A 57,671-nucleotide genomic window follows, 5' to 3' on the forward strand; every position below is an offset into this window, starting at 1 on the left:
AAGAAATCGTAATTTCCCCCTATATCATCGTGATTAAATCCCAATAATCTTAAGAGAACTTTGTTTATATATATCACTTCACCGTCAAAATTTTTTAAAATAGTAAATCCTTTTAGTCCATCGACTAAGTCAAATATCCAATTGTAGTTAGGCTCCTTCGATGACCTTATCATTTTGTCCATGATAATTCCTCTTTTCTTTAGTATAAGTTTTAAGGCGACACTTATATATTTTGACATAATTGTCAAAAATCCTTCTTATTCTGACAAACTTTTTCGATATTTTATAAAAAATTTATTATTTTTATATATAAAAAAATAAGCCTTATGCCTTTATCACAGGACATAAGACCTCACTCAATATTACCAAACCTTTATGTAATTATCACCTTTTTTCAAAAGCACAATTGGACCTATTGGACCATCTCCCCGCTTTTTCGCATCTAAATAGTCAGTATCCAAAACCAGCTCTTTGCCATCTGGAGTTTCATACTCCGCATCCACAATCCTCACTCTTTCCAATGTCTTTGTCGAATGAATATCGCCTACAATATTTTCGAATTCATCTGGCAATTGCAGTGAAAGGTAGACTTCATCTCCTTCATCAATGATGGTAAGTTTGGGGTCGAAGTCCTTTTTAACAAGATTGTCTTTTTCTTTCTCAAATGGCTCTGCACCATTGAAGTATGCATTTTTATTGATGTAGACCGGTTGTTCCACTCGCTCAAATCTTTCTAAATCGCCAGGTACTTCATTTACCTTTTCAATGTACTCCTCTAAAGATGTTGTATAATTGTTGTAATGAGAAGTTCCCACATTTTCTAATCCATCTTTTCCTATGAAGATATTGTTGTAGAATCGATCATCTCCCCCGTATACAAATGCAAATCCCGCAATTTCAGTGCTGTGTGGAAGATGGTATTGAGTCGAGCGGTTTAGCACTTTTCTCTGATTCATCTTGCCTGCGATTAAATTGTTTATATACGCTCCACCTTGTGACATGTTGTCTATAGCATACTCAGAAGCTAATATATTGTGATCAACAACATACGGCCCATGGCTTACTTCAACAAACATATCTCTGTTATTATTGTAAAACAAATTTTTGCTGACTCTTGTGCCTTGTGCTTCCCAATCCAGCCATAACCCTAATGAGCAATCGTGAATACGGTTATGGTGAATCTGCACATCTATGGCCGCATGTAGCTTTATCCCTGCTATCTCATGGCCGTAGAATTCCCTTTTCAATGCGATATTGTAAATATGGTTATTGTAAATTTCACTAAAGACTCCTCCTAAGTGCCCAACAATGGCATTTTGTCCACAATCGTAGATCGTATTGTTTCTAATGATATGTGAACCTATCTTTTCTTTCGACCAACCATTCCTCTCAGCATTGAAAACAGCTTCTAATTGATACTGATACCCAGGCTTGTCTTTCCGTATAGAGCGATAATTGTTGCCTGTTGTGGCTTCTTTGCCGATGCTTATTGCGCTGCATTTAGCATCATGTATGATATTGTCCTCTATTATCCACCCTTTGCTCCAGTTAGGACCTATAAGCCCTGGCTGATCTGCTGTCGGGGGCGCCCACGGTGTTGCAGCATGTGCCATCTCGAAGCCTTTAACTGTAATATAATCTATGCCTGTTTCGACAGGATAAAAGCACGATCTTCTGACGTTTATCTCCACAAATTCTTCGTTGGGATCAGCACCTTGAAAATTAGCGTAAATCGTAGTCTTTTCCGAGTCTACTTCAGCATACCAAACGTACTTCGTTTGTTCTACATTGTGAACAGGTACAATCTTTTGGGTCCAGTGATCAAGGACTTCTGTCCTAACTTGTGGATTAAAAAGATCTTCATATCTCGTGACTTCATAAAACGACATGCCATTTAAGTATACATCTCCTAAGTGTTTTTTCTCATCAACCGTAAGCAGCCAATCTCCAAAAATTTCTTCTTTGTATGGATTGAATTCCCCAAAGAAAGAATTGGGCAACTGACATTTCCACACGTTTCCATCTACATGCTGCCAACTTTGAATCCTCTCTGAACCTTTTATTATTACTCTTTCACCTTCTGCCGCCTTGTAGGTAATCCTTCTTTTGTCGCTTAACCCTTTATACTTTGGTTTAACCCATTCCCGGTATACTCCTTCATGGACTATAATTGTGTCGCCAGCCATTGCAACAGACGCAGCCTTATTTATAGTCAAAAACGGATCTTTAAGCGTTCCTTTCCCTTCATCTGAACCAGTCTTAGCCACATGGTATTCCATTTCTAAAACCCCTCCTCTTTAAACGATTAATTCTATTTTAAGCAAATGCCTATTGATATATCTATGCAAAAAGTAGTATACTTTAAGACAATATTAGTGTTTTTTTAGGAGGGACTCTTATGGTCTTTTTTCAAAAGCATGGTGTAAATGAAAAAGATCTCTTCCGCTTTTTTTCACTTAAGAATTATCAATTTCCATATCATTTTCATAGAGCGTACGAACTTATATACTTAAATGACGGCCAATTATCTATCTCTATAGACAAAAAAGAATACATACTGAAGAAAAATGATTTAGCCTTTGTGTTTTCAAACCAGATGCATGAATTTAAGACAATCGATCGCTCTGATATAACAATCATCCTGTTTTCCCCAGAACTTATCGGAGATTTTTACATGAATTATAAAGGCATGATCCCTGAAGATAACATACTGCACTTGGATAACATCATAGATTTCAATAAGCTTGGTTCCATCTACGGTAAAAAAAGTTTTTTATATTCACTGTGCGATAAGTTAGTAAACCATACCTCATTCATTCCTTCAAGACAATCGACTAAGACAAAAGTTCTATACAAGATGCTGCTTTTTATTGAGCAGAACTATTCAAATGACTGTACATTAAAAAAGGCAGCAAAATACCTAAATTACGATTATCCATATTTATCAAAACTATTTATCCAGCAAATGGGCATGACTTTTACAGAGTATCTAAACAACTACCGCATTTCACAATCATGCTACATGTTAAAAAACAGCAATCTTTCTGTAAGCGAAATCGCAATCAATTGTGGATACAACAATTTGCGGACATTTCACAGAAACTTCAGGAAGATGACAAATATGTCCCCGAAAGAATACAGAGAATTAGATTAATCGCAAAAGCAATATTAACTGATGTCTTAAAAAGTTTGAAAGCAATTCATGAAACTAAAAAAGACATACAAAGTAAATTGTATGTCTTTTAAGTTATGCTTCTTCGCTTTGATTCGTCTCATCTACATTTTCGCCATTAAAATACTTTTCAAATTCCTCTGCGTTAAGTTTCTCTTTCGTCATCAAAGCCTGTGCAATTCTATGAAGCTTATCTATATTCTCTTTCAACAGTGTCTCAGCCTTGTTGTAGCATTCATCGATGATCCTCTTCATCTCTTTGTCGATATCGTACTGAACTTCTTCACTGTAATTGCGGGTCCTGCCCAAATCTCTGCCAATAAATATTTCATCATTGTCTGTGCCAAAAGTCATAGGACCTAATTTCTCGCTCATGCCGTACTCTGTAACCATCTTTCTCGCTATGTTTGTGGCTCTTTCTATGTCATTTTGTGCACCTGTAGATATATCATTCAAAACAAGACTTTCAGCTACACGTCCTCCCAAAAGGTGGACAATCTCATCCATCATCTCAGACTTGGACATGTAGTACTTGTCTTCTTCAGGAAGCAGCATTGTGTAGCCGCCTGCTCTTCCTCTTGGAATGATCGTTACTTCGTGTACAGGAGGTGTATTAGGAAGGAGTTTTGCAACAACAGCATGACCTGCTTCATGATACGATACAAGCTTTTTGTCTCTTTCTGATATTACCCTGCTTCTCTTTTCTGGTCCTGCTATTACTCTCGTAATAGCTTCTTCCAGCTCCACCATAGTTATCTGCTTCATGCCTTTTCTGGCAGTCAAAAGCGCAGCTTCATTCATGAGATTTTCAATATCGGCTCCTGTAAAGCCCGGCGTCCTTCTTGCCAAAACTTTAAGCGACACATCAGGTGCGAGAGGCTTGTTTCTGGAATGTACTTTTAAGATCTCCTCTCTTCCTTTGATGTCTGGAACACCTACAGTAACATGCCTGTCAAATCTGCCAGGCCTTAAAAGAGCAGGGTCAAGGATGTCTGGTCTATTCGTAGCAGCTATGACTATGATGCCTTCATTTACACTGAAACCATCCATCTCAACCAGCAACTGATTTAATGTTTGCTCTCTTTCGTCATGTCCACCGCCTAATCCTGCGCCTCTATGGCGACCAACAGCATCAATTTCGTCTATGAAAATTATACAAGGAGAATTTTTCTTGGCTTGTTCAAAAAGATCCCTAACTCTCGATGCACCGACACCTACAAACATCTCCACAAAGTCAGAACCACTTATGCTGAAAAACGGAACACCAGCTTCACCTGCTACAGCCTTCGCAAGCAAAGTTTTACCAGTTCCAGGAGGTCCTACTAAGAGAACGCCTTTAGGTATACGAGCGCCTAAATCTAAGAATTTCTTCGGAAATTTCAAAAACTCTACTATTTCCTGCAGCTCTTCCTTTTCCTCATCGGCACCAGCCACGTCATTAAAAGTGACTCTCCGCTTATCATCTGTTACCATCTTAGCACGGCTTTTGCCGAAAGACATGACTCTATTGCCACCACCGCCTTGTGCTTGTTGCATAAACACATACCACAAAACTACAAGTACAGCCACCATAAATAGCGTTGGCAAAAGAGAATACCACCAAGGAGCACCTTGAGGCGGTTCGCTCTTGACAACAAGTTTATTGTCCTTAATATATGGTGTCAAGAAATTCATAAACGACGTCACATCAGGCACGTTGCTGCTAAACTGTGTGCCGTCTTTCAAAGTACCTGTAATGCTTGTGCCAGAAATAGTCATCTCTGATACATTGTTTTTGATAATCTGGCTGTACAGTTCAGTAACGTCAATAGCCGCAGGTTGTTTAATATTATCAGTATACAATTGTACCATTGCATATAATGCGATAATTATAAGTATCCATATAACGATACCTCTGATCGTTTTATTCAAATATGGCCCTCCCTTCAAAGCCGTATCACTTAATTTATAATAACATATACCATATAAAAAAACAAATTTTAGCTGTACATTTCAGGTTTCAAAACGCCTATAAAAGGAAGGTTCCTGTACTTTTCATCAAAGTCCAATCCATAACCTACTACAAACTTATCAGGTATCTTAAACCCCACATAATCGACTTTTACAGATGCTTCTCTTCTCTCCGGTTTGTCTAATATCGTGCATATTTTCAAGCTTTTTGGCTTTCTTCCAAGCAGAGTTTCTCTCAAGTAAGACAGAGTTAAACCGCTGTCAATTATGTCCTCCACAATTAGGACATCTTTGCCTTCTATGCTTATATCAAGGTCTTTAATTATCTTTACTATTCCCGATGAATGTGTTGAGCTTCCATAGCTGGAAACAGCCATAAAATCAAGTGATAAAGGTAAGTCAATACACCTTGATAAATCAGCCATAAACATTAAAGCACCTTTTAAGACTCCTACCAGCATCAAATTTTTCCCTTCGTAGTCCTTCGTAATCTGTCTCCCAAGCTCTTTTATCTTTTCTTTAAGCTCTTCTTCTGTGATCAAAATTTCATCGATGTCCTTTGATAAATTTTCCATCAAATTTCCTCCTTAATCTTGTTTAATATACTCTATAGACAATATTTTTTTTGTGCCATCGCGTACTTTGTACTTTTCAGACATTCTATGTCCCACAATCCACAAAATAGTGCTGCCAATAGCTAATAATGGTATCTTATCTCTCTCCTCTCTTGGGATTTTCTCATCGATAAAATACTCTTTAAGTGTCTTTGTCCCTCTCATGTTTAGAGGCGAGATGAAATCTCCAATTCTCCTATGCCTTACGACTACATCGCCATCGATCAAATCAGCATCGAAAAGCTTACGGTATCTACCTAAATTAAGGCTTTCTATTGATTCTCTATCTATTATCTCCGCCTTATATACACCTAAACATCCACCATCTGTTACGCCGGGAATATTAAGCTTAACTTCGCTAAAATCTCGCTTTTCATAAAATGTTCTTTTTCTGAATATAAGATTATTATAACTTTTTATAACTTCAATTTCAAAGGGTAAATCAATTTTTGACGATGTCTGCTTGTCCATGATATCTAACACATCTTCCACGTGTTTAAATGTAAGTTGATTAAGATCTCCCTTTAATTTCTTATAAGCCAATCTAATGATTCTTCTTCTTATGGAACTGTGCAATTTTTTTATCCCATCAATGTCAAGTTTAACATTTCCATTATCAAAGTCAGCAATCTCATTAAATATTTTTTCAGATTCTTGGCTTAAATAATCTTCATCATCAAGCACGATCTGTGATGTTCTGTACAAATTTTCAACTATGTCTACATCAAAATTTTCTTCAATAAATGGTATCAATTTTAGCCTTATTCGGTTTCTTCTATACACATCTTCTTTATTTGTAGCATCTATCACATATCTAAGATCTTTTGATGTTAAGTAGTCAAGTATTTCATCTCTTGTGGTCCTTATAAGTGGTCTTATGATGCATCCATTAACAGGCTTTATGCCTACAAGTCCAGTTGTGCCAGCACCTCTTAAGATGTTTAAGAGAACCGTTTCGGCTACGTCATTTTTGTTGTGGGCAATGGCGATTTTGTTTCCACCAACTTCTTTAAACACTTTATTAAAAGCACTGTACCTTATTTCCCTTCCGGCAGCCTCCTCAGACAATCCCTTTTCTTCAGCGTATCTTCTCACGTCTTCCTTAAATAAAAAAAATGGGATATTTATTCCCTTGCAAAGCTTCTCAACGAACAACGCATCACTATCTGCATCGGCTCCCCTCAGCATATGATTCACATGAACCACAAAAAGCTTAAGCTTATACTTTTCTTTTATCTCTAAAAGCAAGTTAAGAAGGCAAATTGAATCAGGGCCTCCAGATACTCCTATTACGATTTTATCGCCTTTTTCTATCATTCTGTATTCTTTTATCGTCTTTTCAAAGCTATCTATCATATATATCCCCTACACCGCCAAAATCATAAGTACAACGAATATCATACCCACTATAAAAAGCATGTAATTTAAATACATTGACGCCTTTTCACTAAAGCAGCCATTTTTAAAATTGACATACAGTTTATTTATATCGTACGTGCCATTAAGCGCCTTCATTATGACAATATAAAACTTTCCAAGTCTTATTTTTGATTGCTTTAGGACTTCTCCTATCGTGTGGTAATCGTGTCTAAACGTCTTGCCCATTACAAGGCATACAAAAAGCATCCCTGCTTCAAACGACAGATACCCGGAATCCGCTTTTCTTAATCCCACTTTCCAACTGGCTCTGTCAAACTCAGGAGTAAATTCTTTTACAGTATCATCTTTAGCAGATGTCGAACCGTAGTCAATAAGCACTATGCGCTTTTTTATCTCATCCATCATAACATTGGATGGTTTTAAATCTGTGTAAAAAATGCCTAATCGCTTTAATCTAATCAAAGCATCTAAAATCACAGTAAGTATGTATGAAGCATTCTCCAAATCAATGCCTGATTTAATCAATCTATCAAGGCTATACCCGTCTATGTATTCCAAAACGATATAGTGATACATTTTATTATACAATATTGCGTCATCTAAATCAAATACACGTGGAGCAAAATCGCAATTTTTCAATGATGTCAACACTTTGTACTCTCTCGTAATGCTTATTAAGTCTTCACTTATCTTAAGCGCATATTTTAAATTTTCATCGTCGTGAACAAGGTATACATCGGCCACACCGCCATGCCCAATTTTTTTATCGACTACGTATTTCCGTCCATTATGTATGCCTTTCAAAACATAGCCATTCTCAAGCATTAGCCGATACCTCTTATAGATTCGACTTCTGTATCAAAAAGCGATGTAGCCAGCTTTATCGCATGGTAAGTAGGGGTATTTCCACCTGCCTTTAAGTTCTTAAGGCCAATTTCTATATCATTTATCTTCGATGTAAATGGGCATATAATCTTCGCATAAGCATCATTTCCATCTGGAAATCCTATTAGACAAAATTGGCTTTTGCCTTTTCTCACTTTCATAGTGCTTAGAAGATCGATTATTCCATTCACCGCTTTTTTTAATTTTCTTGCCATACTTCCACTTAAGTCCAGCAAAATTGCGCATCTTATATCTGAAATATCCAGAAGTCTATCGATGTATTCTACGATTTGAGATCGCAATACAGGATGGAGTTCTTCTATATTTTTCCCTATGAGTCTCATCAATTCGCTATCTAACGTATCGTACAAAGTTTTTTCGGCTGATTTTTGCGTCACCGCCGATAAAGACCGTATAAAATCATCTGAATAAATTATGTCATACACGCCACCACCAGAACTTGCAATATCTTTTATCTCTTTTATAGACAGATTTCCGTCGTCCACGATGCCTATAGAGCTTACTCGAATTCCCTTCCTAAACGCTAAAAAAGCTGCATCTGCTGGATTCCCACCAACATTTGATTTGCCATCTGTAACGACGATTATCTGATTTATCAAAATTTCCAAAATCAAATCCCTCCATAAGATTTTTTATTATTTTTGCCATCTTATGGAAGGATTATTCAGCTTACAATCGCTTTTTCCAAACTTTCACCACAAGCACTGTCATGTCGTCCTTAGGCTTGTTTTCACAAAGCTCAAGGCATTTCTTCATTATAGCTTCAGCCATATCCTGAGGATCTTTCATATCAAGGTTTCTTAAAAATCTTGCCATGCTTTCTTCTTTGTTACCATCAAAGCAATCTAATACTCCGTCCGTCGTCAAAATCACAAAATCTCCGTCTTTTAACTTCCTATCGTGGATGTCTGCATCGACGTCTTCCAAAATACCAATAGGCAGTGAACTGGATTCAATCACATCCACATCTTTTCCGCTTTTTATAAATGTAGCCGAGGCGCCGATCTTTATAAACTCTGCATCTCCCGTAAACAAATCTATAAACGATATGTCGACTGTTGAGAACATCTCCTCTGCTGACCTTAATGCCAGAATAGAATTTATAGTTTGTACAACCAATCCTTTGTCAAATCCCGCTTCAATGAATCTTTCCAGCAAAGATATTGTCGTGCTGCTTTCAGAAGCTGCTCTGTATCCAAAGCCCATGCCATCGCTTAATGCCGCCATGTACTTTCCGCCTTCCAGTTCCATGAAAGAGTACGTATCACCAGATATTTTGTTAGCGCTTTTGCTGATTTTGCTAATGCCTGTGGATACTTGATAGCTTTCAGCTCTTGTAAGAGTCAAACTGCACCGCCCTTTATTATTTATAGAACACAAAGTATTTTTCCGCTCGTATTTCTCCCCCATAATCTCTGATACAGCCGGAATAATTTTTTTCTCGCATTCTTTAGCTGCATAACAGGCTTTCTTGTATATCTTTATCACCACATTTCCATCTCCCGCATCGTAAACTATGGCGTCGTCTACAGGTATGCCTCTTTTATCTAATTCTACAAGCAAATACTGTTCAAGATCGTCCTTGAAAGTGATGTCCATGCCTATATCGTCAGCCATGTTTGATATAACAGACGAAATGCCTTTTAACTGGTTTGAGACAATATTCTTGGCATCTTTAAGCCTTTCCCTCCACTGCATGTTTATCTTATAAAGCATGAGGTTGTGCTTTGTACAATTAAGAAGTTCTGGAAATCTTATGCACTTTTTATAAAGTTTATTGTTTTCTACATTGCCTGTACTCTCAAGACTTTCTACTAAATCAAACATGCTTTTATACGTAAAATAAAAGTCTTTATCCCAGCACATTTTGTACATAGCACAATCAGTGCAAGTCTTATTAGCTATTTCTTCAAAAAGATATGATATATCCTTGTGATCTAAGATCTTCTCATTGGCCTTTTTAAAGCTTTTCCCTAACTCATCAAAAACCTCAGCATATTCTTTCAATTTATCAGTCACAACTTCTTTAAGCTTTACGCTGTAGCTTCGCTGCAATGAACCTTTATCGCCTTTTACAATTGAAACAAGATGATCCAATCTTTTTTTAGGAACAGATAAAAATACTAAAGAAGCTAAAGCAAAATCGTAAGGACTGATGATCATATTTGCAAATGCATTGACATAAAATGTCATAATGGCAGCAGCAGTGAAAAACCCCAAGGCGATTCCCAACCTGCCAAGTTTTTTCATGCTTCCAGACAAAAGACCTGTAAATCCGTATAAGCCTACAGATGTAGGAGTATTTGTAAGAGCAAGGCTTCCAATAAGACCAATGGTAGTTCCTACGCTGGCACCCGTTCCAACACCGCCCATGTACGAACTCATCAGTATGGTAAGTATGCCAAATGAGCTATTTAAGTTAAATCTCCATATCTTTATATTATTAAGCCCCAATATAAAAATGCTTAGCAGTATGCACAATGATATGATTTCTTCGTTTGATATGACTTTCCTGTTTGAATTATTTAAAAGCAAAATTGCCTGGTTAAATATGAATACCATCAACATGGCTATGACAGATTCGTAAATAGACGTCATCACGTCAAACAACAGAAATCCATACGCTTTGCTGTAGATGAGGTCTACTAAAAGCAGCGAGAAAAATGTTATCAACGCCACTTTAAAGATGTTTTTGCTTTTAACTTTTAATAGATACTCAAAAGCCAATATCAAAGCCAAAATGATTAGATACTTGATGCTATTGACACCAGGTAAAGACAATACTCCAAGGTAAACGCCAATTCCCGACAAAAAATACTTTCTCTTTTGCATTATAAGCGATGCAAAATACGCCACACCGAACGGGATAAGGTTGTCCATTATTTGTGCGCGGCCAATGACAAAACCTATTAATGCAAAAACTAATGCATTGAATATAAATTTTACATTGTCTTTTTGCAATTTTTCATTGCTTTCTTTCCTTCCTATCCTTGAGTAAGGAAGAATATCAGCACTCTGCATATTTACCACCACCATTTTTTTGATATGATTATAGCATCCAATATAAGGTAAAATTTGTAAATATATGGTGGTAGCCTAAATTTTTTTAACGACATTTTATATAAATAAAATAAAAAAAGCTACAATTTTGTAGCTTCTCTCATAATATTCAAATTTGGTGACCCCGACGGGATTCGAACCCATGTTACCGCCGTGAAAGGGCGATGTCTTAACCACTTGACCACGGGGCCTAAGACATATCATATTTTATCATATTTTGTAGTTTTGTCAACAATCAAATTTATCCTTATCTATCTTACTCCGTAAAATATGTCAATAAATTCTCCTTTAGAAATCTCGCCTACAATATTATGCTTATCTTTAAGGTAATTTACTACATCGTAAATGTCTATCTTTGCTTCATGATGGCTTCCTCTTTGCCTGTGAGATTCGGCGACTCTCTCCTTGCCTATATCATTAAGCTCTGTTATCAATATCTTGCCGCCTTTTTTCAATACTCTCACCATCTCATCAATGGCAACATTATAGTCTTTCATGTGGTGCATTGCATTGTAGGATGTGACAACCTCAAAAGATTCATCAATAAACGGCATCCTATGTGCATCACCATGTACAAACAAGATTTTGCCTTCCACATCTTCATTGCTTATGATTTCTTTAGCTTTTTTTAGCGTGTCAATATTGTACTCTAACGACACCACATCATAGCCGTACCTGGCCAATGCGTAAGCCATACGGGCTCTACCAGTACCTACGTCCAGCGCAAACACATGTCCTTCACCCAATAGATCTAAAGCCCGTTTCAAATCTGATTCAATATCAATTGCCAATTGTATCACCTCTAATGTTATTCTACAGCACATCTATGGCTTTTTTCAACTTATCAGCAACTTCTTCTGCAATTTTAGACAATTTTTCATCATTAGAAGGCAATGCCTTTAAAGGATCAATTGCCGATACAACTACACTGCCATCGCTTTTTTCGTACACAATCACATTGCAAGGCAGCAAAAGCCCTACTTCAGGGTCAATGTTTAATACTTCGTAAGCATAAGTGGGATTGCATGCGCCAAGTATGACGTAGTTCATCATATCCTTGCCTATTTTCTTTTTTATCGTATCTTTCATGTCAATCTCTACTAATATTCCAAATCCTACGCCTTTTAAAGCTTCTTTAACCTTTTCCACAGCTTCAGCAAATGAATATGCCACTTCTTTAGTGATGTCAAGATCCATATTTCACACTCCTTTCTGACTTTTCCACGTCTCTGTACTTGCACATATAATAGCATTCCCTGTTTCTCTTTGAGTAATTACAATCATCTGTCCTTTCAAAAGTTGTAGGAAATTTGACATTCAATTCTTTTTCAAAAAATTCTACTGCTTCTTCTATTGATATCCTTGTGCATTTCTTGCAACATCTGGCACCACCCGCTTCTCCGATGCTTTTAAGGGCATTTGCAACAGCTAAATGTGCCTTAGTCCTTTTAAGAGGTGTAAGAGGCGTCGCTTTGTAAATGACTGAGATGGCAACACCGATTCCCACCCCTGCACCACAGGCACCGTAATAGCCACACGCTCCTCCAGGAATCTCTTTCCCACGGTTTATTGCCTCTAAGATATCCTCGTCAGAAGCTTTCCCTGTCAAATTTTTGTAAGCCGTGACTATTGCTGCAGGAACCAATGCATGATGTTCTGGTCCATGCATTGGTATCCTGCTGTCTGACATGATATTTTCCACGATTTCCATAGGATCTTTAGAATCCGTAGACAGACAATAATCCTTTATGACCTCAATGCCGTCCTTTGCGTGACATTTGTCGCAAACGTAGTGCCCATCCGTACAGTGGGCAAGAGTTAATTCTTCTGTACCACAGTATTCGCATCTTTTCAACACTGGCTTTTCTAAATACATGAGCGGCTTCCCACATATCATGCAATTTTCCATGTACTTTGTTTCGCAGCACTCCATCATTATCTCCTTTCATACTTTTTGAAAGTATGCAAAATCACAGCTCCTGTATATACCTTTCTGCGCTTACAGCAGCGGTAGCACCATCACCAGCCGCGGTGACCACTTGTCTTATCTTTTTATCTCTTATATCGCCAGCGACAAATACACCTTTTACATTTGTCATTAGATCTTCATTTGCTTTGATATAGCCGTATTGATTTAAGTCAAGCATTCCTTTGAATAGATCTGTCTTAGGTGTAAGGCCAATGTAGACAAATACACCATCAACTTCTATATCTTTAAGCTCACCTGTCTTTAGGTTTTTATACGTCAGCGACTTAAGCATTCCATTCCCATTTGCCTTTACAACGTGAGACTCCCAAATAAAGTTTATCTTAGGATTTGTAAAGGCTTTTTCTTGCAGCACGTTTGAAGCCTGCAAATTATCAAATTCGTGTATAACCGTAACCTTGTCAGCGATGTTTGCAAGGTACAACGCTTCCTGAATGGCAGAATTGCCTCCACCTATTACAGCCACGTGTTTTCCTTCATACATTGCACCATCGCATATTGCACAATAGTGAATGCCTTTTCCTCTGAATTCAGCTTCGCCTTCTGCAGGAAGTTTTCTTGGCTGTGCTCCCATAGCTATTATAACTGCTTTAGGATAGTATATCTTGTCTTCTGTCCTTACAAATTTCTCATCGTCAGTAAGCTTAATCTCAAATACTTCTTTTAAATCATCAATGATTGCGCCAAAGCTTTCTGCCTGTTTTCTCATGTTTTCCGTCAATTTCTTTCCTTCGATCTGCCCTTCTGTTCCAGGGTAATTTTCTATATAATACGTGTTTGCTGCTTGACCGCCTGTAGTTGCTTCATCTATTACGACTGTCTTTAAGTTTGCTCTTGCTGAGTACAAAGCAGCCGTAAGACCTGCAGGGCCTCCACCCATTATGAGTACATCGCACTCAACCTTCTCTGGCTCTTTGTCTAAAAGTGAAAAACCTATCACCTTTTCTACTGCCTTGCGAAGATCTGGCTTTGAAATATATCCATTTAATCTCTCACCAGTTTCTTTGCCGTCTTTAAAGAACAAAAGTGTAGGGCTTCCTTTTACGCCAAGGCTTAATGCAAAGTCCTTATTGCCTTGTCTATAAATCTCAACAAATTCCATGTGATCTTTGTATACATCGGCTAATCTATGAAATATCGGTTTTAGTTGAGCGCATGGTGGACAATCAGTAGAATAAAAGTCTACAACAACTGGCTTCTTAGAGTTCAAAACAACTTCTTCAAATTCATTAGCATTGATTTCTCTTACCATAAATACATCCTCCTTAAAATTTTTAATCTTGAATTAATGCTTCATCTTTATAATACTCGACACCTAATTGGTACAGCTTTTTTATATCTCTACAATCAGGAGATAGTACACTGCCATTTCTTTCATTTGCAACAACTCCACAGCCTCCGCCGCAAACTAAACTTACAGGGCATTCTTTGCACTGCGGTATGCTCAAGACATTTCTCTCTTTCCACGGCAATACTTTATCACCAAAAATTCTTCTCTCAGGATAAAAAGTACCTAAGCGATAATCTTTCCTGCCGCAGCTTGCAGTGCAACCGTATATATCACCATATAAATCGTAAAGCCATTCTTTTTTGCCAGCAGGACAAGTATCAAAAGTAGGAGAATACATAGTCCCTGAAACAAGGATATTTCTCATGCCTTTAAAATCTGGCTTGTGAAACTTCCTTAGTATAGGATACTTCTTAGACAGCTCTACAAATGTAGCCCATTGTTCTACTTGTGACATAAGGCTCTGATGATTTAAAGAACATTCAAAAAGCTCATAATTTCTGCCTATCTGCGTCTTAAATTTAGTGCCATCCAGATCGAGATACCCTTTTTTATCAAGAATTTCTGCCAATTCCGGCAGATAAGAATAATTGTCTTTATCAACCACAACCCTTAAATTCACAGGCATATCATTCTCGATTAGGCTGTCAATTCCCAATAGAATCTTTTCAAAACTGTCTCCACCGCCTAATAGCTTTCTTCTCCTGTTGTGAATTTCCTTAGGTCCATCCAATGTTACCTGTATTTCTTTCACATTTCCCTTTTTAAGAATGTCTATATACTCTAATACATTGTAACCATTAGTAACTGCAGCTATCTCATAACCGTACAGCTTGCTTTTTTCTACGATGTAATTAATAATGTCTTTTTGAACGTCTGTATCTATAAAAGGCTCTCCGCCAAAGAGCGTAATGTACGGTTTTACCTTCTCCAACTTAAATCTATCGTTTATATCATCAAAAAAGGCATCTACAGCCTCTTTCGTTATTAAATCTTTCTTTGTCGGTATTCCTCTTTCATAACAATAGATGCAAGAAAAGTTGCATCCGTATGTTGGTACAAGCAATATTTGTGTTGGCGATTCATCCATTATTTCCTTAAATTCTTCGTACGCTTCTTTTATCCTTATATCCTCATGCTCTTTTTCCTCATATACATAACCTCTATCAATGACATAATCGAGAAAATCGATGTCGTAAACATCCTTACCTGATTTTATGTCATAAAGCTTATCTACCTCATCTTTTGAAGCAATATCTGAACTACCTGATAGCAAATTTAAAATAATAAAGTCATTTTTCTCTTCACTAAAAGGTAGAATCATGTTATACTTACTAAAGTACAATAAAATCACTCCTTAATTTATGCGGTAGAAATTCTACCGCATTTTTTTAGTCATGGCAGCCTACAACAAGCTTCGATGACTTTGAGCAGCATTGTGCAACACTGCTGTTTTGCGTTGTACAGCAATTTGAGTTCTTATTTGTTACAGCTTTCACCTAAATCACCTCCTTTTAATACAAGATACCTACCTTTTAATGCCTTTGATTGTTATGCTTGCAACAGGATAACCATTTTTCATGTACTCACGCTTTTTAAGATATTCTATTTCTTTAAAACCTGCATTGTTTATGGCTTTTATATATTCTTCTTCCGGAATAGCTCCGCCGAAGCAATCAGCCCAAGCTTCAGGGTCATTTACAATCTCATCCGGAAGTCTGTCCTTTGATACAACGTCTGAAACGATAAATCTCCCACCAGTCTTAAGAACCCTGTAAATCTCTTTATAGACTTTTTCTTTGTCTTTTGCATGATTTATCACGCAATCGCTTATTACAACGTCAAATTTTTCACCTTGAAGTGGTATGTTTTCTACATCCCCTACGACAAATTCAGCATTTCTTATGTTAAGCTTCTTTCTGTTTTTTTCCGCTTCTTCGATCATTTTCTCAGTAAGATCGAGACCTACTGCAATTCCTCTTTCACCTATGATCTTCGCGGCATTTAAAACGTCATTCCCTCTGCCGCATCCTAAATCAAGGACATTTTCCCCTTCTTTTAAATCTGCCAAAACGATATTTTTGCCACCACAGCTTAAATTGTCATCTTCTTCGGCTAATTTTTCATATCTATTTATTATGTTTTCTTTTGCTTCCATCTCGTCACCACCTTTTACCAAAGACATATCCCCTATATAGGGGGTGGTACTAAATGATAGTATACCACAATAATTTAACAAAGTAAATACAAAACAAAAGAAAGAAAACGCATTTTATAATTAAATCTATTGTGTGGAATATTAGAATGTGGAGGTGTTTTTATGAAAATAACTGCTGTTTTGCCTACTCAAGATATGGCAAGCGCATTAGTTGACAGTTTGAAAAAGATGGGTTTCGATCGAAAAGATATGATCATAACAGACATGAAAAAATCTGTGCAGGATATGGACTTTATGGTTGACAATGCTATAGATATAAAGTCTGAAAGAGAAGGCTTAGGTGAAAAAAGACCTTATACGGACTTCTATACTGATGACGCCGAATCCGGAATACTCATTACAGTGGAAGCACCTAAGAAAGAACTGTCTAAAATAAGAGAGACAATGGAACAATGCGGTGCCACAAACATAATTCAAAAATGATATAAGGCGGGGATATGCTTCATTCCCCGTCCTATTTCTTTGAGATTTTATTATCATATATGTATTGCGCGAAAATTCATCATATAGTATACTATGTACAAATATGGAGGGAGTGTTTATCATGAGCGAACAAAAAGCCATTATATCCGTAATCGGTGTCGACAGAGTAGGAATAATTTACAATGTATCAAAATTATTAGCCGAAAACAACATAAATATCTTAGACATCAGCCAGACGATATTAAAAGACATATTTACGATGATCATGATAGTTGATATAAAAAATTCTTCAAATGACTTTAACATATTAAAAGAAGAACTTAAAAATTTAGGCGAAAATCTTGGAGTCAAAATCGACATTCAGAAAGAAGACATATTTAGAGCAATGCACAGATTGTAGACAGATGCTTTATTGAAAGGAATGATTAAAATGGGCTTTGCTTTTGAAGAAATAGAAGAAACTATAAGGATGGTTCAATCGGAAAAGCTTGATATAAGGACAATAACTATGGGCATAAGTTTAAGAGATTGCTCAGGAAACAATGCAGACACAATCGCTAAAAAGATCTACGATAAAATCACAAGAAAAGCCGAAAATCTCGTAAAGGTAGCCGAAGAATTAGAATCTGAATTCGGCATCCCTATTGTCAACAAGCGTATATCTGTGACGCCTATCGCTATCGTTGCAGACAATATTGAAAAAGATGAGTTTATTAAAATAGCTTCGTCACTTGATAAAGCCGCAAAAAATGTAGGCGTAAACTTTATAGGCGGATATTCTGCTTTAGTACATAAAGGATTTACAGATGGCGACCTAAACCTTATAAATTCAATCCCACAGGTTCTTAGTGAAACAGAAAGAGTTTGTTCATCTGTAAATGTAGCAACGACTAAAGCAGGCATAAACATGGACGCGGTAGCTTTGATGGGAAAAATCATAAAAGATACGGCATATCGGACAAAAGAAAACGACGGCATAGGTGCTGCAAAGCTTGTAGTATTTTGCAACGCGCCAGAAGACAACCCATTCATGGCAGGCGCTTTTCACGGCGTCGGTGAAGGTGAATGCGTCATAAACGTAGGTGTAAGTGGACCAGGTGTTGTATTAGCAGCTCTTTCAAAACTTCCAAAAACCGCCGATTTCGGTCAAATATCTGAGACAATAAAAAAGACGTCATTTAAGATCACTCGTGCTGGTGAACTCATAGGGCGTCTTGCAGCACAAAGGTTAAATACATCATTTGGAATTCTCGATCTATCTTTGGCTCCAACGCCAGAAATAGGCGATAGTATAGCAAACATACTTGAGTCAATGGGACTTTCAAAATGCGGTTCACATGGTACAACAGCTGCACTGGCACTTTTAAATGACGCTGTAAAAAAAGGCGGCGTCATGGCATCATCGTACGTTGGCGGATTAAGCGGTGCATTCATACCTGTAAGTGAAGATGCTGGAATGATAGAAGCTGTTGAGGCAGGTGCTTTATCAATAGAAAAACTTGAAGCCATGACGTGCGTATGCTCAGTTGGGCTTGACATGATCGCGATTCCAGGTGACACACCTTACGAGACCATATCAGCCATAATAGCCGACGAAATGGCAATAGGCATGATAAACAAGAAGACGACTGCTGTAAGAATCATTCCAGCTCCCGGCAAAAAAGAAGGCGACTACGTAGAATTTGGCGGTCTTTTAGGCCATGCACCTGTTATGAAAGTAAACAGCTTCTCGCCAAAAGATTTCATAGAAAGAGGCGGCAGAATCCCTGCACCGCTTCACAGCTTAAACAATTAATGATAAGCATGAAATAAATTTTCATGCTTTTTTTATGTCACAAAATTAACCTCTGATGTGTTTATATAGTGTAAGTCTCATGTGGGAGGTGTTCAAAATACTTGATTCATTCAAAGATATCTTTGAAAAATACTACTTTAAGATCTATCGACAAATAGCTCTTATCATAAATGATGATGACAATGCACAAGACATTGCGCAGGAAGTCTTCATCAAATTGATTAAAAATCCTCCCCACAATGATGAAAATATAGGAGGCTGGTTATCGAAAGTGGCTATTAATCATGCACTAAATTTCATCCGCTCAGAAAAAAACCTTAAGTCAAGGGAAATAAAAGTATCTCAGTTTAATGACGATTTGATATCACCTGAGGACATAGCAATTGAAAAAATAGAGATAGACAAAGTTAGAAAAGTTTTGTCTAAAATGGATAAGCGAGATATGCTTTGTCTCGTGCTGAAACACTCAGGTTACAGTTATGAAGAAATTTCCATATCACTTGGAATAAAAAAATCGTCTGTTGGAGCAACTGTAGCAAGAGCCCATAAGAAATTTAAAGAGCTTTATGAAAAGGAGGTGTAGCACATGTGCTTCGATGAAGGAATATTGCAATCATACTTAGACGGTGAAATAGATGAATCACTAAAAGAACAGCTAAAAAAACATCTTGATACATGCGAAAAGTGTTCAGCCAAGCTTAATGAGCTTAAAAATTTAAATAGCTTTTTAGATAACGCCTTAAAGACGAGTTCCATCGATCTCAATGAAGCGTGGGAAAATCTAAATAAAAAGATCAATAAAAAAGAAAGAGGTGTATTTAATATGTTTAGAAAATACAAAAAATATATAGCAGTATCCGCTGCGGCAGCAGTAATTGCAGCATCAATAGCATTGCCACCTGTTCAAAAAGCAGAAGCCGAGATTTTAAGCTTGTTTAGACTTAATAATTTTAAAGCTGTAGCAATAACACCCGATGATTTACAAGATATAAAAAATAAATTCTATCAAGCAGGAAATAAAGAAATCGACCTAAAGCAGTACGGCGATATTAAAGTAATTGGTGACTATGGTTCATCCAAAGAAATTAGTAAAAACAACTTGGATAAAATAAAATCATATGTTGGCTACAATTTTAAAATCCCTCAAGATGTGGACAACTTCAAATTAAGAGACAGCATTTATGTAGAGAAAGGCCAAACTGTTGAATTTAAATTAAATGTAGATAAGATAAATAATCTAATAAAGACATTCGGAGGAAATAAGCTGCTGCCAGAGAACTTAAATGAAAAGACATTTAAAATAATTTTAGGCAATAGTGTGCATATATCTTCTATAGATAAAAATGAATCAGATTCTCCAAAAAATATAAGCTACGGACTTGATATAATGAAAACCCCTGAAATAATCGTACCAGATGGTGTCGATATTGAAAAAGTAAGAGATGCTGTCATAAATATGCCATTCATTCCAGACGACATTAGAAATCAAATAGCCAGCATAAAAGACTGGAAAACCACAATACCATTTCCTGTGTCAGATACAGATGATATAAAAGATGTTACTATAAACGGCAGCAAAGGAATTGTAATATCAAAAAAATTCCAAGGTTCCGATATTTTAGAGGTATATTCAAATCTTGCATTAAATGATAATGGTGTAATATATTTGTTCAGCGGAAACAATATTTCACCAGATGAGCTTATAAAAATAGCAGAATCAATGAGGTGATGAAATGATACTAGAGACTCAAAACCTTACAAAACAGTTTAATGGCAAAGGCGGATTTAAAGATGTAAACATCTCTATCGATAGCGGCATGGTTTTTGGATTTCTCGGTCCGAACGGTGCCGGAAAGAGCACATTTTTAAAAACTATGGTGGGGCTTTTATACCCCACCTATGGTTTTGCTTGGATCAATGGTTTCTCCATTGGTACTATAGAATCAAAAAGGCAAATCGGATTTCTTCCTGAAAACTTTAAATATCATGATTGGATGACAGGAAAAGAATTGATGAAATTTCATGCAGAATTATGCAAAATGAAAAACCCATATAAAAAAATTGAAGAACTTTTTGAACTGGTTAAGCTTAAAGGACATGAAAACAAGAAGATAAAAAATTACAGCAAAGGTATGCAGCAAAGGATAGGACTTGCAATAGCACTTTTAAATGATCCAAAAGTAATCTTTTTAGATGAACCCACATCAGCCCTTGATCCTGTTGGTAGAATAGATGTTAGAGAGATAATAAAAAGACTAAAAGACGACGGCAAGACGGTATTTTTAAACAGTCACTTATTAAGTGAAGTGGAAATGGTATGCGATGAAGTCGCAATTATAAATCACGGGCATGTAATAGCAGAGGGAAAGCTTGAAAACTTGTTAAGCAAAAATACCTATGTAGAGATGGTTATATCAGATTATAATAGCGAATTAATCGAAAAGATTTCTAAGTTAGCATATGACGTTGTATTTAAAGATGGCAAACTTACATTTAAAGTAAAAGATAAAGACAGTATTCCTGAGATTGCAAAAATTGTGGTAGATTCCGGTGCAAAACTGTATCAATTGGATTCAAAAACAAGTTCATTGGAAGATCTGTTTATAAATATAGTTGGAAAGGATGAGGATGTATGCTGACAATAACGAAATACACCATCAAAGAGATGATTAAAAAGCGTGCATTCCTCCTAATTGCAATACTTACAGTAGGATATCTTTTTATTTATGGCTATGGATTAAGTTTAGCTTTTCATAACAACAATCAAGTTATAAACAATACGCCAAACATAGCTAAGATATTACTTGAATCACAGCTTCTCTCAGCAGGGCTTTACTTTTCAAATTTTATAATCGCATTTTTGATAGTACTTACATCTGTAGGTGCTGTGTCAGGCGATGTTGAAAGTGGTGCTATATATGCCTTACTGTATAAACCTCTAAAGAGGCATGAATACGTGCTTGGCAAATTTATAGGGCTTAGCATAATTATCACTGTATATAGCACATTGTTGTTTCTTTCAGTAATAGGACTTAATATCGCTTTTGGCACGAAAGTATACTTAGGATTAGGAAACGTCTTCCGTGCATTATTCTTTTTTGACCTTGGTCCAGTAGTCCTTTTATCATTAGTAGTCGCCTCAAGTTCAATAATGTCAACTGTAAATACAGGTGTTTTAGCTGTCATGACATACGGCATCGCAATGATAGGTGGCATTCTCGAACAAATGGGATCATTTTTCACAGATGCGACAAGTCAAGGTCTTTCAAATGTTGGTATTATCACAAGCTTAATTTTACCTACAGATGTGATATTTAGAAAGATGAATGCAGAGCTTCTCACTCAAAATATAGGCTTAAGCTTTCTTGCCCAAGGGCCTTTTGGCGGTACTTCACAGCCAAGTCCTATTATGTTTGTGTATATCATCTTCTACGTTTGTTTTTTGCTGTATTACGGAACAAAGAAATTTGAAAAAAGAGATTTGTGATAGTTATAAAATCAATCCCAGCCCTATAGCGATTATCTCTGCAATATTCATCATCAAAAAGTTTTTGACAGACAGTGGAAATGTATCTTTCTTTGTCTGGACTTTGTAAAATTTTCTTATATTTTTATTTACAGGCGCAAATGTCAACAATACAATAAGCCCCAATAAAGGCAGCACCTTTAAAATCACAAGAGCCACTATGTCGATGTATGAAATATAGTATAAAGCCTTAAATAATTTTAGGGCTTTTTCTTTTCCTATGTAAATAGGCAGTGTATAGCGCCTGTTTTCTAAATCGTCCTCAATATCGCATATGTTGTTTGCCAACATGATATTGGCAATCCCCATCACCGCCGGTAACGACATGAAGAAAATTTTTAGTACAACAAGCACATTAAACCATACATTCAAAATGCCATCGCTGTATGTAACATAAGCTATATTTTTGTCGTACACATGGATAAAAACAGATAAAAATACAATCACAAATCCCATAAAAAAGCCTGAAAAAATCTCCCCTAATGGCATCCTGGATATAGGTATAGGTCCAAATGAATACAAAATACCAACTGCAAATGACATCATGCCGATTAGAAGCACTACTAAGTTTGTACGCAAATACAGTGCAAATCCTGACACAGATGCTATAAGAAGAAGTACAACTATAGTTATTACAACAGTTGTCTCGGATAGATTGTCCCTTACAATTGCATTGTGCTTCTCATAATTATACCCGTAAGTTTTATTTGCCTTTTTATAATCCATATAATTATTAATTGCGGTAGTAACCATATCAAACGATATTAGGGAAATAAACATAATTAAAAAATTAACAACTTTGAATTCATGAAAAGCATACAGTGCATATACAGTTCCCAACATAAACGGTGTCACGCTGGCAGCCTTCGTCTGTATCTCAACTAATTTTAAAAAACTCCTTACTGTCATATTATTTCCACTTCCTCCTTTTTTCCTTTTGATTTTATTTTAACATCAAATCACAATTAAAAAAATACCAACATTTCTAATCATCTCAAATTTTTCAATCCATCCACACAATATCCATATCCTTTCCAAGTACAATTACGGCATATATCATTCATAATATCTTCAGTCATAAATAACTTTATATTGGTCGCAATCTCGCTATATTTCATTGATTCTCCGGGTCTTATTTGAATGCTTTCGAGCACAGCATCATCCATCTCTTTAATGCTGTCTTTATGATGTTCATTTTTGCACACGCCAGAGAAATTATTGGGGCATTTCTCGCAAATGTTATCCACACTATCCACAAGCTTTATCAACACATCATCGTCATTTTTAAGCTTTTCAACGACTTTATCCATGTTTTTGATAAATTCCTCATCATATCCCAAGCCTTTAAAGCCTAACATACACAAAAGATGATGACCTCTTATAATCATGTAAAAACCCCCTAAAATTTGCATAATAAAATAATACACAATGATTATACTACATTTTAAGGAGTTGATATTATGATAAGAAAAAGCAAAAAATATTATAAAGAACCTATTGAAAAGCATGAAACAGCCTCATGGGCGAATATTAAAGAAAATGCCAGCAAGGCAAAAGTACCTATCCCAAATGAAATAGAAGTCATAAACGCAAAAGAATGGGTAGATGAAAACGAAAAGTAAAAGTATGGCCTCAGCAACCGAGGCCATACTTTTTAAAGTTGTGAAAGAGACTTGTAGATTTCAAATCTTTCTTTTGCGTCTTTTGAAGACTCATCATACAGCTTTTGCGCCAAATCCGGGAAAAGTGTTTCTAATGATGAATACCTTATTTCGCCTTTTAAGAAGTCTATGTAAGACGCTGTCGGTTCTTTCGAATCCAATATAAATGGATTTTTCCCTTCGGCTTTAAGCTCTGGGTTGTACCTATAAAGATGCCAATACCCCGCATCGACAGCTTTTTTCTCTTCTCTAATGCTTGTACCCATTCCTGATTTTATCCCATGATTTATACATGGAGAGTAGGCGATTATAAGTGAAGGGCCTTTATATTTCTCCGCTTCAGCAATTGCCCTCACCGTATGATTCATATTTGCACCCAAGGCAATCTGAGCCACATAGACGTATCCATAGCTCATAGCCATCAAACCTAAATCCTTCTTCTTTATTTTTTTGCCGGATGCTGCGAATTTTGCAATAGCCGCTGTAGGTGTAGATTTTGACGACTGACCTCCTGTATTTGAGTAAACTTCAGTATCCAGCACAAGCACATTTACATCTTCTCCAGATGCCAACACATGATCCAGCCCTCCAAAACCTATATCATACGCCCACCCATCACCACCTATTATCCAATGGGACTTCTTGACAAGGTAATCTTTCAGTCTGTATATCTCCTGTACTATTTTATTAGATTTTAAATTTTCACGGCTAATTATATTTATGATTTTACTTGATGCAAGTTGAGATGCTTCACCATCATCCTTATTGTTTAGCCATTCTACAAAAGCATTTTTCAATTCATCAGGTATCTGAGTTTTAAGCGCTTCAGAGATTAATTCCCCAAGCCTCTGCCTTATTTTCTTGTTTGCGAGATATATGCCATATCCGTACTCTGCATTGTCCTCAAAAAGAGAATTTGCCCACGCAGGTCCTTTGCCTAAATCATTAGTTGTATATGGTATTGATGGTGCGCTTCCGCCGTATATTGAAGAACACCCTGTAGCATTTGCTATTATCATCCTATCGCCAAACAACTGCGTCAATAGCTTTATATAAGGAGTCTCTCCACAGCCAGGGCACGCTCCATTAAATTCAAAGAGAGGCTTACAAAACTGGCTGCCTTTCAATGTAGTCTTTTCCATCACATTATCTTTTGGCTTAATCTTTACAGCAAACTCCCAATTGTCAACCTGATTTTCTATTTCTCCCTCTGCTGGCATCATCACAAGTGCCTTTCCAGGTGCTGGGCACACATCCGCACAGTTGCCACATCCTGTACAGTCTAAGGGACTTACCTGAATGCGATACTGAAACGCTTCAAGCCCTCTACCTACCGCTTTTTTGGTCTCAAAAGTAGGCGGTGCATTTCTCACTTCTTCATCGTTTAGCAAAAACGGTCTTATAACAGCGTGAGGACATACCAATGAGCATTGGTTGCACTGTATGCATTTTTCTATCTGCCACTGCGGAATCATTACAGCTATGCCACGCTTCTCGTATGCTGTTGTTCCCAATGGAAATGTACCGTCTTCCATGCCTGAAAAAGCACTTACGGGCAAATCATCGCCTTCATTTTTGGCCATAGGTTTTTGTATTTTGGTCAAAAATTCCGGTTCATCCTTGACAAAATCTTCATTTTCGACGACATTTTCCCATGAAGTGGGAACATTAACTTTTCGCAAAGACTCCAATGTCCTGTCAACAGCTTTAATATTCATGTCGACTATGTTTTGCCCTTTGCTGCCGTAAGTCTTTTGTATAGATTCTTTTAAGTACCTAATGGCATCTTCAAATGGTATTATATTGATAAGCCTAAAAAATACCGTCTGCATTATCATGTTTATCCTACCGCCTAAGCCTACTTCTCTTGCAATAGATATGGCGTCAATTGTATAAAAATTTATCTTGTTTTTGGCAATGTACCTTTTCATAGATGCTGGAAGCTTTTCGTCAAGTTCTGATTCACTCCAAGGGCAGTTTAAGACAAAGGTTCCACCGTTTTTTAGTCCCTTCAAAATGTCGTAGTTGTAAATAAAAGACTTGTTATGGCATGCTATATAATCGGCATGATACACAAGATAACTGGATTTTATAGGCTTCTGGCCAAATCTCAAATGAGATATGGTAGTTCCTCCTGATTTTTTGCTATCATACTGAAAATAACCTTGCACATAAAGATTTGTATTGTCACCGATTATCTTTATGGCAGATTTATTTGCACCAACAGTTCCATCTGAGCCTAAGCCATAAAATTTGCAGCTTACAGTTCCTTGCGGCACAGTTTCTATTAATCTGCCTGCATTTAAAGACGTCATCGTCACATCATCTTTTATTCCTATCGTAAATCTATCTATCGGATTGTACTTTTTAAGGTTTTCATACACTGCTATGATTTGCGATGGAGTCGTATCTTTTGAACCTAAACCGTATCTGCCTCCTACGATTATAGGTTTATCTTGTTTGCCAAAAAATGCTTTCACCACATCAAGGTATAGAGGCTCGCCGATAGACCCAGGCTCTTTTGTCCTGTCTAATACAGCTATCCTCTTGACTGTGCTTGGGACAGCATTTAAAAAGTGCTTTTCTGAAAACGGCCTGTAAAGCCTAACTTTTACAAGTCCAACTTTCTCGCCTAACCCCAAAAGATAATCAATCGTTTCCTCAATTGTCTCACATACAGAGCCCATTGCTACTATTACGTATTCAGCATCTTTTGCCCCGTAGTAGTCAAACAAATGATACTCCCTACCTGTCAATTCTTTTATTTTCTCCATATAGAATGCAACTACATCTGGTACCTTTTCATAAAATTTATTTGCTGCTTCTCTTCCTTGAAAGTATATGTCAGGGTTCTGGGCAGTTCCTCTTACCACCGGGTGTTCAGAATTTAGCGCTCTATTCCTGAATTCATTTATTGCATCATAATCTACAAGCTTTTTTAAATCCTCGTAATCAATAACTTCAATCTTTTTTATCTCGTGGGATGTTCTAAAACCGTCAAAGAAGTGCAAAAATGGCACTCTCGACTTAATTGCGCTAAGGTGTGCAATACACCCTAAATCCATCACTTCTTGAACGCTATTTGATGCAAGAAGTGCAAATCCTGTTTGCCTACATGCCATCACATCCTGATGATCTCCAAAGATAGATAAGGCATGTGCTGCTATGGCACGGGCACTTACGTGAAAAACACCAGGCAAAAGCTCACCTGCAATTTTGTACATATTGGGTATCATAAGGAGAAGACCTTGTGATGCTGTGTATGTAGTCGTCAGTGCACCTCCTTGTAGCGATCCATGTACCGCTCCTGCGGCACCTGCTTCTGATTGCATCTCTACCACTTTAACCGTATCTCCAAAGATATTTTTTTTGCCATGTGCAGACCATTCATCTACACTCTCCGCCATTGGCGACGACGGAGTGATGGGGTATATGGCAGCAACCTCTGTAAAAGCGTATGATGCATACGCTGCAGCAGTATTTCCATCCATCGATTTCATTTCGACAGTCATAAATATTTAACCCTCCTCGTTCAAATAAAGCAATATTAAATTTTGCTAAAATTAGTATTTCATAAAAAATGATTATCATACATATTACTGCCAGTTTGTTTATAAGCTTAATACACTTTGATAGTACAATCTAAATTTTGTCATATTGACAATCTTTTCATAGTAGAATATAATAAATAAAAATGAGTGAGCACTCACTTGGAGGTGTATAAATGAAAAAAGATGATATTTCAACAGAAGAAAAGATCATAAATGCATCAATTGAACTTTTTAGCGAAAAAGGATTTGACAGCACAAAGACAAGCGAAATTGCCAAAAATGCAGGCGTCGCAGAAGGAACTATATTTAGGTACTTTAAAACAAAAAAAGATATACTTATGTCCATCGTCACAAAAGCAATCCAATTTTTTTCTGAAAAGTTCATCGTATTGCCTCTAAATAAAGTTCTTCACTCTGAAAAACCAGAAGAAGAAATTCTCGCAGATCTATTAAAAGATAGGTATGAAATGATCTCAAAAAATTTTTCAATAATCAAAGTGATAGGCACAGAAGCATTGACAAAAGAAAAAATACGCGAAAAACTGGTGGAACACGTTGCAATAAAGACACTGGAAATAGGAGAAGAATTTTATCAGAATGGCATTGAAAAAGGCATATTTAGGGATTTGCCTCCACGTACTGTTGTCCGCTCGCTTTTTGGCTCTATAATGATGCTTATAGCCGAACAGCAATTTTTCCCCGATGACAAAAAATCAAAAGATGTGGACAAAGAAATCAGCACAATCGTGGAGATCTTTATGAATGGCATAAAATCGAGAAAGGAGTAGTAGTCTATGAAGCGTTTAATGGTGTTTATAGCATTATTAGTCATATCAATATTCATCATCTCAGGATGTTCAAATACAGCTTCAAATGAAAATGTATACTCTGGAACAATTGAATCAACAACGGTAAACGTTCAATCAGAAATTTCTGGGCGCATATTAGATTTATACGTTAGCACCGGTGAACAAGTTAAAAAGGGAGACAAGATAGCTTTGCTTGATGTCAGCCAATATGAAGAACAAGCTAAAGAAGCAAAAGCAGCTCTTGATATGGCAAAATTAAATTATGAACAAATCAAAAATGGACCCAAAGAACAGGCAGATATTGCAAATCTCAAGGTAGAGCAAGCTCAAGCAGCCTATGATCTATCTAATCTAATGGTTAAAAAAGGCGTGATAACATCTCCTATTAGCGGTACTATTATAGACACATATTTTAATGCAGGTGAAATCATAACTCCAGGCGGTAATATAGCTGAAATATCTGATCTAAGCAATCTTTGGATTAAAATATACGTCCCAGAAAAATACTTGTACAAAGTATCCCTTAATAAAGATGTTGCCATAAGCGTAAACTTCATTAATAAGAAAATAAGCGGTAAAGTCGTGTACATTTCTCCAAATGGTGAATTTACACCCAAAAATGCTACTACAGAGTCTTCAAAAGAGGACATCGTATATGAGGTAAAAATACAAATAAAAGACAATGTTAAAGAATTAAAGCCTGGAATGCTGGCAGATGTGACTATATGATGAAGGTGATAAAATGGACTACGTCATAGAATTAAAAGATTTGACAAAGCGCTTTGGCAACATCACTGCCGTAGATAAGCTTTCAATTAAAGTTCCGTCAGGCAAAATCTTCGGCCTATTAGGCCCAAATGGATCTGGAAAGTCAACAACGATACGAATGATATGTGGAATAATAAAACCCACATCTGGTCACGGCACAGTCCTGGGCTTTGACATTGTAAAAGAAAGTGAAAAGATAAAAAAGTCCATCGGATACATGTCACAGAAATTCAGCCTTTATGAAGATTTAACTGTTAAGGAAAATATGGACTTTTACTCCAGCATATATGGACTTGACAAGAAAGAAAAAGTCAAGAGAGAAAAAATCATAATTGACATGATGGAATTACACAATCGCGAAAATCAGATAGTCGGCACACTGTCTGGCGGCTGGAAACAAAGATTGGCCCTCGGATGTGCCCTTTTGCACAATCCCAAATTCATCATACTTGATGAACCAACATCTGGTGTAGACCCTGTTTCAAGGAGACTTTTCTGGAACACAATAAAAAAACTTACATCAGAGGGGTTATCTGTATTAGTCACAACACACTACATGGAAGAAGCTCAAGAAAGCGATTTTGTCGCATTCATGTTTAACGGCCATCTTTTGACGTTTGGCACACCTTCAGAAATCGTCAGAGAAAACAATTCAAACAACCTTGAAGATGTCTTTATAAAATACGTCAATGAGCATGGCGGTATGGACAAATTGTAATGAAAGGATAGTGGCTATGAGTATTTCAAGGCTTTTTGCCATAATAAAAAAGGAATTTATACAGATAAAGAGAGATAAGCCAAGTTTAGTCATATCAATAGTAATGCCTCTTGCTATGCTTTTTCTCTTCGGATACGCCGTCTCTACAGAAGTAGATCATATACCAATGGCAGTATTCGATCAAAGCAAGACGCAAGAAAGCCGGGATTTCATAAATGCATATAGAAATTCACTGTACTTCAACCCTGAATATTATGTAGATAATATTGATGAGCTCAACAATCTCATTGATACAGGAAAAGTAAAGGCGGGACTTATCATTCCGCCAGATTTCTCACAATATAAAAACAAGATGACAAACGTACTACTTAAAATTGACGGTTCCGATCCCACAACAGCACGGACTGCACTATCCAGCGGTATAATGGTGGCCCAGTACTTCTCAAACAAAAATACAGAGGAAGAATTGTCTAAGAAAGGTATGCACATACCTAATATAGGCATAGACTTAAGTACAAAAGTCGAATACAACCCTGATTTAAACACATTGACATTTACCATACCTGGACTTTTAGGATTAGTAATGCAGAACATAACGATAATATTGACGGCTTTTGCCTTAGTAAGGGAAAAAGAAAAAGGCACAATGGAACAACTTATTGTGACGCCTATAAAGTCAGTAGAGCTTATGATAGGAAAATTGATACCATATATTCTAATCGGATATACAGATTTTCTAATGGTTCTTGCCTTAAGCATTTATTGGTTCCGCGTTCCTGTAAATGGCAGCATATTTTTACTGCTTCTTTTAGGCTTTGACTTTATAATATGCGCTCTCGCTATAGGTATGCTTATATCAACAGCAGCAAAGACTCAAACGCAGGCAATGCAAGGCGCTTTCATGGTGCTTTTGCCTACAATAATTTTATCAGGGTTCATATTTCCAAGAGAACAAATGCCTTCTGTCATAAGAGCTATAAGTGACGTCATTCCACTCACATATTTTCTCGACATATTGAGGGGAATCATAATAAAAGGAATAAGCGCAAACATATTATTAAACCAAATCATAATTATGACATCAATGGGATTTGCATTGCTCTTAATCGCCGTACTAAGATTCAGAAAGAGGCTTGACTGACTCTTGATTATTTCAAATTTAGATATAGACAATCTTATTTTTGTATGTTATAATTTTTGTAGTTTAATAAGACCCTTTAAAATTAGTCCAGTGAGGCTAAAAAGGAGGAACGATATTGCTGCATATCTATATGTTTGTCCTCCTTGAGAGGGTTTTTTTATGCCAAAAATTAAAGGAGGAATCGTCATGAAAAACAAATTTTACGGTATACAAGATGTACCGCCTATCAATGAAGCTGTTCCGCTGTCCTTTCAACATGTCTTTGCAATGTTTGGCGCAACAATACTGGTACCTCTTTTGACAGGATTAGACCCTGCCGTAACGTTGTTTACATCAGGTCTTGGTACATTAATATTTCACTTAATGACAAAAGGAAAAGTTCCTGCATATTTAGGTTCATCATTCGCATTTATCGCTCCTATAATAGCAGCGACAAAAGCTTACGGCGTAAGAGGCGCTTTCACCGGCATGATAGCCGCGGGGCTTGTGTACGTGGCAGTTTTCATAATAATAAGCTTAACCGGCATCGATTGGATTGAAAGGATTCTTCCCTCTATAGTAGTAGGTCCTGTTGTAATGATCATTGGCTTAAGCTTGGCACCTACAGCGATACAAGAAGCACAAAAGGACTTGCCTACGGCTTTAGTTACAGCCGCACTTGTAATAATATTCAGCATGTTTGGAAAAGGATTCATGAAAGTTATACCAATTTTATTAGGAACTATCGGTGGTTATATATTCGCCATATTCAGAGGTCTTGTAGATTTCTCTCCTGTCGCTAAAGCTTCGTGGATTGCTGTACCGAAATTTTCATTCCTTATCGGTCATTCACCAGTGCTTGCATGGGGTGCTGTGACACTTATTGCACCTTTAGCATTAGTTGCAATAATCGAAGATCTAGGTCATGTCCTTGTAATAGGAAATATAGTCGATAAGGATTTGATAAAAGATCCAGGTTTTCATAGAGTCATGCTTGGAAATGGCTTAGCAACGTCAATAGCTGCACTGTTTGGCGGTCCACCAAGCACGACGTATGGAGAAAATATCGGTGTTTTAGCCATGACAAAAGTATACAGCTCAAGAGTCATAGAAGGTGCTGCTGTCATAGCGATACTTTTAAGCTTTATTCAAAAGATAGGCGCACTTATACAGGTTATACCACAAGCAGTAATGGGTGGTGTCACCATAATCCTATTTGGAATGATTGCAGCCGCAGGTATAAGAACATTAGTAGAAAATAAGGTTGACTTTTCTGACAGCAGAAATTTGATAATAGCATCAGTAATCTTAACTCTCGGTGTCGGCGGCATCAAAATAGGATCAGGAAATTTCGTGTTTGAAGGCGTCGGTCCTGCAACACTAGCAGGTATAATCTTAAATTTAGTTCTTCCTAAAATCAAACTTACAAAACCAGAAGGCGAAAAATCGAAAGTAAAAAACGACAGCGTCATCACACAAGCGTAAAAAAAAAGACTGCTGCAAGACTACGCTAATATAGCTTGCAGCAGTCTTTTTTTTAAACTTTTTTGCTTGTAGTGCTAAGCCCCTTTAGATTTAATACGTAGTTCATCTCAAACACAGCAGCTTCAATTAATTTGTCTATTTCTTCATCCGTCAGCTTGTTTCCCACTATTTTCTTTATTAGGTTTACCGCTTCTGCTTTTTTATCAGCACCATTTCCCGCACCAAATTCCTGCTCTACTCCTCTTACAATCATTTTCGCTATCTCGAAATACCTTTTTGTCTTTTCAGTGCCTATCTTTGAATACAAATAATTTATGACATAGCCTAATGTAGCAAGTATCACCAATTGCAGCCCTGCTGTCAATATAGTCATGATTAGGTCTTTCATTTTCTTTAACCCCCTATAATTTTTAATAATGCACCTGCAATATCTTTCCACTTTACATAACTTTCAGGATCGTAATAATCAGAGATTATACCCATTTGATGAAGTTTTTCTATATCACTGGAACCATTTGTCTGCTTTAAACCTATAGTATTTAATATTCCATTTGAAATAGATATAGCGTACATGTTCTGCTTATTTAATAAAAGGTCTAAATCATCCTTATTTGTTATAAACCCTAATTCAACTAATATTGATGGCATATTTGTATGATGTAATACATAGAAGTTAGCTGTTTTTACACCTCTATCTGCTGTTTTTAAATTTGTCACAATAGCTTGCTGCACGCTTTTTGCCAATTTTGCTCCGGAAGTGCTTCCAGGATATGAATAAGTTTCTGTCCCCTTCGCAGAAGAATCTTTAAAGCTGTTACAGTGAATTGAAACAAAGTAATCTGCATTGTTTTTATTGGCAATATCGCACCTTTCGCTAAGCCCCAACGTTATATCTTTATCCCTTGTCAAAATTACATCTACATTGTTTGCTTCTAAAACGTCCCTCAATTTAAGAGATACGCTTAAGTTTATATCTTTTTCAAAATAGCCATATCCTATAGCACCACTGTCAGAACCGCCATGGCCAGGATCTACAACTATTAACAATTATTCATCACCTCCTATTGTATTTGCCTCTCCTTATAATATGTTTTTCTCAAAAAAAATTTATATAGAAAACATAAAAAAAACGGATGTATATTTTGTGTATACACCCGATAATAACTATTTTTTAAGCTACGATAATGAGTTTTTGGTAATTTTGTATTATGTTATATATTCTTTCTTCCTCTTTAATAATCCTATTGCTATCATAGTCATAGGCATAGCACGCACCATTTACGGCCTTTGTAGTCAGCATGCCACTTGCGCTTTTATTTCCTTTAAGATGCGGTGCGTCTAAAATTCCCAATTTTATCGCCAATGATAGTGTATGTGGATCTGACAGCGGATCACTGCATAGTGTATTAAGATCCTTTATGGCATTGATTATTACCATCGCATCATTTATTAGTTCCTCTTTCCTCTTTAAAACATCTAAATCTTGAGTAAAATCAAACATGCCAGATAAGGTATTTTTTATTACAGCTTTTACAATCTTCACACTTTCTATTATATCATCTGGCGTAGCAGCATGATGTGCTTCACAAAAACCTACAACATGATATATGTGAGGCTTTATCGCCATGGAAAGATATGCGCTGGAAGCAAGCTGCCCTTTTGCCTCAAAAAGATCCTGCGGCATGCTTGCAAGCCCTGCCCTCGCCTGTCTAAATACCCTAAAGTTATCATCCTGAAGGCTTTCAACAAGTTCTATAGATGCCAGCATTTTAGCAAGGTCCATTTTAGGAGATGTAGCCGGCGGAACGTTAAACATAAACTGTGCTATATATGTCTTTACACCCATTCTCTTAGCATTGTACGCTGCAAGATAGCTTGCCGCCACATAAATGGCATCATGTGCATCTCTAAGCCCCCAGTGATGTGCTTCATTTACCTCAACGGGTATGTTTCTGTCGCCGTGCCACTTCATCAGCATCTGGTTCTCTCTAATGGATTCTTCTACTTCTCTTGGTCCCCTGCCATCTAGTACATTGTACCAGCAAAGGGGTATAGCTGCCCAGGCATTGTTTATCGTGTCTTTTAACACTTTTGCCATTTTAAAGACATCATTCGTTCCACTGTAACATCTAAGCAGCGGATAATTTCCACGCCTTGACTCATCGTAAAGTCTTTTGAATTCTTCTTCAGTCCTTATAGGCACACCACCTGCCCCATCAAGCGATGCTTTATACTTTTTATCAAAAAAGTGCTCTTGCGTATTTTGATCAGGGGCTATAGATATCACATCGAGAATTTTTTCTTCCGCAATCCTCCTTACACCTTTAAGCGTATCATCATACGAAGGCAACCCAAAGTGATGCCTTATTATAGGATAAGGATAGCTTTTCTCAATCCTTTCAACCACATCTTTACCATATTCTATTTCGCTATGTGAAGCTTTCTCTCCTCTTAGGTATGAAATTGTGTACTCATCACCAAAAGTTCCATCAAAAATTTCCTCAAATATTCCTGACTCTTTTGCAACTAAGCAATTGGGCTCTGTGCCTCCAAATATCCATCTAATATTGTTCAAACCATATTTTCGTATTTTATCTTTAAGCTCATTCAATATGATTTTCAGTGTTTCTGGAGTCAGTCTATAACTTACACCTACTATATCAGGTTTCTTTAAAGTCACTGTATCTACCAACTTATCAATAGATGTAGCAGGACCTAAAAAATCCACTTTATACCCTTCCTGCTCTGCCATATTTAAAAATCTATATACTCCCGCAACATGGACGTCATTTTCTATAGAAGCTGCAATAATATATTTTTTCATGCGACAGTGATCTCCTCCTTTAACCCCTCTATCATTTCCTTTATTTCTTCTACGCTTTTCCCTTCCAATCCCAGTTTCCCTACTGTGCGCCCGATTTTCCAATAGTTCACCTCATGCATACACGATGCCAAATGAATTATGGAATCTATAGTATAAGTAGGAATGCCTAATTGTTTGCCAATCGATGAAATAGGCACCAAGCTCATTGGCACATCTTCAAAAATGTACCTACTATTAAGATTTTTTGGCGCAAGCAAGCCTCTATAAGCATCTGTCTTTTGAATCGCATCATACAGATTGTCTGCAATAACGCCGTATGCATCTTTAAGCCAATCAAGCGCTGTAACAGCATTGACACCTAAAGCGTGGGCAACTGCTATTCTCTCTCTGTCCATTCTTTCCAATATTTTAGCAACTGATGGCGATATCCCTTCCAAATAATATTGAAAATCACCTTCTGTAGTCTCTATTCTTGCAGAGTTCAAAAGTGTAGGCGCTGGATGAAAGATAGAGCCTATATTATTCAAGCTGGTCTCTAAAACATTTTCAGCAGGTACTATCTGCGAATAAGCCAATCTCAATAAATCAACAACATAATCAGCCTTCCAAGCCGGTATAGATGCCAGTGAAACCACATCTTTTATCCTGAAAATTTTTGAAATGCCATTATTCGATCTGCAAGCATATATAAACGTATCAGTCTCTGCTACTACCACATTTATATCGTCTCTAATTTTAACAATGTTATAAAACTCTATAGCGCCAAAAGTTCTTCCCGGATTCAAAACTATTATCTGATCATTTCTTAAGTGTGGTAACATTTCATAAGCTATGTCACTGTGTCCAGACGCAGGAACAGTCACCATGATTATGTCTGCATCTTTTATAGCATCTTCCATATCGTCAGTGACCATATTAAGCTTTGCAAATCCATCTACAACGCCTTCAAGATGAATACCACCATTATTTAAGATAGAAGCTAATTTTTCACGAGATCTGTTATACAAATTGACTGTAAAACCCTTTAGCGAAAGATGTGCTGCCATCGCCTGCCCACCATTGCCAGCACCAATGACAGAAAAAATAGGTAATCTCATTTAAAAACCTCCTTCTATTTTAGGGTATTAAAAAAGCCATAGAGAAAATCTATAGCTGAAACCCGGCAACTAATAGAAGGTAGTTGTACCAAATATATTCATGCTACTTCCTCCTCTTTCAACGCTTACGAGGTTAGCTGACGGGTTAGGGTCGAAAGATAACCCCTCCATACAAATGGATTCACCCCAAAATTGGTTTCCCCGCTTCATACGAATTCAGCGTTATAGCATATTATTAAATTAATTAAATTATACCATAGCAAAATTCCATTTGCAAATATATTAAAAAAATGTAAATTTTGTAACAAAACTGTGTCTAAATTTATAAACACTCTGGTTGCAGTGGGCGGTTATTTTTCTGTTAAAACTAAGAATTGCTATGAGTGAAATATATGATCTGCTTCTTAACCAATAACTTTCCAAATAAAATTCTCTTTTTACATCTATTTGCGATACCATCTCAAATAACATTAAAATAATCGAATCATTATGTTTACCAGAAGATCTATCAGAAGAAATTTTGAAGTAGAATGAAATACATCTTTCATGCTTTTAGAGTTCAGTCTAACAGTATGCTTAAAAAATATTTTTTATCTTCTCTGATATTTGTTTGATAACAGCAATTGATAGAAGCAAATTATTGCCTCTATAAAAATAAAAGCACTCCTGCAAAATAAGCAGAGGTGCGCTATAAATTCAGATTTTTTTCTTGAGCAAATCGAAAATAAAAAATCCACACTGCTTTCATAATCCTATAAATTCCTTGCTAATTCTTCTAAAAGTTGAGAAGTGGCGCTTAATTCTTCTATGGATGAACTAATTTCTTCAAAAGCAGTAGCTTGTGTCTCAAAAAATGAACTTGATGCATTTATTTTGTCAGAAATACTTTTAATAGATTCCTGTATTTTTTCCAATATTGAGTCTATTCTACTTATTGATTCACTGCTGCTATTAGATAGCTTTCGTATCTCTTCAGCAACTACAGTAAAGCCCTTACCTTTTTCACCAGCTCTTGCGGCCTCAATGGCTGCGTTCAATCCCAATAAATTAGTTTGTTTAGAAATATTCTGAACAAATTTTAAAATATCATCAGTGCCCTTTGTATTTTCAATAGCTTTATTTACTTCTTCCAATATCTTAGTATTAGAATTAACCACAATTTCGACTCCAGAGGAAACCTCTTGAATGGCCGAAGATATTTGCTCAAGCGATGATGCAAGATTTTCGGATAGTGATAATACTTTGTGTCTTTTTTCTAAACTTTTCCCCATAAGTAAAACCCCAATTACAGTATCATCGTAGTCTTTTATAGGGATAGCATATGACTTAAACGGCACTCCATACACTTCTTTCGGTACATCTTTTATAATGTAGTTTCCAGTTCTAATGGCTTCAAAAGCTGCACCACCTTCTGGAATTGCATCACCTACTTTTGCATTAATAGGAAGCTCATCACAATTTTTTATCTCCAAATATTTTTCTCTATCTACAATGGCAAAAGATACACTGTCCTCAAAAAGTAATGGTAAAAAAGTTGTTAACTTATTAAAAAACTCAAGCATTTCATCTTTAGATACAGTTATCAATTTTAGTCCTCCTTAATTCGTTAATTTTTTAACTTCTCATAAAGCGCTATAATAAATTATATAGAATTAACGACTTTTGTCAAATTTAGCTAATATTTTTCGATCCCTCATAGGTAAGCTAAAAACATTTATTCACATCTTTTGTAAAATTGTAAAATTACTTTCTTTTTATGTAAATTAGGCCAATATCAATCAATCATTCTTGATAATTTTAAACATCCCACCTTCCTATAAACCTTAAAAGTAATTTCTAAAATGTCTCGATATCCTGTGCTTTTTGCCTTATCCAATGCAAACGACAAATTTAACTTTATATAAATATATTCTGCATAATTCCTCTAATTCCTTCTTTGTAAATTAAATAAAAAAACAATTGATTACTATTAGTCACTTTCATCATCAAATATGTCAAAATTTTATTGTAATCTACACCGAATAATATGGCATAAAGGTATTGACTAATAGTCTTTTATGTAATATAATTAATGATGTCGCTGGTTGATGTGATTGCCGGAGTGGCGGAACTGGCAGACGCACAGGACTTAAAATCCTGCGGGCCTTTAAAGCCCGTACCGGTTCGATTCCGGTCTCCGGCACCAATTGAATAGTACATCGCGGGGTGGAGCAGTTGGCAGCTCGTCGGGCTCATAACCCGGAGGTCGCAGGTTCAAGTCCTGCCCCCGCAACCAAACATGGCGGCGTAGCTCAGTTGGCTAGAGCATGCGGTTCATACCCGCAGTGTCGGTGGTTCGACTCCACTCGCCGCTACTTCCAAAGAACGGAAATCATCACCTATCCCGAAATAGAATTCACATTTTATTTCAGTTGGATAAACGGTGATTTTTTTATATATTTTTTCAGCACTTCCTTTATTTTTTTGGATCGCTTAAAGAATTAATTACCTCTCTATCTGCATTGAATATTTTCATGATTATTTCAGGAGTAATAAAACTTGTTTCTTTCTTCCTTTCTATTTCGGAAAGACTATAGAGAATTTCGTTTTTCTTTTCTTCAAGCTCTCTCATTTTTTCTTTCATGATTGGTTGGTACATGCCTTCGGCAATAGCATCAACAATGTTTTTTATTTGTGACTCTATTTTATTATAATTCTTCTTTAATGCTGTTATTTTTTCAAGTTTTTCTTTATTAAGCTTTTGATTTTCTTCGTTTAAAAGTTTTGCTAATATTGGTGCTACTTCTGGATCAAATATCTTCTTATTTAATTCTTCTACAATAAAAACTTCTAATCTGTCTTTGTTTATATCTTTATTTGTACATTGCTTTGTTCTATCTTTTTTATTACACCTATATATAACATATTTTCCACGGCTTAAGCATCCAACCATTTTAGAACCGCATATACCGCTTGGCAAAACGGTCCAACTTATGTACTATCACCGCTTCAAATATACCTATTTCACTGTCTTTAATCATTTGAAGAAATTGTGGTCTATCGTCGGTTGTTGCTGATTTAGCTTCATCAGCATAGATCTTTACAATTTCAATATTATTTTTTTCTGCATATTCTTTAATTGCTCTTAATTGAGCATCGATACTTTCTTCTCTTTGATTATCTGAACTAAATCTGCAATATGCCGCTGCTTTCATTGAAAACCTCCTTTCAAAAAGTATTTTAGTTGTAAATCACATTATATAATAATTTTATAAAATTAGCTATAGATAAAAGACATCACAATAGTGTAACATAGCAAAAATGCAAAAGTATTCAGCAAAGCATTAGGACATAATACAAAAAAAGGTATCGATTCTTTATCGATACCATGAAATTTTCGAAAACCAATTTATCCTAATTCATCAATTTTTTTATCTCATCTTTTGATAATTCTGTAATTTCTGCTATTCTGTCGATGTCCATACCTTCTTTTAACAACTTCTTTGCTATTTTTATGCTTCTTTCTTTTTCGCCTTTTTCAATTCCTTTTTCTATGCCTTTTTCTATTATCATTTTGTACGTTTCAGACTCTTCAATCCTAAACATCCTTATCACCTCCGAAAAAACTTTCTCGATAACTTCTCTTTTATAAACTATACCTGATAATATCTCTGCCTTAAACGTTATGTCTTTCTTTTTGTTTATGTCTAATGGAATGTCTTTTATAGCCTCAACACATCTTTCCAGATATTTTTCTCCTTCTTCTTTCCTTCTATTTTGATCCATCAATGGTAGAAGCGAATACAAATCATAATAGTCTGTTCCTACAACATCAGTATATTTTATGTCATTATCTCCAAGTAATATCATAACATCCTACAAGGCATTTTTTATCATATGATCGAATCTCTATATTGCAAAAAAATACAACTTTCACCACCAACACCTATTAACACCATTCATATATAATTTTTATTTTTCTTAGCGTCAAATGTACAATTATCAATACTCTAAAATCATATCTCTTTTAGTATTATTTGCTGTAACGAAATAAATGTTGGCCACACCGTTCCTGGAGGTAATGTATATTGTACTAAATTAGGTCCTATATTTTTTACATTGACTACATATTTTTTTAGGTCCACTAATAATACAGGATTATGTAATTTATCATCATATAATTTTTTACACTTTATCCCTTTGCTTTTATAATGTTTAATTAATGCATCAAGTAGATCGTCCATATTATAATATACATCATCTAGTTCCAATATAATTTTGTTTTTATTAAGCATTTTATTACTCACTCCTTTCAAATAATTATAAACTTGTGTATATCTTAGAAGCCAATTTTAGCTATTTTTAGGATATGCTTTTTTTCTTTTCATTCTAAAAAATCTTCGTAAAAATAGTAGTTAACTAAATCATATTCTCATATATACGCTTTCTGTTTTAAAAGAACTAACCTAAGTTCTTTAATATCAACATCACACACTTTCTTCCCATTTTTAACAGCCACATACGCTGCAGTTCCAGCAGCTTGACCAGTTGCCATAGCAATTGGAGAAACTCTTATTGCTGCATTTGCCTCATGTGTTGATGATATGCATCTACCTGATACTAAAAGATTATTTACCTTTTTACTGTAAAGACTTCTAAATGGTATTTCATACGTATTATCTTTTTCCAAACTCATATATGTCGTTTTGTCACCATCCGGTGAATGTATATCAATGGGATATCCACCAATTGCTATACAATCATCAAAATGTTTGCTAGTTATTAGATCTTCTGCTGTTAGTACATATTCACCAATAATTTTTCTCGTTTCTCTAACTCCAATTTGTGGTCCAGTCGAAATAAGATATGCTTTTTGAAATCCAGGTATATGCTTTTTCATGAAATTATAAACTTCAAAAGCCTGCTCTCGTCCATACATCTCACCCTTTGTAAGATCGTTTATATCTGCACCATTTAGCTTTTGTACCCTTGTCATATTAACTATAACCTCACCTGGTATATCAGTTTCAAAAAATAAAACCATATCTCTTTCAAAGTTTATTTCCCCATTAATACGAGCTTCTCTTAATATTGAATAAAATCCGTTCACCATAAGTCTTTTAGATGTTTTTATCTTTTCTATATCTACCATTGTAAATTCTTTTGGATTTTCTTCCATGTATTTTTTAACATCTGCAATATTCACATTACCTATTCTTACATTCATAGTCATAGGTTGCGTTAAATTGTCCCCTGGTCTACCAAGTATATAATCTATTCCGCACTTTACTGCAAGATCCGCATCTCCTGTTGCATCAATAAATACATTGGCTTCCACCTTTTCAATACCAGATTTATTTGCAATATGAATTGCTTTTATATAAGCTCCGTCTAACTCAACATTTGTTAAAAAGCTATGATATAAAATTTCAGCACCACTTTCAATAACCATCTTTTGAAGTACATATTTCATTATTTCTGCATTAAATGGTGTCACAGTACTTACAAATCCAGTTGTATCAAGTACATGTCCTGGACTTCCACCATACTTTATGAGATTGTCTACAACTTCCTGTGGTATGCCATTAATAACCTGTTTTGTGCCGGCGTGGAATGTCATCATTGGTCCAACTCCCATATTTGTCAGAGCCCCACCAAGAAAACCATACTGCTCAATTAATAATGTTTTAATACCATTCCTTGCAGTAGCAATTGCAGCAATCGTTCCAGACACTCCTCCGCCTATCACAACAACATCATATTTTCTCATAATATTCACCTACCATATATCGTAAAACTCTTTTACAAAAGCATGTGCCGCAATTTCATTCAATGAATTTAACTGTTTCTTTACATTAATAAATCCGAATTTAAGATTGACTTTCTCAATGTTAGACGTAAGCCCTATATAATAATACTCAAGATAATGGTAATATTCATGGCATAGAAATAAATTGATAAGTCTGTCTCCTGCTTTCCAAAAAGAATACTTTTCTGGAATTGACGGAATAAATTCTTTTTCTATATTTTTCATATATATAGTTATCTTCTTTTCATTGACAATAATCTGGCTAAATATCATATAGCCGGGTGTGTAGTGTACATTGTTAATTTCGAAATTTATTCCTTCTTTTTTTAATAATGCATTTATATCTTGATTCTTGTACTTTTTAGCTTCACTAGCACCTCGATTCCATGCAATATTAGTTATGTCAGACAAATCAATGTTTTTTATTCTGTCATAATATAAATTATTTTTAAGTTCTTGATTTATTAATTCCTCTTTATTTAAAAATATGGATGGTATCATTTTTTCACCTTTTACAAATAATAATTGCTATTTCTTCATCTTCTCTGTGACCGTTTAACTCAATTTTTGCCAATGACATTATCTGATTTTTATCTACCATTCCTGATAGATCAACTAATCTATTTGATAATACTATAAAACAGTCTGGTATTTCTGCTCCTCCATCACCGTAAAATATATTTTCATCAAGAACCTTGTTTAAATTTTCATCAAATTGTGAAATAGTTGTTCTGAATATTTTACCATTATTTTTGCTAAGTTTTATTACTCCTTCTGAATCTACCACTCTTATAAATTCAATTGTTTTTGTAATAAGACCAAATAAGCTTTTTTGCTTTTTTAAACCCATTATTACATACATTTCTCCTACTTTTAACATTATCTTTGTGTCTTTCTCATTAATATTCATTGAATCTGCGGCTATTTTGATTATTTCCTTTTCATTTAGTTCTTTCTTCATCATGTCCTTTGATCTTAGTTCTGTAGCACCCGTTGCTATCGCTCTTAATATATTTCTTTGTGAATCTACTTCGATAAATACTTCTACGGTGTTTTCTAAGGCACCGGCTTTTATAACTGCTTCTTTTGCTTCACTTCTTATAGATATTATGTCATTTTCAGTTGGATTTTGAACTGTCCTTTCAATTACTTCTCTTACCATTGCAAGTGCCACACCTATTGTTGATATTACTTGCGCATTTTTGGCAATCCTGTATTTCATATTCATCATTTCAGCAAGATATAGTACAATTGTTGCACTTCCTCCACCACCACCAACCAGAACTGTTGTACTCTTATCGAGTTTATAATCTTCAATAAGTTTTTCAACTACCTCCAAATCTTTCTTGCATGCTTTTTTTAAAATTTCATTTGCAACTTCTTCTACTGTAATTCCAAGTTTATGTGCAATTGGCTCGAATGCTTTTCTGGCCGATTTACTATTTCCATATGCATAATCATTTTGATTTACATATCCTAATATATTTGCCGCACATGAAACTGTAACTGCAAACATTTTTCCATTTTTACTTTTAATGGCTACATAATTATCTGGATCACTCTCTTTAGGTTTAATATAGACTATTTCCGGTTCTATTATTTCATCAGGATCGGCATACACTGAATACGGAAGACCAGCTATATGTGCACTTCTTGGTCCTACATCCTCTATACCTTTTTCTCCTAATCTTACCATGCTTCCACCAGCTATTCCGACAGTCCTTACATCAAGTGAATTAAGATATGTCTTATGACCACCTATCTCTGCATAATTCACCATTACCTTTCCATTCCTAATAACTGATATATCTGTAGATGTCCCTCCTACTTCAAGAAATATGCCATCGGAAATTTTTTCATACATCAAAGCACCAGCAACACCTGCTGCTGGACCAGACAGCATTGTCAATATAGGCCTTTTTCTCACTTCAGCCACATCCATAACGCCACCATCACAGCGCATAATCATCAAAGGAGCTTTTATTCCAGATTTCTTGACACTTTCTTCAGTCATATTGGCAGTGTCAATCATTTTAGGCAAGATAGATCCATTTATTGCTGCCGTTCTGGTTCTAATTTTTAATCCATATAGCTTTGTAATTTCATGTGTTGCTGTAGCTGGTAACCCTTGGTTTTCTGATATTTCCATTACCTTATTTTCACGTTCAGGATTGTCCACCGAAAATGCCTCTGCTGCTACAATTGCTCCAACATTCTCATGCTTCAACTCTAATATGGAATTTTCTATACTTCTATCAAAATCATCATTTATCTCAATATATTTATTAAATGTCCTCAAAAATTTACCTGGCGCAAGTTCTATATCACCAATATTCGTATCACTTTTTGATTTTATTCCCTCTAGACCTTTGCCAATAGTAACTATTCCAACAGGAACAACATCTCCTTCAAGTAGTGCATTTGTGGCTTGTGTTGTTCCATGAGCAATAAAAAGCACATCTTCCGGTTTAATATTATTATCATTCATTAATTTTTTTAATACCTCTATTATACCTTTTGCAACACCTTCCTTAGCTGCATGGGTCGTTGGGAGTTTTACAGTCCCTATGATTTCGTAAGTATCATTATTTATTGCAACTGCATCTGTAAATGTTCCTCCAACATCTATACCAATTCTTACTTTCAAAGATATCTCCTCCTAAATTTATTGCATAGGGTTAAGCTTTTAGCTTAACCCTATATTAACTAATCCTATTATTAGAAAAACATTATTGAAGCTGTTATAATACCTGCAATAGCTAACGTCCAAATATAAGGTAATAATTTTATAAGTAATTTATTTACATCTACGCCTGCGTAATTGCTTAACCAAACATTTTGCGTATTCGTAGGATCTCCAATTGCTTGTATTCTTTCTGTAGATAACAATGCACCCATAACAGTAACAGGTGGAAGTATCTTTAAGCTTATAATCAGACCAGCTATTCCACTTCCTAAGCCCCATAAATTTAGTGGACCTCTGTATAATGCTAAAGGAGCTAAAATACCAAAAAACAATATATAAGGCAATGGGGATGTCGGAATAATATTTTTTAATACTGATGAAAGTGCTTGAGAAACATAAGGATGCATAACAGAATTTAACAACATGCCTATTCCTATCATTAATAATACTGCTGGTGCAGAATCAGCAATCCCATCATACGCTGTTTTTGTTATAGTATTTAATGCAGATTTAAATGACTTTTGTGTAGTAATGATGCAATAGATTATGCCTACTATAAATGACGTAATTATAGGCCATTTAAATACAAGTACAAATACTATAGGAATAATTGGTGTTAATAGTGCCAAGAAATTAACTTTCTTTTCGGTATCTACTGTATTTTGTGCCCATGCAAATTTTATTCCCGCACGTTTAAATTCAATTACAGCAAAAACAATGGCCATAATAGCTGTATATATCATCAAGATAACCGCAAAATTTTTAATATTATTAAGTGTAACGCCTGTCGCAGTTATATAAAAAGACCAATTAGCCATATTAAGTTCAAGCCCTATTGCCATGCCAAACAAAAACATTGATATTGCTATTATAGGAGCTACACCCACAGACAACAGTATTGGCACAGCGATACTTCCAACCATTATTACAGCACCTAATCCACTTATCGTCGTAAAGAGTAATGCTATTGCGGCAGTTATCAATAAGGTCATAATTAATGGTCTGTCACCGCCTAATTCGGCAGCCGTTTTTACAATAGCTTTTGAAATGCCAGTTTGATTCATTAACTGGCCTAACCATGCACCAAACATGACTGCTACATAGGCAGATGCTAATTTAATAGCGCCACCATCTATAATGTATGCCAAAAGCCCTGTATCAACTTTCGTCTTTGGATCAACCAATGACAATGGAACTCCAGCAATTAAAGCTATTCCAATTGCAAGTATCGGAAGAGCTATTAATGTCGGCAACTTCCTTGAAACCATAAGTCCTGCTATTATTAGAAATAATAACAGTATTAAAATTGCCTGCATAATTATTCCCCCTATAATTTATCGATTTCATTTCTAAATTTTTCTGTCACCTTTTTAACGTCATCCACCTCATTACCTGTCACAATTGCGCCAATCATTATTCCTTTAACTCCAAGATCGTAAAGATATTTAACTTCATCCGGTTCAATAATTCTTTGAGTTGGCACAACTACAGGTTTCTTGATATTTTCTACAAGTCTGCCATATCTCATCAGGTCAGATAAATGAATTTTTTCTTTTCTATCATCAGGCAATACGTCAGCTTCAATTACGTCAATATTAATTTTTTCTAATACTCTTAAATGCAATATATCATAAGTTTCATCAACTGCTACCATCTTATTAAGATTTGTATCCAGCATATATATTGGCAGATAATGTGCAAACATCGATAAAAAGCTAAACTTTAACTCTTCTGCCAATCTAATTTCTTCCCTGCCGGCACATTTTTCTGCACCTGGGACAAGTCCAACTGGTACATTAAAACTATTTACTATCTCTTTAAACACCTCCTTTTGTTCATAAATGCTACCAAAATCATTGCCACTTGCCTGATGATGCACATTAGCATGGACTTTTAAAGCATTCGCACCCCCTTTCACAGCAGCCTCAGCAAATTCAACAGTATTTTTGGGAAGACTAACTATAAGCGTCATCTTATTTGATTTTAGAATATCAGCAAAAGTCATTGTACTGCCTCCTTAATAAATTATTTTATTTAAAGTTAATTTTGCTGCAGCTTTTAATATATCTTCATCATTTACAAAAGATTGTTTAATAATTACGTCATTGAAAGATTTTTGTAAACTGTCTACAACGTTAAACATTTTCGAGATTTTCCCATCAAATACAAACAGTTTTATATTCAGCAAATTCTTTAAGTTTAAAATTGCAACTTTTAAAGCATCAATAACATCATTTGTAATTTTATTAATAGTATCATTCTCAAAAAACTTATAAACACTGTTAATACTTAAAAATTCCTTATCATTTATATGGTTTCTTTCCAATGCAACAATTTTTCTTATTAAAGCTTTTACTGTTACAAGAGTATTTAAGCATCCTTTATGTCCTTCTGGACATTCAGGACCATTTCTATCTATTATCATATGTCCAATATTAATATCATTATTTACCCTGCCATCTCTAAGTATCACTGAGGACCTTACTTCATCGTTCAAATCAATATAAGCAAGATTTTCATTTGTTCCAAATGCTAAATATTCAGCCATCGATTTTAAATCAATTTCATTTTCTACTACAACCGGTATATCCAATTCATACGATAAAGCTTGAGACAATGTCATATAATCCGAAGATATAGATGTAGATAATACTCCTCTAAAATTAAGTTCTTTTAAATCATCATTTAAACATATACCTAATCCATAAATTTTTTTGTTTTCTTTGTTTAAATTAAATTCAATATCATTAACAAAATTTACTATAATCTTTTGTAAAAAAGGCAAATCATAATAATTAAACTCAATCTTTTTTTCGTCTCTTTTATTAAGATTAAAGTCAAATAATATACAAGCCAAATTATCCCTGAATATTTTAAACGTGGCAATATATCCATTGTCAGAATTCAGTTCTAACATTATTGGTCTTCTTCCACCATTTGATGGTCCAATACCTGATTCCTTTATTATCTTTTCATTTAATAATTCTTCGACTAAATCCGAAATAGCAGTCATGCTCAACCTAGTATATTGAGAAAGTTCAGTTCTTGATAAAGGTCCATTATTTATTAAAATCTTTATAACTCTTTTTTTATTTTTATCTTTTAATTCTTTTAAATTATTTCTATGTCTCAATATATCACCTATCTTTCTAAGAAGTTCGTAATAATTATATATACTTTATCATACTTTATTATTATCTTAATATTATTAATTCTACATAAAATTGAAAAATCCTTCTAAAAAATTTTATTTTTTTAAAATTGATTCAAGTGTTATAAGAAGCATTTTAGAAATAACAAGTGTTTTTGGGCTTTAATTTAAAAGAAATTGGACATTTTATACTATACCTTACTAAGGCTACTACACAAAAAAAGTGTAGAAGCCTTCTAAAAAACTTCTCAGAAAGATGGTGTGAATATAGTTTGTACAAAAAAATTAGAAAAATACGGTTTTATTTATCGCAAAAGCCTTTTTAAAAACTTTATTAATATAAATAAAATTACAATTAGCAATAGCAATGCTAATGAATATTTTTTTATTAAGTCAACAGCTATTTGCCATTTTTCACCGAGTAATAAACCTAAGCCTATGAATGTAATACACCACAAAATTGATCCAACAAAATTTAATAAAGCATAGTTTTTGACTTTGATCATGTAAATGCCGCTTAAATAAGGTATAATGTGCCTTATGCCGGGAACAAATTTACTGAAAATAATCAAAACCTTTTGATGTTTATCAAAAGAAATTTTTGTCTTATGGATTTTTTCTTTTGTAATGTGAATTGGCTTTCCAAACTTAAGCACAACTTCTTCACCATATTTGAACGCTATAAACCACGCTATCATAGACCCTGTGAAAGTACCTGCTGTTGCGAATAATATTGAGCAAATTATTGCTAAGATAGAACTTTTTAGTTCTAAAAAGCCCATGAAAGCCATTACTGTTTCTCCAGGCACAAATGGCATTCCTAAATATTCGGCAGCAAGGCTTAAAAAAAGAATTGGATTCCCGTATTGCTTTAAGAGCGTAAATATAAAATTCTTAGGCAATTTTTCCCTCCATAAAGAATGTTATGAGATTGTAAAAATATCTATTTTATCTTATTTTACCGCAATCTAAATTATAATATTTATCACTTTGATGGGCTAAACAAAAGATTACTCTTATAGCATAAACCAAATCACTCTAAAAATCAATTGTGAACCTATTCCATCCTATAGAAGATGGAACTTGCTACCATATATAGGACTAGAGATTTCTGTGAAGCCTTCGTTAAAAATACTTTATTGGGCAATTAACAAAAAATTGATGTCTTCTATAAAAATTTTAACAGTTTTACCGATAAAAAAATAAAAAGATTGGAGGTGAAAATATGGCAAGCTATCTTGATACAAGTTATATGTATATGATGTATCCTTATTACAGCGACTACAGCTATCTTTTTAATACGAGCAATCCATTGACTTCACTATCAAATATTTCTTCTGACAATATATCTCAAATCGCACAGCAAGCATTGTACACAGATATGGAGAACCAACAGTTGCCAATGCAATCGATAAATGCCCTTGTCATGCTGAATAGTTACGCAAATAATTTAAATGAAACGGCGTCACAGTTGCAACTTACATCGCCTGATAATGTTTTTAACCAGATGGTCGCTACATCCAGTGATCCAAATTCCATAAGTGTATCAGCTCAACCAGGTGCAACTGCTTCTACCTATAGTGTTACTGTAAATCAGCTTGCCATGGCACAACAGAACAATGGGACAAGTTTGTCAAGCAATAGTGTTACAAGCCTTACACCTGGAACATACAGCTTTACAGCACAAGTAGGTGGGCAACAATATAATATATCTTTCAATGTCAATCAAGGAGACACTGATCAAACTGTCTTAGATAATATGGCTCAAGCAATTAACTCTGCAAATATAGGGATTACAGCCATTGTAAATAACAATCCATATCTTGGTACAAGTCAGTTAGAAATAAATGCAAATAATACTGGAACAAATAATGCATTCACGTTGACAGATGTCAGCGGCAATGCAGTTTCATATACTGGCGCAAATACAGTAACAGTAGAAGCAACAAACGCAAATTATACTATTAATGGAGTAAGTGGTACATCTCAAACAAACACTGTCAATGTTGACAATAACAACTTAACCATGACATTTAATAAGACTGTAAGCAATGCTACAGTGACAGTGGCGCCTGATACGCAATCCATAAGCGACAGCATAAATAATTTTGTCAATGACTACAACGAGATGTTAACATATGTGAATCAGAACCAGCAATATATCAGCCCTCTTGTTGCTTCAGAGCTTACTCAAAGTTATGAATATCAGGCATCAAATTTACAAGCCATTGGAATTACTCAAAATCCAGACATGACTCTTTCGATAGACCAAAATACTTTAAATAATGCAATACAGAACAATTTTAGCACTGTACAAGCAGCCTTTGCTGGATTTGATGGATTGGCTGTAAATGTAGGTCAATTTGCTGGGCAAATAGCTGAGAGTCCTCTTACAGACTATGCAAATGAAACGATGTCTTTGGTCAATAACAATATGGGAATTTATGATTCAACTGGAATGCTTGATGCGTCATTAATTCAAACAATGCTGATGCCATCTGGTCAATTTATAAATTCATTAATTTAACAATAAATTTAAGAAATTTCCCACCTCTAAAAGATGGGAAATTTCTTATATAGCATAAAGATTTAACGATTTAAATGAAAATTTCGTATATACCCAAAAAAACAATTAAAATACCTGAAACTAATGGTGCATAACTGCCAAATGCTTTGGCTAAGTAAGTATTGCCTATGGTAAAACCCAAAAGAATGGATAATAAACTGAAAATAATTGTTAATAATGTAGTAAAATATATGTTAAGTCCTGTAATGCTTGCTCCAATTCCTAAACCTAAATTGTTTATTGTTAAACCCAAAGCAAGAATAATAGATTCTTTCATATCTATATATTTTAAATTATCCTTTCCTTCTATTTTTGAATTAATCAGGATTTCGTAATTATTCTTAAAATCAAAAGTATCTGTTTTCCGTTTCTTATAATAGTCTAAAATAAACCATAAGCCTAACATAATAAGTATAAGACTGCCAGCAATATTTGATATGTTTGATGGTAAAAATCTATTTATAAAGAAACCTATAGACATCGATAAAAATGTACCAATGCCAGATACTAAAGCAATTAGAAGATTACTTAATATTCCGATCCTTATTTTTTTAATCCCATATGCTATGGCCACAGTAAAGTTATCAATATTTGCTGATATTGAAAATAATAAACTTGATATAACATGCATAACAACCCCCCTATTTTAATATGTCTTTATATTATATTCTTCATTTGAGAATTATGTTATCTGAAGCTTATTAAAAATTTGTCGCTTGCAACTTAAGGAAAATTTTCTTAAGTGTACAATAATATCAAAAAACTATACAGACAAAAAGCAAAAATTGTATTAGTATTACAAAAAAGCGCTTAATGAAATCGCTGCTGAAAAAGTAGATGCAGCATTTTTAATTATGTTTACTGATCAATGTATAGAAGCACGGTTGAAGTCTGTTCCAGAGTATATAGATGAATATGCCGAAAATACAGTTATGATTAAAATAACTGGAGTAATTAGAAATAGAGGGTTTGGATATGCCGCTTAAGCAGCTTAAAACTCGCCTAAAGTAAAATTATCATTCTTTTGATTTTCTTTTATGTCTTGATTTTGTATATACTCTATTATCACTTCATCTGTTACATTGCCACTACTTGCTGCAAAATATCCTCCCGCCCACAAATGTTGTCCCCAAAATTGTTTTTTAAGCTCCTTATTTTCCATCAACAGCTTCCTTGAACTGTATCCTTTTATATATTGCACCAACTTACTTACTGACAAATGTGGTGGTACCGACACTAGTATATGTATATAATCTTTTGACACATGTCCTGATAATATTTCTACTTCATTATTTTTGCATACTATTCTTATTAGTTCTCTTGTTCTTTCTGCTATTTTCCCAACCAATACCGGTTTTCTATATTTTGTTATCCATACTATATGATATTTTAGGTCATATGTAGCATGCGACGACTTTCTATAATTTTGCATATTTATCACCTCTAGTTTTATTTTTTACTAGAAGTGATTATTTATTTTGTTGACCTAAAGATTTCAGCTTAAGCTGATAGATTTAACCCTATTATATAGACATTAAAACATGCTGCTCTACTATGGTCTAAAATATTAACCTTAAATCAAAATTGAATTTGCCTCCCGGCAGGAAATAAAAACAGAGCCTGCGAATTAGAGGTCAAGAGGCTTGTGAGGGATACTGGACGAAGGAGGATATGCTCACACGGCGAATGCGAACCTCTTGACCGTAAACCAAGCAGGCGTATAATCTAAAAAGCGAGAGGTAAATTAAAAGAGTACTCGCAAGAGTACTTTCCGTAATAAAGACCATAAAAATATACAGAAAAAAAAATAAAAGCACTTCTACAAAATAAGCAGAGGTGCTCATTTAGCCGGATTTTTGATTTAAACGGAGCAAAACGTTCAACTGAATATCTACGAGAGGATATACAAGGTATATACCATTAAGGAAAGTAATGGACGTGGGGCGTGACCGATTATATCGCCCCACCTTGGAGTTGAACGGAGTCTACGAATCAAAGCATAAGGAGAAGACCTTGCATATACCCTGAAAATAAAGCCCCCGAATTTATTCTGGCGAGGATGTCACTGGAATAAAAATTTACAAATTTTCAATAATTTATATTGACAATATGGTAAATTCATTTTATTATAATAGTAACCTATTTTAGTTTTTGTTTATATGTAGGTAGTATCAAATTATTTGAGTTATAAAAATTTTTGTTTTTGTTTACAGAGGAAAATAGGTAGAACCAATATTGGGAGGTAAGAAAAATGCAGATTGGCGACAAAAAAAGTTTAATGATAACGGGAACTGCAAAAAAAGAACAAAATATTCTCCTTGATGAAATTAATTATTCATTAACAAAATTCATTTACGAAACTCTTGCAAGCAATTCGCCGGAGTTTTCGCGGGAACTTCATGAAGTTGGTTTTAAAAAAAGCAAAAAAAGTTTTAAAGGAGTATGTTTTTCCCGCCCGTATTTTTCTGATTTTACCTTAAAAGAAAATGGTACTATCTCAGTTGGTAAGTTTGTAACGATTAAAGTAAGGTCACTTGTTAAAGGATTTTTGGATAATTTTATTCTTGGTTTATATAAAAATGAAAAAATAAAAATTAGCAAAGCGGAATTTAGTTTTGAAGAAATAAAAATTTTACCGGAACTGCGATTTAAAACCGAAGAAATGTTTTATCTTGATACCCCGTTAGTTTTAAGTGTTAAAGACCATTCAACCGGAAAAGCAAAATACCTGCGCTATCTTGATGATCGAGAGAAATTCAAAGAAGCATTAAAACAAAATTTAAAGGAAAAGTACAGTACCTTTTATGGGAATGAAATTGATTTAAATGATTTTGATTTTAGTTTTGATGAAAGTTATATGGCTACTGCCGCAAAACATTCAAAACTTATTACCTACTGTGATCAGCGGATTTACGGAGAATTAGCTCCATTTACAATCAAAGCTCCAATTGAAGTTATGGAAATGATCTATTACTCGGGAATCGGAGAAAAAAATATGATGGGCTTTGGCTTCATTAGTAAAAAATTAAAAATAAAAGGGGGAAAGGTATAAGTGTCTACTGATTATAGTGGTGTTTATTTAGTAGATGTTGGTATAGCTTATTTTAAATCATGGCTTAAAGCGCAAAACAGTGGAACAATTACAACTATTACAGGAAATGATATAAGAACATTTGCTAATCAAATAAGAGCCCATTATATGAACAATCCTGATGATTGGAAAACTTTGCAAAAAGAATTGTTATTTATTATTACGAGAAACCCGATTCGTTATAAGTCTGCGGAAAATTTATTCAAAATCAAAAATGGAAACTCGATAATTGATTTAAGCGAAGAGTATGCCAAATTGCTTAACGGGAATGCAAGCAAAAAAAGTAATAGCACCAAATGCAGTTTATGTGGGCAACATGAGGGAGTATATCCATTGGATCGAACATTTATGCCGTATTACGTCAGCGGTACAAACTGGAACGCCAAATTTTTTCATAAAAAAGAGTTTCTCGGGTGTATAAAATGTATATTTTTCTTAACAGTAATGCCGTTCGGATTATTTAAAACCGTTATGGATGAAAATAACAAAACAACAGGCTATGCTGCTTTTCATACTGATGATAAAGAAATTTATGAAAGTATAATAGATATAGTTTATACTGAAAACAATAATTTAATAAAGTTTAAAAATGAAAATGATTTGTATAAAGTTGTTTATAAAGCATTATCAGAATACTCTCAGAACAGCCAAAGTAACCGCCACAGAACGAGTGTTGATATCTACATTTTTAACAATGATAACCGCGATATAGGAAATGATTTAAAAATTATAAAACTGCCGGACAGAAATATCGGTTTTATATTAGAGGTAGCAAGAGACATAAAATTCAAAAAAGATATTTTAAAAATTAACACACTGGAATACGGCTATTTTCCAGCGTATAGAATCTTTTTAAGCAATATAAATTTTCTACTTGGCAAGAAAACTCTCAAAACTTTTGGAGTATGGCTTTTTAAAAACTTTTCGTTAGATTTTATTAAACTTTATTTCAAGGAGGTACTGGGTATGTCAGAAAATATTATTGATTATGGTTTTAAGTTAGCCGAAAGGTTGACGGAATTTTACAAAAAATCAAATGCCAATTACAGAAAGATTAAATATTTGGAAAACACTAACAACCGTTATGAATTTGCCAGAGAAATAGTGGATATTTACAGAAAAACCGTTACAGAAGGCTTGAAACTGACAAAAAACCATGGACCCGGTGAAGTGGAAAAAATACTTGCGGAATTAAAAAAGCCTTTTGATAACACGAAAGAATTTTTTGATGTAATTATGAATGAGTCATACGATTGGCGGATGTTAAAGTTAATTGTTATAGCAAGGATATATGAGTTGCTGATGAATGAAAAGTTCGTCTCTAATATTGATGATTTAGATGATGAAATTGATAATGATTTGGAATATGAAAGTGCCGATGACAGTGTATTCTAAATAAATACTTAAAATGTAAAGTATTTCGGTAATATAATTATACGAGTTATACGAGGAGGAATATCTTATGAATTTTGCGCAAGGGATTTTTATGTTTAATGTAGACGCCGGAGCTTTAAATAACCTGAAAAATGACAAAAAGGGAGATGGAACAACCATTACCAGAACAAAGAAAATTGAGGCATATGATGCAAATGGTCAGCACAAAACCTATGTTTTAGTATCTGCACAGTCTTACAATCACTTTATTCAGGTAACACATATGGATAAATTTAAAGCAAGATATTCTACAAAAACAAAAGAAGGAAAAAAAGTTAATTACGAAGTTGATCCTATAAAATATGTTGATCAAGACTTAAGAGGTTATATGGAAACCGATCAAGGTTTATCAAGGATAGCACCATTTAAGTTTTCGCACCTGATATCGGTAAACGGCGTTAAAATTTTAGAATCATTCAACACCACCAGTACTGAAGGTGATAATATGATTTACCAGTACGAAGTCTACAAAACCCATTTTAAAGGGAAATTTAACATTGATTTAGACGCTGTCGGCAGATTTGAAGCACGTAACAAAAGCGGTTACCAAAATATCAACGATGATTTAATTAAAAAATATGATGAAGAAAAAGAGTATAAAGAAATTATTCATAAGATTGACAAAGAAAATAAGGTGGTTGTTTTAACTGCCAAAGAACGGGCAAAAAGGATACACGAATATTTAAAATCTCTGAACTATGTTCAGGGTGGTGCTAAACTGACAAATAACTTTGAAAATATTGCACCGCAATTCATTATTCTTGTTATTGTTGAGAGCGGTAATAATATTCTGGCTAATGTAATACATGAAGCTGGTGAATATGGCAGCGGATTTAAGGTTAATTTTAACGTACTGAAAAAAATGCTTTTAGCCTATAAGAATGATTTAAAGTCAAAAGTTTATATTGGAAGAAACGAAGGATATCTTGACAGTCTGCAAACAGAAATTGACAGATTTATTAAGGAAATGAGCGAGGAAAAAATAGAAGTTGTAAATGACATCGTAAAAAATGTAATTGACAAATTTGGAGAAGAAATATATGCCTTTTACTGCAACGCTGATAGCAATTAGCAGCTTTTAGGATATGTACGGATATATTCGTACATATCCTGGATTATTAAAAAAGGAGTGAAAAAATGAAGGTTGAAAAAGCTGTAAAAATCAAAATTACTGGTTGGACAGCAACTTTTACAAATATATTTTTTAAGACGGGAAAAATTTTGGCATACGAAATGCCGCCTCTTTCTTCATTAATAGGACTGCTTTCGGCAGCCAAAGGGAAAACTATAAAAGATGTTGATTTTAAAATCGGCTATGAATTTACTTATAGAGCAAAAGCATGGGATGTAGAAACTTACTATAAAGCAACGAAGAGAAAAGATACTAAAGGCGAATCATCTGTATGGTTTAAGAATTTTTTATATGATGTGGAATTAAATTTGTATTTAACTGATTTAAGTTTTACCGACTATTTCAAAAAACCCCGCTACACTATATTGTTGGGGCAAAGCCACGATCTTGCCACGGTAGAAGAAATTAAAGAAGTTGATCTTATAAAAACAGGTAAAGGAACAATAAGCAATACGGCAGTTTCCGTTAGTGCAAAAGGGGTTTCGGGAGTACCAATTATTATGCCGGTGAAAATAGATTTGGACACAAGAGAGATTTTAAATCAAAAACCGTTTATTATTATTAAACGGCCTGTGAGCATTGAAAATGATAATATTTATATGGTAAAAGGAGAAAATAAGGATGTTTACCTCTATTCCCCAGAGTTCATCAACGCTTGTTAATTATTCTTGTTTAAATGATGTTCTTGCAAAAGATGACGGAGAAACACTTATTGAACATACAAAAAAGGTTGTTAAAGTTCTAATAGAATTGAAAAATCTCTTTAAGAATGCAGGAAGTTACTTTGGCGATGATCTTCTTTTTGAAAAAGTATATATTGCAGGGTTGTTTCACGATTTAGGAAAAATAATGCCCGGTTTTCAAATTGCAATTCAGAATAAATCGCACTGGGATTTCAGGCACGAATTTGCTTCACTTTTCTTGATTGGTGATATATATATTAACGGGAAAAAACTCGACGAGAATGAAATCATTGATATTTATACGATTATAGTAACACACCACAAATCTTTAAAAGATTTAAAAGAAAAATGGATTGGATATATTGAAAAATCGTTTATTGAAGTAACAAAAGGAAAAATCGAAAAAGGGATAGTTGAACTTGCTAAATTGCTTGAAATAGATCGTTTGTCTGCAAGAAGGATATATCATGATATATTTTTAGAGTATGTAGATTATGTCAAAAAAACTTATAACACTCTTACAGGTAATACTTTGGATTTGGACATTATAAAAAACTACAGCGAGAGCCGGTTTTTTCAAAGATTTGACAGGATATATGATATAGTGCAGGATTCAAAAAGAAAGCAAAAATTAATTTTTATGATAGGGCTGATGAAATCTGCTGATCATCTTGCATCTTCCGGACAAATAGAAATAATCAAAATAAGCACTGATTTTAAGATATTTGAAAAAGGAATAAGATTATATTCTACTCAAGAAAGGGCTTCAAAAATAAAGGATGATGTTT

53 protein-coding genes, 4 tRNA genes, 2 pseudogenes and 1 riboswitch (2 of these 60 cut by a window edge) are annotated in these 57,671 nt (G+C 34.9%); of the genes and pseudogenes, 24 read left to right on the forward strand and 35 right to left on the reverse strand.

Translation table 11 applies throughout. The features are described 5' to 3' along the window. A protein-coding gene (locus tag BVF91_RS07130) for an ATP-binding protein (protein WP_085112761.1) crosses the window boundary here: on the reverse strand, nt 1–182 show its 5' end (the start). The gene continues 1,201 nt to the left of window position 1, outside the view; the window shows 182 of its 1,383 coding nt (coding positions 1–182); it begins with the start codon at nt 180–182; the stop codon falls past the left edge of the window. A 180-nt stretch (nt 183–362) separates the two neighbouring features. Beyond that, nucleotides 363–2,279, reverse strand: coding sequence for a right-handed parallel beta-helix repeat-containing protein (locus BVF91_RS07135; RefSeq protein ID WP_085112762.1), 1,917 nt, complete (start codon nt 2,277–2,279; stop codon nt 363–365). 119 nt (nt 2,280–2,398) lie between these two features. Here BVF91_RS07135 and BVF91_RS07140 point away from each other — a divergent pair, with 119 nt between their 5' ends. After that, nucleotides 2,399–3,154 carry an AraC family transcriptional regulator gene (locus tag BVF91_RS07140; protein WP_085112763.1) on the forward strand — a complete coding sequence of 252 codons (756 nt, stop codon included), beginning with the start codon at nt 2,399–2,401 and terminating at the stop codon, nt 3,152–3,154. Nucleotides 3,155–3,247: 93 nt separating this feature from the next. On the opposite strand, the gene ftsH is transcribed toward BVF91_RS07140, so the two are convergent. From ftsH to BVF91_RS07205, 13 genes are all read right to left on the reverse strand, one after another. Beyond that, a complete protein-coding gene (gene ftsH / locus BVF91_RS07145) occupies nt 3,248–5,083 on the reverse strand; it encodes an ATP-dependent zinc metalloprotease FtsH (RefSeq protein ID WP_085112764.1) in 1,836 nt (611 codons plus the stop codon). Nucleotides 5,084–5,151: 68 nt separating this feature from the next. Further along, the gene (gene hpt, locus BVF91_RS07150) at nt 5,152–5,697 is read right to left on the reverse strand and encodes a hypoxanthine phosphoribosyltransferase (RefSeq protein ID WP_085112765.1); all 546 of its coding nucleotides are present in this window, start codon (nt 5,695–5,697) and stop codon (nt 5,152–5,154) included. Nucleotides 5,698–5,709: 12 nt separating this feature from the next. Next, on the reverse strand, nt 5,710–7,092 hold the full coding sequence (gene tilS, locus BVF91_RS07155) for a tRNA lysidine(34) synthetase TilS (protein WP_085112766.1): 1,383 nt from the start codon (nt 7,090–7,092) through the stop codon (nt 5,710–5,712). Between the two features lie 9 nt (nt 7,093–7,101). Then, nucleotides 7,102–7,941: a protein kinase domain-containing protein gene (locus BVF91_RS07160; protein ID WP_085112767.1), complete on the reverse strand. Its 840-nt coding sequence runs from the start codon at nt 7,939–7,941 to the stop codon at nt 7,102–7,104. Then, nucleotides 7,941–8,630, reverse strand: coding sequence for a vWA domain-containing protein (locus BVF91_RS07165; protein WP_240495837.1), 690 nt, complete (start codon nt 8,628–8,630; stop codon nt 7,941–7,943). The genes BVF91_RS07160 and BVF91_RS07165 overlap by 1 nt, the downstream gene beginning before the upstream one ends. A 61-nt stretch (nt 8,631–8,691) precedes the next feature. Then, complete coding sequence (gene spoIIE / locus BVF91_RS07170) at nt 8,692–11,043, reverse strand: stage II sporulation protein E (protein WP_085112768.1); 2,352 nt, start codon at nt 11,041–11,043, stop codon at nt 8,692–8,694. Between the two features lie 155 nt (nt 11,044–11,198). Continuing rightward, nucleotides 11,199–11,273: transfer RNA gene (locus tag BVF91_RS07175), tRNA-Glu, on the reverse strand. 60 nt (nt 11,274–11,333) lie between these two features. After that, on the reverse strand, nt 11,334–11,873 hold the full coding sequence (locus BVF91_RS07180) for a class I SAM-dependent methyltransferase (RefSeq protein WP_240495838.1): 540 nt from the start codon (nt 11,871–11,873) through the stop codon (nt 11,334–11,336). 22 nt (nt 11,874–11,895) lie between these two features. After that, nucleotides 11,896–12,279 (reverse strand): DUF302 domain-containing protein, encoded by a 384-nt coding sequence (locus tag BVF91_RS07185; protein ID WP_085112769.1) that lies wholly within the window; start codon nt 12,277–12,279, stop codon nt 11,896–11,898. Further along, a complete protein-coding gene (locus tag BVF91_RS07190) occupies nt 12,269–13,015 on the reverse strand; it encodes a DUF5714 domain-containing protein (RefSeq protein WP_085112770.1) in 747 nt (248 codons plus the stop codon). Before BVF91_RS07190 ends, BVF91_RS07185 begins: the two co-directional genes overlap by 11 nt. Nucleotides 13,016–13,052: 37 nt before the next feature. Next, the gene (gene trxB, locus BVF91_RS07195; RefSeq protein ID WP_085112771.1) at nt 13,053–14,321 is read right to left on the reverse strand and encodes a thioredoxin-disulfide reductase; all 1,269 of its coding nucleotides are present in this window, start codon (nt 14,319–14,321) and stop codon (nt 13,053–13,055) included. A 22-nt stretch (nt 14,322–14,343) separates the two neighbouring features. Continuing rightward, on the reverse strand, nt 14,344–15,702 hold the full coding sequence (locus BVF91_RS07200; protein WP_085112772.1) for a radical SAM/SPASM domain-containing protein: 1,359 nt from the start codon (nt 15,700–15,702) through the stop codon (nt 14,344–14,346). Nucleotides 15,703–15,885: 183 nt separating this feature from the next. Next, nucleotides 15,886–16,536 (reverse strand): methyltransferase domain-containing protein, encoded by a 651-nt coding sequence (locus tag BVF91_RS07205; RefSeq protein ID WP_240495839.1) that lies wholly within the window; start codon nt 16,534–16,536, stop codon nt 15,886–15,888. Nucleotides 16,537–16,677: 141 nt separating this feature from the next. Between BVF91_RS07205 and BVF91_RS07210 the strand changes: the two genes are divergently transcribed. The 7 genes from BVF91_RS07210 (at nt 16,678) to BVF91_RS07240 (ending at nt 22,280) form a co-directional block, all read left to right on the forward strand. Further along, nucleotides 16,678–16,998 carry a hypothetical protein gene (locus tag BVF91_RS07210; protein WP_045408803.1) on the forward strand — a complete coding sequence of 107 codons (321 nt, stop codon included), beginning with the start codon at nt 16,678–16,680 and terminating at the stop codon, nt 16,996–16,998. A gap of 121 nt (nt 16,999–17,119) precedes the next feature. Next, nucleotides 17,120–17,398 carry an ACT domain-containing protein gene (locus BVF91_RS07215; protein ID WP_085112773.1) on the forward strand — a complete coding sequence of 93 codons (279 nt, stop codon included), beginning with the start codon at nt 17,120–17,122 and terminating at the stop codon, nt 17,396–17,398. Between the two features lie 30 nt (nt 17,399–17,428). Continuing rightward, nucleotides 17,429–18,793, forward strand: coding sequence for a PFL family protein (locus tag BVF91_RS07220; protein WP_085112774.1), 1,365 nt, complete (start codon nt 17,429–17,431; stop codon nt 18,791–18,793). Nucleotides 18,794–18,881: 88 nt separating this feature from the next. Next, nucleotides 18,882–19,376: an RNA polymerase sigma factor SigX gene (locus tag BVF91_RS07225; RefSeq protein ID WP_085112825.1), complete on the forward strand. Its 495-nt coding sequence runs from the start codon at nt 18,882–18,884 to the stop codon at nt 19,374–19,376. 3 nt (nt 19,377–19,379) lie between these two features. After that, entirely contained in the window at nt 19,380–20,522 is a 1,143-nt protein-coding gene (locus BVF91_RS07230) for a DUF2275 domain-containing protein (protein WP_085112775.1), read from the forward strand. Between the two features lie 4 nt (nt 20,523–20,526). Continuing rightward, entirely contained in the window at nt 20,527–21,432 is a 906-nt protein-coding gene (locus tag BVF91_RS07235) for an ABC transporter ATP-binding protein (protein WP_085112776.1), read from the forward strand. After that, nucleotides 21,426–22,280 (forward strand): ABC transporter permease subunit, encoded by an 855-nt coding sequence (locus BVF91_RS07240; protein ID WP_085112777.1) that lies wholly within the window; start codon nt 21,426–21,428, stop codon nt 22,278–22,280. Before BVF91_RS07235 ends, BVF91_RS07240 begins: the two co-directional genes overlap by 7 nt. Before the next feature lie 3 nt (nt 22,281–22,283). Here the strand turns inward: BVF91_RS07240 and menA are convergent, their stop codons facing one another. Both menA and BVF91_RS07250 read right to left on the reverse strand, forming a co-directional pair. After that, on the reverse strand, nt 22,284–23,228 hold the full coding sequence (gene menA, locus BVF91_RS07245) for a 1,4-dihydroxy-2-naphthoate polyprenyltransferase (protein ID WP_085112778.1): 945 nt from the start codon (nt 23,226–23,228) through the stop codon (nt 22,284–22,286). An 80-nt stretch (nt 23,229–23,308) separates the two neighbouring features. Next, nucleotides 23,309–23,707: a DUF1284 domain-containing protein gene (locus tag BVF91_RS07250; RefSeq protein ID WP_085112779.1), complete on the reverse strand. Its 399-nt coding sequence runs from the start codon at nt 23,705–23,707 to the stop codon at nt 23,309–23,311. 72 nt (nt 23,708–23,779) lie between these two features. Here BVF91_RS07250 and BVF91_RS07255 point away from each other — a divergent pair, with 72 nt between their 5' ends. Next, nucleotides 23,780–23,941: a CDIF630_02480 family spore surface protein gene (locus BVF91_RS07255; protein WP_013787058.1), complete on the forward strand. Its 162-nt coding sequence runs from the start codon at nt 23,780–23,782 to the stop codon at nt 23,939–23,941. Between the two features lie 32 nt (nt 23,942–23,973). Here BVF91_RS07255 and nifJ read toward each other — a convergent pair whose 3' ends face one another. Continuing rightward, complete coding sequence (gene nifJ, locus BVF91_RS07260; RefSeq protein WP_085112780.1) at nt 23,974–27,492, reverse strand: pyruvate:ferredoxin (flavodoxin) oxidoreductase; 3,519 nt, start codon at nt 27,490–27,492, stop codon at nt 23,974–23,976. Between the two features lie 212 nt (nt 27,493–27,704). Between nifJ and BVF91_RS07265 the strand changes: the two genes are divergently transcribed. The 5 genes from BVF91_RS07265 to BVF91_RS07285 all read left to right on the forward strand — a co-directional run bounded on the left by BVF91_RS07265 (nt 27,705) and on the right by BVF91_RS07285 (nt 32,431). Then, the gene (locus tag BVF91_RS07265; RefSeq protein WP_085112781.1) at nt 27,705–28,319 is read left to right on the forward strand and encodes a TetR/AcrR family transcriptional regulator; all 615 of its coding nucleotides are present in this window, start codon (nt 27,705–27,707) and stop codon (nt 28,317–28,319) included. A 6-nt stretch (nt 28,320–28,325) separates the two neighbouring features. Further along, entirely contained in the window at nt 28,326–29,069 is a 744-nt protein-coding gene (locus BVF91_RS07270; protein WP_085112782.1) for an HlyD family secretion protein, read from the forward strand. A gap of 13 nt (nt 29,070–29,082) precedes the next feature. Then, entirely contained in the window at nt 29,083–29,826 is a 744-nt protein-coding gene (locus BVF91_RS07275; protein WP_085112783.1) for an ABC transporter ATP-binding protein, read from the forward strand. 16 nt (nt 29,827–29,842) lie between these two features. Further along, nucleotides 29,843–30,967 carry an ABC transporter permease gene (locus tag BVF91_RS07280; protein WP_085112784.1) on the forward strand — a complete coding sequence of 375 codons (1,125 nt, stop codon included), beginning with the start codon at nt 29,843–29,845 and terminating at the stop codon, nt 30,965–30,967. A gap of 186 nt (nt 30,968–31,153) precedes the next feature. After that, on the forward strand, nt 31,154–32,431 hold the full coding sequence (locus BVF91_RS07285) for a uracil-xanthine permease family protein (protein ID WP_085112785.1): 1,278 nt from the start codon (nt 31,154–31,156) through the stop codon (nt 32,429–32,431). Nucleotides 32,432–32,483: 52 nt separating this feature from the next. Here BVF91_RS07285 and BVF91_RS07290 read toward each other — a convergent pair whose 3' ends face one another. From BVF91_RS07290 to BVF91_RS13570, 5 genes are all read right to left on the reverse strand, one after another. Then, complete coding sequence (locus BVF91_RS07290) at nt 32,484–32,819, reverse strand: phage holin (protein WP_045408839.1); 336 nt, start codon at nt 32,817–32,819, stop codon at nt 32,484–32,486. Nucleotides 32,820–32,824: 5 nt separating this feature from the next. Beyond that, nucleotides 32,825–33,478: an N-acetylmuramoyl-L-alanine amidase family protein gene (locus BVF91_RS07295; protein WP_085112786.1), complete on the reverse strand. Its 654-nt coding sequence runs from the start codon at nt 33,476–33,478 to the stop codon at nt 32,825–32,827. A 124-nt stretch (nt 33,479–33,602) separates the two neighbouring features. After that, nucleotides 33,603–35,255 carry a cobalamin B12-binding domain-containing protein gene (locus BVF91_RS07300; protein ID WP_085112787.1) on the reverse strand — a complete coding sequence of 551 codons (1,653 nt, stop codon included), beginning with the start codon at nt 35,253–35,255 and terminating at the stop codon, nt 33,603–33,605. After that, on the reverse strand, nt 35,252–36,352 hold the full coding sequence (locus BVF91_RS07305; protein WP_085112788.1) for an NAD/NADP-dependent octopine/nopaline dehydrogenase family protein: 1,101 nt from the start codon (nt 36,350–36,352) through the stop codon (nt 35,252–35,254). The genes BVF91_RS07300 and BVF91_RS07305 overlap by 4 nt, the downstream gene beginning before the upstream one ends. 108 nt (nt 36,353–36,460) lie before the next feature. Beyond that, nucleotides 36,461–36,584, reverse strand: a riboswitch (cyclic di-AMP (ydaO/yuaA leader). 520 nt (nt 36,585–37,104) lie between these two features. Beyond that, entirely contained in the window at nt 37,105–37,914 is an 810-nt protein-coding gene (locus BVF91_RS13570) for a methyl-accepting chemotaxis protein (protein WP_502688655.1), read from the reverse strand. Nucleotides 37,915–38,447: 533 nt separating this feature from the next. Between BVF91_RS13570 and BVF91_RS07315 the strand changes: the two genes are divergently transcribed. From BVF91_RS07315 to BVF91_RS07325, 3 genes are all read left to right on the forward strand, one after another. After that, nucleotides 38,448–38,537: transfer RNA gene (locus BVF91_RS07315), tRNA-Leu, on the forward strand. A 14-nt stretch (nt 38,538–38,551) separates the two neighbouring features. Further along, nucleotides 38,552–38,627: transfer RNA gene (locus BVF91_RS07320), tRNA-Met, on the forward strand. Nucleotides 38,628–38,632: 5 nt separating this feature from the next. Next, nucleotides 38,633–38,706 (forward strand) — tRNA-Met (locus BVF91_RS07325). On the opposite strand, the pseudogene BVF91_RS13655 reads toward BVF91_RS07325, so the two are convergent. From BVF91_RS13655 to BVF91_RS07375, 10 genes and pseudogenes are all read right to left on the reverse strand, one after another. Beyond that, nucleotides 38,666–39,546: pseudogene (locus BVF91_RS13655) on the reverse strand (recombinase family protein). The gene BVF91_RS07325 and the pseudogene BVF91_RS13655 overlap by 41 nt on opposite strands. A 199-nt stretch (nt 39,547–39,745) precedes the next feature. After that, a pseudogene (locus tag BVF91_RS07335) lies at nt 39,746–40,183 on the reverse strand (Rpn/YhgA-type helix-turn-helix domain-containing protein); the annotation flags it as partial. Between the two features lie 164 nt (nt 40,184–40,347). After that, a complete protein-coding gene (locus BVF91_RS07340; RefSeq protein WP_085112790.1) occupies nt 40,348–40,626 on the reverse strand; it encodes a hypothetical protein in 279 nt (92 codons plus the stop codon). 137 nt (nt 40,627–40,763) lie between these two features. Then, on the reverse strand, nt 40,764–42,101 hold the full coding sequence (locus tag BVF91_RS07345) for an FAD-dependent oxidoreductase (RefSeq protein WP_085112791.1): 1,338 nt from the start codon (nt 42,099–42,101) through the stop codon (nt 40,764–40,766). A 9-nt stretch (nt 42,102–42,110) separates the two neighbouring features. Continuing rightward, nucleotides 42,111–42,641, reverse strand: coding sequence for a hypothetical protein (locus BVF91_RS07350; protein WP_085112792.1), 531 nt, complete (start codon nt 42,639–42,641; stop codon nt 42,111–42,113). Between the two features lie 4 nt (nt 42,642–42,645). Then, nucleotides 42,646–44,787, reverse strand: a complete 2,142-nt coding sequence (locus tag BVF91_RS07355) for a hydantoinase/oxoprolinase family protein (protein ID WP_085112793.1) — start codon at nt 44,785–44,787, stop codon at nt 42,646–42,648. Between the two features lie 71 nt (nt 44,788–44,858). Then, a complete protein-coding gene (locus BVF91_RS07360; protein WP_085112794.1) occupies nt 44,859–46,142 on the reverse strand; it encodes a C4-dicarboxylate ABC transporter in 1,284 nt (427 codons plus the stop codon). Nucleotides 46,143–46,153: 11 nt separating this feature from the next. After that, nucleotides 46,154–46,831, reverse strand: coding sequence for a hypothetical protein (locus BVF91_RS07365; RefSeq protein ID WP_085112795.1), 678 nt, complete (start codon nt 46,829–46,831; stop codon nt 46,154–46,156). Between the two features lie 12 nt (nt 46,832–46,843). After that, nucleotides 46,844–47,959, reverse strand: coding sequence for an ROK family protein (locus tag BVF91_RS07370; RefSeq protein ID WP_085112796.1), 1,116 nt, complete (start codon nt 47,957–47,959; stop codon nt 46,844–46,846). 323 nt (nt 47,960–48,282) lie between these two features. Further along, nucleotides 48,283–48,879, reverse strand: coding sequence for a DedA family protein (locus BVF91_RS07375; RefSeq protein ID WP_085112797.1), 597 nt, complete (start codon nt 48,877–48,879; stop codon nt 48,283–48,285). A 323-nt stretch (nt 48,880–49,202) separates the two neighbouring features. Between BVF91_RS07375 and fliD the strand changes: the two genes are divergently transcribed. Beyond that, a complete protein-coding gene (gene fliD / locus BVF91_RS07380; protein ID WP_085112798.1) occupies nt 49,203–50,504 on the forward strand; it encodes a flagellar filament capping protein FliD in 1,302 nt (433 codons plus the stop codon). Nucleotides 50,505–50,574: 70 nt separating this feature from the next. Here the strand turns inward: fliD and ytaF are convergent, their stop codons facing one another. Beyond that, entirely contained in the window at nt 50,575–51,174 is a 600-nt protein-coding gene (gene ytaF / locus BVF91_RS07385) for a sporulation membrane protein YtaF (RefSeq protein ID WP_085112799.1), read from the reverse strand. Nucleotides 51,175–51,397: 223 nt separating this feature from the next. Between ytaF and BVF91_RS13575 the strand changes: the two genes are divergently transcribed. Beyond that, nucleotides 51,398–51,529, forward strand: a complete 132-nt coding sequence (locus tag BVF91_RS13575) for a hypothetical protein (RefSeq protein WP_276204897.1) — start codon at nt 51,398–51,400, stop codon at nt 51,527–51,529. A 5-nt stretch (nt 51,530–51,534) separates the two neighbouring features. Here the strand turns inward: BVF91_RS13575 and tnpA are convergent, their stop codons facing one another. Continuing rightward, nucleotides 51,535–51,975: an IS200/IS605 family transposase gene (tnpA, locus tag BVF91_RS07390; protein WP_085112800.1), complete on the reverse strand. Its 441-nt coding sequence runs from the start codon at nt 51,973–51,975 to the stop codon at nt 51,535–51,537. Between the two features lie 819 nt (nt 51,976–52,794). Between tnpA and cas6 the strand changes: the two genes are divergently transcribed. From cas6 to BVF91_RS07415, 5 genes are all read left to right on the forward strand, one after another. Next, a complete protein-coding gene (gene cas6 / locus BVF91_RS07395) occupies nt 52,795–53,595 on the forward strand; it encodes a CRISPR-associated endoribonuclease Cas6 (protein WP_085112801.1) in 801 nt (266 codons plus the stop codon). Next, the gene (locus tag BVF91_RS07400; protein WP_085112802.1) at nt 53,596–55,029 is read left to right on the forward strand and encodes a hypothetical protein; all 1,434 of its coding nucleotides are present in this window, start codon (nt 53,596–53,598) and stop codon (nt 55,027–55,029) included. A 67-nt stretch (nt 55,030–55,096) separates the two neighbouring features. Further along, nucleotides 55,097–56,140 (forward strand): type I-B CRISPR-associated protein Cas7/Cst2/DevR, encoded by a 1,044-nt coding sequence (gene cas7i / locus BVF91_RS07405; protein WP_085112803.1) that lies wholly within the window; start codon nt 55,097–55,099, stop codon nt 56,138–56,140. A gap of 65 nt (nt 56,141–56,205) precedes the next feature. Next, complete coding sequence (cas5b, locus tag BVF91_RS07410) at nt 56,206–56,862, forward strand: type I-B CRISPR-associated protein Cas5b (RefSeq protein ID WP_085112804.1); 657 nt, start codon at nt 56,206–56,208, stop codon at nt 56,860–56,862. Beyond that, on the forward strand, nt 56,822–57,671 hold the beginning of the coding sequence (locus tag BVF91_RS07415; RefSeq protein WP_085112805.1) for a CRISPR-associated helicase/endonuclease Cas3. Its footprint extends 1,496 nt past the window's final position; 850 of the gene's 2,346 nt are visible here — the first part of the coding sequence; the start codon lies at nt 56,822–56,824; its stop codon lies off the right edge, out of view. The genes cas5b and BVF91_RS07415 overlap by 41 nt, the downstream gene beginning before the upstream one ends.

It is taken from the genome of Thermoanaerobacterium sp. PSU-2 (genome assembly GCF_002102475.1).
Classification (GTDB): Bacteria; Bacillota; Thermoanaerobacteria; order Thermoanaerobacterales; family Thermoanaerobacteraceae; genus Thermoanaerobacterium.

Coding starts and splice junctions, on each gene's coding strand:
- BVF91_RS07135 (WP_085112762.1), bottom strand. CDS start 2,279: ATGGAATACCATGTGGCTAAGACTGGTTCAGATGAAGGGAAAGGAACG.
- BVF91_RS07140 (WP_085112763.1), top strand. CDS start 2,399: ATGGTCTTTTTTCAAAAGCATGGTGTAAATGAAAAAGATCTCTTCCGC.
- hpt (WP_085112765.1), bottom strand. CDS start 5,697: ATGGAAAATTTATCAAAGGACATCGATGAAATTTTGATCACAGAAGAA.
- tilS (WP_085112766.1), bottom strand. CDS start 7,092: ATGATAGATAGCTTTGAAAAGACGATAAAAGAATACAGAATGATAGAA.
- BVF91_RS07160 (WP_085112767.1), bottom strand. CDS start 7,941: ATGCTTGAGAATGGCTATGTTTTGAAAGGCATACATAATGGACGGAAA.
- spoIIE (WP_085112768.1), bottom strand. CDS start 11,043: ATGCAGAGTGCTGATATTCTTCCTTACTCAAGGATAGGAAGGAAAGAA.
- BVF91_RS07185 (WP_085112769.1), bottom strand. CDS start 12,279: ATGGATCTTGACATCACTAAAGAAGTGGCATATTCATTTGCTGAAGCT.
- BVF91_RS07190 (WP_085112770.1), bottom strand. CDS start 13,015: ATGGAGTGCTGCGAAACAAAGTACATGGAAAATTGCATGATATGTGGG.
- trxB (WP_085112771.1), bottom strand. CDS start 14,321: ATGGTAAGAGAAATCAATGCTAATGAATTTGAAGAAGTTGTTTTGAAC.
- BVF91_RS07210 (WP_045408803.1), top strand. CDS start 16,678: ATGAAAATAACTGCTGTTTTGCCTACTCAAGATATGGCAAGCGCATTA.
- BVF91_RS07215 (WP_085112773.1), top strand. CDS start 17,120: ATGAGCGAACAAAAAGCCATTATATCCGTAATCGGTGTCGACAGAGTA.
- BVF91_RS07220 (WP_085112774.1), top strand. CDS start 17,429: ATGGGCTTTGCTTTTGAAGAAATAGAAGAAACTATAAGGATGGTTCAA.
- BVF91_RS07230 (WP_085112775.1), top strand. CDS start 19,380: ATGTGCTTCGATGAAGGAATATTGCAATCATACTTAGACGGTGAAATA.
- BVF91_RS07235 (WP_085112776.1), top strand. CDS start 20,527: ATGATACTAGAGACTCAAAACCTTACAAAACAGTTTAATGGCAAAGGC.
- BVF91_RS07240 (WP_085112777.1), top strand. CDS start 21,426: ATGCTGACAATAACGAAATACACCATCAAAGAGATGATTAAAAAGCGT.
- menA (WP_085112778.1), bottom strand. CDS start 23,228: ATGACAGTAAGGAGTTTTTTAAAATTAGTTGAGATACAGACGAAGGCT.
- BVF91_RS07250 (WP_085112779.1), bottom strand. CDS start 23,707: ATGATTATAAGAGGTCATCATCTTTTGTGTATGTTAGGCTTTAAAGGC.
- BVF91_RS07255 (WP_013787058.1), top strand. CDS start 23,780: ATGATAAGAAAAAGCAAAAAATATTATAAAGAACCTATTGAAAAGCAT.
- nifJ (WP_085112780.1), bottom strand. CDS start 27,492: ATGACTGTCGAAATGAAATCGATGGATGGAAATACTGCTGCAGCGTAT.
- BVF91_RS07265 (WP_085112781.1), top strand. CDS start 27,705: ATGAAAAAAGATGATATTTCAACAGAAGAAAAGATCATAAATGCATCA.
- BVF91_RS07270 (WP_085112782.1), top strand. CDS start 28,326: ATGAAGCGTTTAATGGTGTTTATAGCATTATTAGTCATATCAATATTC.
- BVF91_RS07275 (WP_085112783.1), top strand. CDS start 29,083: ATGGACTACGTCATAGAATTAAAAGATTTGACAAAGCGCTTTGGCAAC.
- BVF91_RS07280 (WP_085112784.1), top strand. CDS start 29,843: ATGAGTATTTCAAGGCTTTTTGCCATAATAAAAAAGGAATTTATACAG.
- BVF91_RS07285 (WP_085112785.1), top strand. CDS start 31,154: ATGAAAAACAAATTTTACGGTATACAAGATGTACCGCCTATCAATGAA.
- BVF91_RS07290 (WP_045408839.1), bottom strand. CDS start 32,819: ATGAAAGACCTAATCATGACTATATTGACAGCAGGGCTGCAATTGGTG.
- BVF91_RS07300 (WP_085112787.1), bottom strand. CDS start 35,255: ATGAAAAAATATATTATTGCAGCTTCTATAGAAAATGACGTCCATGTT.
- BVF91_RS07305 (WP_085112788.1), bottom strand. CDS start 36,352: ATGAGATTACCTATTTTTTCTGTCATTGGTGCTGGCAATGGTGGGCAG.
- BVF91_RS13570 (WP_502688655.1), bottom strand. CDS start 37,914: ATGCTTGAGTTTTTTAATAAGTTAACAACTTTTTTACCATTACTTTTT.
- BVF91_RS07340 (WP_085112790.1), bottom strand. CDS start 40,626: ATGCTTAATAAAAACAAAATTATATTGGAACTAGATGATGTATATTAT.
- BVF91_RS07345 (WP_085112791.1), bottom strand. CDS start 42,101: ATGAGAAAATATGATGTTGTTGTGATAGGCGGAGGAGTGTCTGGAACG.
- BVF91_RS07350 (WP_085112792.1), bottom strand. CDS start 42,641: ATGATACCATCCATATTTTTAAATAAAGAGGAATTAATAAATCAAGAA.
- BVF91_RS07360 (WP_085112794.1), bottom strand. CDS start 46,142: ATGCAGGCAATTTTAATACTGTTATTATTTCTAATAATAGCAGGACTT.
- BVF91_RS07365 (WP_085112795.1), bottom strand. CDS start 46,831: ATGACTTTTGCTGATATTCTAAAATCAAATAAGATGACGCTTATAGTT.
- fliD (WP_085112798.1), top strand. CDS start 49,203: ATGGCAAGCTATCTTGATACAAGTTATATGTATATGATGTATCCTTAT.
- ytaF (WP_085112799.1), bottom strand. CDS start 51,174: ATGCATGTTATATCAAGTTTATTATTTTCAATATCAGCAAATATTGAT.
- BVF91_RS13575 (WP_276204897.1), top strand. CDS start 51,398: ATGTTTACTGATCAATGTATAGAAGCACGGTTGAAGTCTGTTCCAGAG.
- tnpA (WP_085112800.1), bottom strand. CDS start 51,975: ATGCAAAATTATAGAAAGTCGTCGCATGCTACATATGACCTAAAATAT.
- cas6 (WP_085112801.1), top strand. CDS start 52,795: ATGCAGATTGGCGACAAAAAAAGTTTAATGATAACGGGAACTGCAAAA.
- cas7i (WP_085112803.1), top strand. CDS start 55,097: ATGAATTTTGCGCAAGGGATTTTTATGTTTAATGTAGACGCCGGAGCT.
- cas5b (WP_085112804.1), top strand. CDS start 56,206: ATGAAGGTTGAAAAAGCTGTAAAAATCAAAATTACTGGTTGGACAGCA.